Source organism: Bacillus cereus group sp. MG1, from assembly GCF_040460035.1.
Classification (GTDB): Bacteria; Bacillota; Bacilli; order Bacillales; family Bacillaceae_G; genus Bacillus_A; species Bacillus_A cereus.
The window spans coordinates 2,743,015-2,800,685 of the sequence record NZ_JARVGY010000001.1 but is presented as its reverse complement, the minus strand read 5'-3'; the positions used below and the strand labels follow the sequence as shown (position 1 = coordinate 2,800,685).

Genomic DNA, 57,671 nt, shown 5'->3' with positions numbered 1-57,671 from the left:
ATAAGGTGTCATTCTTCTCGTTCCAATTCTTCTTCTAACAATTGATGGTGGGGAACCTCTTTCTTACCGGCAATGTAATAATATAAAGTGAATAAAACAAACAATAAAATAATAGCAGTCGACAGAACAAACAAAAATGACACAGTATCCCCTCCCTTTTGTAATATATATTCGAGAATCTCGTCATTTTTCCTTGTTATTGCAACTTTTTTCTCGAAATTGAGTATTTTTATATAAAAATAAAAAAATCAGCTCCCCTAGTGGGAACTGATTTTTTCACTTCATTATTCTTGTGAAGAAGAATCGTTAGATGATTCTGTAGAACCATTTGTTGATTTTTCTTCTTTCTTCGGTTCTTCTTTTTTGTCACTAGTTGAACCGCTTGTTGATTTCTCTTCTTTTTGAGACTTGTCTTCTGTTTTACTTTCAGGTTTCGTGCTCGTTGACTTCTCTTCTTTTTGAGATTTGTCATCAGCTTTTTTACCAGAAGCATTCGTAGCCTTTGCAGCACCTGCATCAGCTTTAATTTCTGTTACTGATTTATTTAAGTAACGTTCAGGGTTCACAGCCACATTGTCTTTACGTACTTCAAAGTGAACGTGAGAACCTGCCTCTTTATTCATTGCACTTAGACCGGATGTTCCTAATACTTCACCTTGTGCAACTCTTGCACCTTTTTCTACTTTCACACTGCCTAAGCTTTGATAAGATACCGCTACACCATTTCCACTATCAACTGTTACAACATAACCAAGAAGTGAATCTTTTTCAGCTTTCGTTACTGTACCACTTAAAGCAGCAGCAACATTGAATTCTTTTCCATTCTTCGCAGCAATGTCAATTCCTTTATTCGGGGAATATGTGTTGTTATAAAAGACAAGTGCTTTTTCTTGTTCCGCCTCAGTTGCTGCATCTTCATAGAATTTCTTCTGTACGACTACTTCCGCATTCGCGGCAGCTGGCATTTTCACTACTTCTGAAGATTTTGTTACTGGTACTGCTGGATCTTCCGATTGTGTATACGGTGTTGCTTGATCGTGGTTTGGAGTCTTCTTCGGATTAGCTCCTTGGAACCATAGCGCAACCATTAAGATTACCGCTGCACAAGCAATGTATAGTGCCGGAAACACCCATCTTTTTTGAAATAAATGTACTACCTTTTGCGACTTTTTATTATTTCTTCCTCGCATTCCATCATCACCTCAGCAATCATTTTGAACAATATTCACGTATCCTATACAACGTATAACTAATTACTTTTCGACAAAATCTGTAAAAATATGTATAAGAATTGTAAAATTTCCGAGGAAATGATAGAAAAAAGAAAAAACTGAGCACTTTTGGCTCAGTTTTTAATCTAATTGTTTCTTTTTATATACGATTAAACATACAAAGAGCGATATAATAAGCCAAACTGCAACATTTAATACATGCCCACTAATACTACCAAATCCCGCCCCACCTACTAAACTGTTAAGTGCTTTCACAATATGAGATGTTGGAAGATATCCAATCATCGTCTTAATTACTTTATTTTCAACCATTGGCTCAAACTGTACAGCCAAATACATCGTCATTAATATCGGCATTCCAATTATTGATGTTTGTGGTACAGATGCAGCTAACAATCCAATCATTGTTCCAATCACAATAAATAAAATTGTTCCACATAAGAAAATAAATCCTAGCAATAATAGATTTCCACTGAATTGATCCAAAATAAATAAGTTCACAATACAAATGCCCAATGTCAAACATACTGTTAATATACTTTTTCCAAGTAGAACTTCAACCGAAGATGCCGGTGATAGCATTAATACACGCAATGTATGTTTTTCTTTTTCTTCTGCAATTACCATAGATTGAACAAACCCTGCGACAAATAGGAAGGCCGTTATAGTAGTAATGCCTAACATTTCCTTTCCCACTCCAAATCTGCTAAACAAAAATGAAAGTATAATTGGTAAAAATGCCATTAACAACACTTGTGAATTTGTCTTAAAATCTTGTACTTCTTTTCTAAAAATAGCTGATACACGTCTCATTGAAAATGTCATTATAATCCCCTCCCAGTAACTTCAATAAAGATATCGCCTAAAGTTGGTTCGTGTGAATGAATGGATAGTAATTCTCCTTTGTTCATCCATTCTGAAATACGTTTTGCACCTAATTCATCTTTTTGTACCGTTTCTTTCTTCTTATCCTTTAACACGACTTGTATTTGATCTTTCGCGTATTGTAAGCGAAGGTTCTCCGGTGTATCAAGTGCTACAATCTCTCCGCCACACAGGAAGGCAATGCGGTTACAAAGCGTTTCTGCTTCGTCCATGTTGTGAGTCGTTAAGAAAATCGTCGTTCCTTCTTTATTTAAGTCTTTTAAGATTTTATGAATGTTTTGTACGTTTACTGGATCAAGTGCAGATGTTGGTTCGTCTAAGAAGAGGATATCTGGTTTATGAAGGATTGCTCTTGCTAGTGTGACGCGTTGCTTCATTCCCTTTGATAATTTTTTTACTGGTGTTTTTTTATCATCTAATAAATTCACTTGTGCTAGTACTTCATCGATTCGTTCTTTTTTGCAATCGTATAAGTCACAAAATAATAGTAAGTTATCATAAATGCTAAGTCTTTCATATAAGCCGCTGTTATCTGTTAAAATACCAATTCGTTTGTAATCGATGCTACTTGGTCCTGTAATATCTTTCCCTAATACTCTTACCGTTCCAACACTATGAAGCAATTGAGAAGTTAAAATTTTTACTGTTGTCGTCTTACCAGATCCACTCGGTCCAAGGAATCCGAATATCTCTCCTTGCTTCACCTCAATATTTACATTTCGAAGTGCCGTTTTTCCACTGAAACTTTTCATTACATCTTTCATTTCAATTGCCAATGTCATTTCTTCATCCCCTTTGTTTTTCTTCTTTATAGATGAAAGTCGCTTTAGCGCTTTTCGTTCGTTTGTTTCGCTTTTCTTGACTCAATCATATGAAAAACAAAGGGTAGGCGCATTAAAATACCGGTAAAAGGAGTATTTTTACCGGTGAATGAATCGCATATTGAGCTTATTGGAGCACTTTTATAGTCCAATAACACCTTTTAATTCATCCATTCGTCCTTTTGAAAGCGGGATTGAACTTTTTCTTTCGTCGTCTAAAATTAAGCTAAAACTGTTACGAGTCCAAGTAATCACTTCTCGCACTCTTTGTAAATTCACAAGGTACGAGCGATGACATCTAAAGAAACCAAAACCTGTTAACCTTGCTTCTAGTTCGCTTAATGTTAATGCACATACGAAATCTCCTTCACGAACGTGAATATGTGTTACTCCGTTTTGTGTTTCAATGAAATGGATTTCCATCGGATCAAGTAAAATGATTTTATCGTTCACTTTCGCAGGTATTCTTTCTAACTTCATTTGCGGAATTATTTGAACGACCTTCTCTTCATCGACTTCTTCTGCTTCCTCTTGTTCAATTTCTACTTTTTTCACACCATCGTTGTTTAATATGTATACATCCTCTGTTAACGAAAGGGCATCCGATAGAAAAGATGACGTAATAAAAATTGCCTTTCCTTGTTCTTTCATTTTCATAATTGCTTTTCGAATAATAACCGTACTCTCTATATCTACATTTTGCTCCGGTTCTTCCAAAATGATTAAATCCGGATTATGAATCATCATTCGTCCAATATGAAGACGACGCTTCTCTGAAAATGATAGTTTTTCTATTTTAACGTTTAGCTTATCTAGGAGACCAACAGACTGCACAACTTCTTTTATACTTATCTTTGATTCATAAAGCCCTATTAAAAACTTAAAGTATTCCTTCACCTTCAAACGATCATATGCTTCATCCTTCAAAAAACAAAAGCCTATGCGGGAATAATTTTTCTTTCCAATTGCTTCCCCTTCAAACAGTACGTTGCCAGTTGAAGCTTCTTCTTGACCAATAATAATGCGGTGTAACACTTTAGCTGTATGATTATTGCATTGCAAAACAATACATTGTCCTTTTTCAACCTTTAGCTCAATTTCCGGTAACTGGTTCGCCTTCCCTAACTGTTTCAACTCCAGTAGCGCCATTTCGTCTCCCCCAAATGTCTTTTTATCCTATTATATCAAACAATTAATGGAAAATTATTCTATTTTACATAAAAAAAATAGACGCCAGAGTTCTGACACCTATTTCTTCACCATCAATTTTCCTTCATAATCATTCATCGTCTTTATTTCAACGCCTTTATAGTAATGAGCGACGATATCTGTATATTTCTTTCCTTCCGCTGCCATGCCGTTCGCCCCGTATTGACTCATACCAACGCCGTGACCGAAGCCTTTCGTCGTAACGATGATTTTATCTCCTTGTTGTTTCCACGTAAAATCAGAAGAACGTAAATCTAACTTTTCACGAACTTCTTTTCCTGTTAATGTTTTTCCTTGAAAAGCTACATCCTTTACGCGCTTTCCTTCCGTAAGGTCTTTAATATTTCCAACCTTCCCGTCTGCTAACACTTTCACACCGAGACGTTTTTGAAAATCAGCTACTGTAAATGTTTGCTCACTCGTAAACTTTGGAGAGGCTTGATCCCACGGACTATCTACACTTTTCAAGTACGGATAATCATTTCCCCAATAGTCAGCTGCATTTTCTGTTCGGCCATTACTCGTTGAAAAGAAGGATGCTGAAATTGGTTTTCCATCATACGTTAAAACTTGTCCTGCTGTTTTCGAAACGGCTTCTTCGATTTTCTTCAAATTATTTTCGTAGTTATTGCCCCATTGCTTCTTCAATTCATCTTTGCTTTTGTACACTTGATCTTTCACCGTATCTGTCACGTCCGCATTATTTTTCTTTCCTCCGCTTAACATACGTTGTACTACAAATGTTCTCGCTGCTAATGCCTGCGCCTTTAGTGCCTCTATTTCAAAACTGGCATTCATCTCAGAAGCTACTACACCTGTCACATACTCCTCCACTGGTAATGTTTCTACCTTCTTCTGTTTTTCGCGATATACAGCAACTTGAACAGCTGTATCTACTTTTCCTGGAGCTGGTATGCTTTCTATCGCAGGAGGAGTTTTAGAGGCCGTTTCTTCCCCTACTTTTGCTTTCGCAAATGGAATAACAAGGGCTGCAGGTACAATGATAACGAGCGCTATTAAGAGCGCTACTGTAATAAAAAGTGGCTTTGAAAATTTCATCCTATTTTCCCCCAATATAAAAGCTTTACTCCATTCATTCTTATGGAACAACTCTTTCTTTTAGAACATACTTAAGGGGAAGAGTATAAAACAGAAATTTTCTAAATATTTTTACTGGTACGTGCATAAGTATAGAATTTATTGACTATAACAGTAATAACCCAAAAAAATAGCCCCTATGTCAAAAGACATAGAGACTATTTCAATTAAGCGTGAAGATCAGAAACTTCTTGTTCTTTCACTTCTTCTACTTTTTCGTTTACACGTTCAATAGTTGCACCTAATGCAGCTAATTTCTTATGGAAGTTTACATAGCCACGGTCAAGATGTTTTAACTCAGTTACACGAGTATAACCTTCTGATACTAAACCAGCTAAGATTAATGCAGCTGCAGCACGTAAGTCAGTTGCTGCTACTTCAGCACCTTGTAAGCTGTTTGGACCGTTCATAATAACAGAACGACCTTCAATTTTAATATCAGCATTCATACGACGGAATTCTTCAACGTGCATAAAGCGGTTTTCGAATACCGTTTCTGTAATCATGCTTGTTCCATCAGCTTGTAGTAATAATGCCATCATTTGTGATTGCATGTCTGTTGGGAAACCTGGGTGAGGCATAGTTTTAATGTCAACCGCTTTTAACTTATCTGGGCCGATAACACGTACACCTTCGTTTTCCTCAATAATTTTAACACCCATTTCTTCCATTTTTGCTGTAATTGAGCGTAAATGTTCAGGTACAGCATTTTCAATTAAGATGTCTCCACCAGTAATTGCTGCTGCAACCATGAATGTTCCCGCTTCAATACGGTCAGGAATAATAGAATGGTTTGCACCATATAATTTATCAACGCCTTCGATACGAATCGTTCCAGTTCCAGCTCCGCGTACTTTCGCTCCCATCGCATTTAAGAAGTTAGCTAAGTCAACGATTTCTGGTTCTTTCGCTGCGTTTTCAAGAATTGTTGTCCCTTTTGCTAATGTAGCTGCAGACATAATGTTTTCTGTCGCGCCTACGCTTGGGAAGTCTAAGTAGATTTTAGCTCCTTTTAGTTCTCCCTCAACATATGCCTCAACAAAACCGTTACCAACCTGTACTTTCGCTCCCATTGCTTCGAAGCCTTTTAAATGTTGATCAATTGGACGTGAACCAATTGCACATCCACCAGGAAGTGCAATACGAGCACGACCGTTACGTGCTAATAATGGTCCCATTACTTGAACAGATGCACGCATTTTACGTACATATTCAAATGGTGCTTCAATGTTTAGTTCTTTAGAAGAATCGATTGTTACTTGATTATTTTCAAATACGACTTCAGCATTTAAATGACGTAATACCTCATTAATTGTGTATACATCAGACAAAACTGGTACTTCAGATAGTACATTCTTTCCATCACTCGCTAATAGGGCTGCAGCGATTATAGGTAATACAGCATTTTTTGCGCCCTCAACACGCACTGTGCCGTTTAACCGCTTTCCGCCACGGACGATGATCTTTTCCAAATTATTCCCCTCCGTGTCCTTTTTTCAGTATCTATTCACTCAATACTCAGAAGTTATGATCGGTGTGCCAACCACAATTGTATCTTTGTTGTCTGTAGAACGTATTGCTATTTGCACATTTATTTTCTCTCTATTTGTTGAAAGAGCGTCATCCCACTTTTTATTGTATGCGGAGACTGACACAAATGCTCTTTCTTCTACTTGTTCGATCGCTCTTGCTGAAAGATCTTTCAAAACCTGATTGGTTTTATTTTGCAAAACACCTTCAATCTTATCATTCAGTACACCTTGAACACAAGTGTAAATTATAGGTTTTTCACTAAAAATTTTATTCATGTTTTGAACATACTTCGGGTCCCATTTCGCCCCACTTACTTCAAAGATAATGAAAGTGTTTTCTTTAGTATTTTCTTTACTCCAAGTTACTACTACTCGTTCTTCATAAGAAGAAAGCTTTTTATAGGATGTAGCTTTATATCCATCTGGAGATTGCTCTACTTCCCACTTTTGAATATTTGCCTTTTCCTTCACATCGTTTAACAACTTTTGAAACGTATGTATGTTAGAAATTGTTTTTGTTTCTCTCGCTAACCATGACCATTTTTCTACTTTAGCATCATTTTTCTCTAAAGCCTTGATCATGCTCTCCATTTTCTGTTCATCGCTTATCGGTTTCATCTCTCTATATCCAACCAAAAATAAAACAACACTAAGTGCAACAATAAGAATGGCTTTAAGCTTCAATTTCATCCCCTCCTATCCCCATTGTTAACGGAGATTTGAGGTTCTATACACTTACTTTACTAAATACGTTAAACTCTTCGAATAGCCTAAATAATCAAGGAAAAAGTTACTTACAGATGTCCCAATTGCAATTGTAATTAAGATGAGTAATACTCGCGTCTGCAGCACTTTTCCGGACTTCATTAAACGCTCAATGTGAATGCCTTGTAAGGCCCACCACGTAATGGTAATAAACAATAAATGCGAAACAATGGCAATCAGTGCTTGTTGCCCTAAAAGTTGTGCCAAAAAATCGACCCCTTTTTACTCAGCTACTACTTATGAAAGAATATAAAAACGATACCATAATAAGTAGGAGCTACACTTTTTCAAATGCACATAGACATCTTACATTTTACATCGTGATTTTCTTTCCAAAAACGTATATCTACATTACAAGTTAACACAAAATAAAAAGCGCAGAGTACTGACTCCACACCTTTTATTTTCACTATTGTACCACGTTCTCTAAGAAGAAGAAATCTTTCATTAATGGAAAATATTCATAAAAGAAATTGTACCCAATCATCGGCATAATCCCTAGTATTACAATCGAAATTGCACAAAGACTCATAACAACCTTTATATTTAACGGTAACCGTATCCTCTCTTCTGTCTCTCCTGTGCGGAAAAACATTTGTTGTAAAATACGGAAATAATATACGAATGAAACAACTGTCGTACCCATCATAATCGAAGCTAGTACGTAATGTGCTGGATCTACATGAAGCGCGCCTAAAAAGATATTAATCTTTCCGATGAAGCCAGCCGTTCCTGGTATCCCAGCCAACGATAAAATAAAAATTGTCATCATAATCGCTGCAAATGGCGACCTTTTATATAAACCTGTGAAAATCGTTATATTTTCCTCATCATTTTGTAAGATTAAGCCGTGGATGATAGCAAATGCACCTATATTCATAAGCATGTATGCCAGCATATAAAACCACATGCTATCCATCGTAAATGGTGATAATGCGACAAGTGGAACGAGTAAATACCCTGCATGAGCAATGCCCGAATAAGCAAATAAACGCTTTATATTGTATTGTTTTAACGCGACTACATTCCCAACAATCATCGTAATACTTGCTAGCACCGCAATATATATACTCATATGCCCATATAAAGATTGCATATCTCCTTGTATTAATACACTTGCAAAAACCATAAGGAACAAACGAATAATGAGTAGGAAACCAGCAATTTTAGAAATCGTTCCAAGAAAAGCAGTAACTGGTGTAGCTGCTCCTTCATACACATCAGGTGCCCACATATGAAACGGCACTGTGGCAATTTTAAATGAGAGACCGACTAGCAATAAAAGAAATGCGAGAGCTAACAATAACTGAATACCACTAGCGAGTTCCCCAGTGAGTACCTTTTGCATATCTACAATGTTAGTTGAACCTGTAATACCGTATAAATAACTCATTCCGAAGAGCGTAATCGCCGTTCCAATTCCTCCGCTAATGACGTATTTCATTGCCGCTTCATTTGATGCACGGCTCTTTTTTCGTATTCCTACTAAAATATAAGAAGAAAGTGAAAGTAACTCCAAACCAACGAAAAGGGTAATGAAATCAACACTAGAAGCCATGAACATCGCACCAAGAAGTGCCATTAAGAATAAGTAATAATATTCACCCTTATCTTCAATTGGATTCTTCTTATCATCGCTCATTGCGGTGCATAAAATAAGAGCTGAGGCACCTAATAGCAATGTTTTAAACCCTTTTGAAAATCCATCTAACACAAACGATCCGTTTAAAATATCTCCAGCTAGTTCGCTATATAGCGTAATTAATGACACGATTGCTAATACGATAGCAGCAATCGCACCAAGAGCTACATATCTATGATTCAGCTTAAAAAACAAATCACATATGGAAAGAAGGATGGCGGCGCCGAGAATAATAAATTCTGGCACCATTAGATGCCACGATAAGCTAAGTAACGTATTCATATCCATCCTACTTCACCCCCAATGTTTTCAATGTATTTTGAAGCGGATCCCCTAGTAACTCTGGCATAACTCCAATTGCAATAATACAAAAGATAAGTAGTAAAACAGGGACATACTCCCATCCGTGTATATCAGATTTTGCTTCCCACTCTTTCTTTCCAAATGTCACTTGAAGTGTCGCCCTTAATACGTATACAGCGGTTAAAATGATGCCAATCACACCGACTGCAGCAATGACGGGCTCTCCTTGAAATAAACCGAGAAAGGCAAGAAATTCACTAACAAACCCAGACATCCCTGGTAATCCAAGCGATGCCATTCCTCCTGCTAAAAAGAATCCGCTAAGTATCGGTACACTTTTCGCAAGTCCGCCTAGCACCGTAATATCCGAAGTTCCAAATCGTTGTTCTATAACACCCAGTAGGAAGAAGAGCAAGGCTGCAATTAAACCATGTGATACAACTTGGAATAACGCTCCTTGTGTACCAGGTGCATTAAGTGACGCAAGTCCCATTAACACAATTCCCATATGCGAAATACTAGAGTAAGCCAGTACTTTCCTAAAGTCCGTTTGGATGAGCGCTAAAAAGGCACCGTATAATAAATTAATTACGCCTAATATCGCAATTAGTGTTGCAACATCGTGAAAATATTCCGGGAATAGCCCTTTCCCGAAGCGAATAATACCGTACGCTCCAATCTTCAGCAAAACACCCGCATGAAGCATAACTACAGCTGGATGCGCTTCTATGTGTACATTGACCATCCAGCGGTGCAACGGAAAAACAGGTAGTTTAATTGCAAAAGCAATCATTATGGCAATAAATACACTAAGCTGCAAACTACTTGGGATGACGAGTGCTCCCTCTGCGTTTATGCTTCTTAATATCTCTTTCAGCTCCACAATATTTGTTGTACCTGTTTTCGCAAACAAAATTGAGAAAACAATGAGCAAAATAGCTGAGCCAATACCGTTATATATTAAATAACTATACGCAGCCTTTTCACTCGACAATTTTCCCCACTTTCCAATTAATAAGAACATTGGTGGCAACGTAATTTCAAAGAAGATAAAAAACAACATTAAGTTTTGAGCAGCAAAGACGCCGAGCATTCCTATTTCTAGCATGAGTAACAGCATATAAAATGCTTTTAAATTTCTTTTAATAGAAAAGGCTGCAATTGCTGCAAGCGTTGCTAGAAGAGCCGTCAGTACCATCATGACAAGCGACAAACCATCAATACCAAGCTCGTAATAAATAGAAAACCACCTTTTATCCACCGCTGTAAAATCGCCGAACTTAATCCATTTCACCTTCTCATCAAATAGTGACAAATTCTTTCCAGAAGCATATGTACAAGCGAGGACGATAGCAATTCCAAATGGAAGTGCCGTCCCAAATAAGCCAAGCGCCCGCACTGTACGCAATTCCTTTTTCGGTGTTAATACAAGCAATAAAATTCCTAAAAGCGGGGAAAAAATGAAGAACGTTAACAACAAATCATTCATCGTAAATCCCCTCCCGTATAGAGCAAAATAATGACGAGTACAGCGAGCGAAACCGCCGTTACAGTACCGTACACTTGTACATTCCCGTTTTGAAGTTTCGATCCAAGATTACTTGTGCCTTTAACTACACTTCCAATTAAAACTGCAATTCCTTCGACTACATACACTTCAAATAAGCGAAGCACATGAGCGATTCCTTTCGTAATAGGGATCACCGTCATGTTGTATAGTTCATCCACATAATATTTTTCTTTCAAAAGATTATAAAGAGATGTTTCCGTACCCCCAGCCCAATCTCTAGAAATTGATTTCTTGCCATATATGAAATATGCAAGATCGATTCCCGCAAATGAAACGAGTGTCGCAACAATCATAATCCAAACTGGTCCATGCGCTTCTTCAACCTTAAACCCTACATCTTTCGTCAACCAATCTCCGAGAAATGTCCCAAACCATGGTGTATTTATATATCCTGCCACTACCGCAAGAACGCCGAGAACAATCATTGGATACGTCATAACGCGAGGCGATTCATGCACTTCTTCCTTCGTCTTCGTTTCTCCAGTAAAGACAAGAAAGTATAGGCGGAACATATAAAATGCTGTTAAAAACGCCGCAATTACCGCTAAAGTAAATAAAACGTAATTGCCATTCATCCACGTCGCCGCTAAAATTTCATCTTTGCTGAAAAAACCGGAAAGCAGCGGAACACCGCTAATGGCAAGGGTACCTATTAAAAATAGCGTACCAGTTACTTTCATCTTCTTCTGTAAACCGCCCATTTTATTAATGTTTTGCGTATGCACAGCATGAATTACACTTCCTGCCGCCAAAAATAATAGTGCTTTAAAAAAAGCGTGTGTCGTTAAATGGAATATACCAGCTACATAACCGGCAGAACCTAACGCGAGCATCATATACCCGAGCTGGCTAACTGTAGAATAAGCAAGCACCCTCTTTATATCTGTTTGCACAAGACCGATAGAGGCCGCAAAGATTGCAGTGAAAGCTCCAACGATTGCCACTGTCTGCATCGCCACTGTACTTGCTGAAAATAGAGGAAACATCGTCGCTACTAAATATACGCCAGCTGCGACCATCGTCGCCGCGTGAATAAGTGCCGAAACGGGCGTTGGCCCTTCCATTGCATCTGGCAACCACGTATGAAGCGGGAACTGACCTGATTTTCCCATCGCCCCGATAAAAATTAATATCGCTGTTATTGTAATCATGTAAGGAGGTAGATCCCCTGTATAAATCGCCCTAAATATTGCGTCATATTCAAAACTACCTGCGTACCAAAAAATTAAAATCATCCCGATAAATAAACCAACATCCCCAATACGGGTCATAATAAAAGCCTTTTTTGCAGCAGCCTTCGCTTCTTCTTTAAAGAAATAAAAACCGATAAGTAAAAATGAACCAAGGCCAACTAATTCCCAAAATATATAAAGCTGTAATAAATTCGTTGATATAACAAGCCCTAACATCGCAAATGTAAAGAGTCCTAAATATGCGTAAAAGGTTGGTAATCGTTCATCACCTTTCATATAACCTTTCGAATACACATGTACAAGTAGACTCACAAGCGTCACGATAAATAACATTAAAGCTCCTAATGCAGTCACTTCAAAGCCGAATGATATATCCACATCTCCAGCTCTAAGCCACACCCACTTATGCTTCACGCTTGCTTCTGAAAACCTTTCTATTAACACAAGTACCGCAAGTATAAAGGAGAGAAAGACGAAAAAAATACTAAGTACGCTGCTTCCTTCTCTAATTTTCTTCCCGAATATAATAAGTAACAAAAACGAAACGAGTGGGAAAAGCGGTATGAGCCATGCATAATCGATCATTGTTTCCTTCCCCCTTTTTCGGTCACAATGCTATCCTTTAAGCGTATCCATTTCATCCACCTGAACTGTCGTACGATTGCGATATAAAGCAATTAAAATAGCGAGTCCTACCGCCGCTTCCGCTGCCGCTACAGCCATCGTAAACAGTGAGAAAATTTGACCTGTTAAATTCGGAAATAAGCCTAATTTACTAAACGCCACTAAGTTTAAATTGGCAGCATTCAGCATTAATTCGATACAAACTAATACGATTACTGTATTCCGCTTTGTTAAAGCTCCAAATAGACCGATGCAAAACAAAATAATCGCAAGTGTTAAATATGCAGAAGCTGGAACGCTACTCATTGGAATCCTCCTCTTTCTCGTCCTTTTTCGCAAGTATAATTGCGCCAACGAGTGCTACAAGTAAAATAACTGAAGTTAGTTCAAATGGAATAATATATTTTGAATAGAGAAGCGTACCGATTTGAAGTGTGTTGTTTTCATGGAGAGGTAAACTTCCTTGTGTGCTTTCATTTGCAAAATCAACATTATTAACAGCGAAATACATAACCGCTCCAAATGCTACAACTGCAAAGAAGATAATCCATTTTCGAAGAGTAAGACGCGATTCATTTTCCGCGTTATGTTTCGTTAACATAATGCCGAAAATCATAATAATTGTGATTGCACCAGAATAAAGTAAAATTTGTGCAACGCCTATAAATTCGGCTGATAAAAGAAAATACAAACCTGCAATGCTGAGAAATGTCAGAACGAGAGCTAGCATCATGTGCATAACTTTCGTTAAGTTCAACATAAGAACACCGCCGATAATTGCAGACAAGGATAGTATAAAGAATGCTACAAACTCGCCATTCATGCCTTATTCTCCTTCCTGACGTTTTCGTCGTTTTCGTCAAGCCACTGCAAATTTTTAAATAAGTCATCACGTGAATATTCCGCGAGTTCAAAGTTATTTGTCATGACAATTGCCTCTGTCGGACAAACTTCTGTACATAAATCACAAAGAATACAAATTTCAAAATTAATATCATACGTGTCGATAATTTTTCCTTTTTTCGTAGGATCCGGATGTTTCTTTCCTGTTAACTGAATACAGTCTGTCGGACAAATGTTAGAGCACTGATTACAAACAATACATTTTTCCGGATAAAATTTTTGAATTCCTCGAAAACGGTCTGGCAACGGCAACGGTTGATTTGGATAATCATACGTTACCTTCTTCTTGCTCAAATTACTTAATGTATATTTTAATCCTTTAAATAGTCCTTTCATCTCTTACTGGCACCCCCCTCATAGATTAGAAGAATAACTCCTTAATCAATGCCGTTAAGAAAATATTTGCAAGTGCAATCGGCAATAATACTTTCCAACCAAACTCCATTAACTGGTCACCTCTTATACGCGGGAACGTAACGCGGAACCAAATTAATAGAAAGACTACACTGCTAAATTTCAAAGCAAACCATACGGCACCTGGGATAAATCCAAGAAACATGACTGGATTCCATCCGCCTAAAAAGAGCACTGTAATTAACGATGCCATCCCGAAGAAATATACGTACTCTGAAAGCATGAAAAACGCCCAGCGAAACCCTGAGTATTCCGTATGATATCCAGAAACAAGTTCTGACTCCGCTTCTGGCAAATCGAATGGCGTTCTATTTAACTCTGCAACTGCTGCGATTAAGAAAACGACGAAGCCAATTGGCTGTACGAAAATGTACCAAACCTTCTCCTGCGCCGCTACAATCTCATTTAAATTCAGGCTACCAGCTAGCAAAACGATACCAATTACACTCATTACGAGCGGAATCTCATAAGAAATCATTTGCGCCGCCGCACGCATCCCTCCTAAAAGGGAATATTTATTATTCGATGCCCATCCCCCAGTTACAACACCTATCGTCGTAATACCGGAAACAGCGATATAATAAAGTAACCCGACTCCAATATCTGCAAATTGAAATTTATCAGTGAACGGGATAACTGCAAGCACCATAAATGCTGGTGCAAATGCAATGACAGGTGCTAATATAAACAGCGGTTTATCTGCTGCTTTCGGAATACTATCTTCTTTCAATAATAGTTTTAAAACATCAGCTACCGTTTGCAGTAAACCAAATCGGCCTCCAACCTGGTTTGGGCCAATCCGCCCTTGCATAAACCCCATCACTTTCCGTTCTGCCAAAATTCCATATGTAACGAAGCCAAGGACTGCAAATAGTAGAAGTACCGCTAATCCGAAAAAAATGAAGAAATTCGTCCAGCTTGAAGGTGATTGTAAGAGCGTCTCAATCATTAGCCATCAACCTCCCCAAGTACAATATCAACTCCACCTAAAATCGTAATTAAATTAGCGATGTTTTCACCTTTCAATAACTTCGGTAAAATTTGCAAGTTATAAAAAGATGGCCTACGAAACTTCAAACGGTACGGCTCTTTCTTTCCGTCACTAGCGATATAACACCCAATCTCTCCGCGCGGCGATTCGATACGTACAAATGCTTCTCCCTTAGGTGCCTTAATAATTTTCGGTACTTTTGCCAGCACAGCTCCATCTTTCGGGAACTGCTGAACCGCTTGCTCAACAATCTTTAAAGACTCCTCGATTTCTTGCATTCGGCAAACGTAGCGATCCCAAGCATCTCCCACGCTTCCAACAGGAATATCAAAATCAAAACGATCATAAATCGAATACGGCTCATCTTTGCGAAGATCCCAGTTTACTCCAGTGCACCGCAAATTTGCTCCGCTTAAAGAATACGAAATCGCTTCTTCCGCGCTATATATACCAACGCCTTTCACACGATTTAAGAAAATCTCATTACCGCTAACAAGATCATGATAACCTGCCAGTTGCTCTCTCATATACGGAACAAACTCTTCCACCTTTTCAATCCAACCATCTGGCGCATCCCACTTCACACCACCAACTCTCATATAGTTAAAAGTAAGCCGTGCCCCGCATAATTCATTTAATAAATTTATAATCATCTCTCGTTCACGAAAAGCGTACAAAAACGGGCTAACCGCTCCTATATCAAGAAGATTTGTCCCCCACCAAACGAGATGGCTCGCAATTCTTCCTAGCTCCATCGCAAGTACTCGCAAGTATTCGGCACGCTCTGGAATTTCAAGCCCCATCATCGTCTCTACAGCATGGCAAATGACGTAATTATTCGTCATAGCTGATAAATAGTCCATTCGATCTGTATAAGGGATAATTTGCGTATACTGTAAGCTCTCAGCGATCTTTTCCGTCCCGCGATGTAAATACCCAATAACAGGTGTAGCTTCTTTAATAATTTCCCCGTCAATCTTAATTACGAGCCTGAACACACCATGTGTACTCGGATGCTGAGGTCCTACATTCAAAAGCATCTCTTCCGTGCGGATCATAGCTACACCTCCACATCATACGGTTCATAGTCTTTTCTAAGCGGATATCCTACCCAATCCTCTGGCATTAAAATACGTGTTAAATTCGGATGCCCTTTAAATATAATGCCGAGCAAATCGTATGCTTCTCGCTCCGGCCAGTCAGCCCCTTTCCAAAGCGCTGTCACAGATTCGACTTGCGGCGTTTCTCGGTCTAGCTTTACCTTCACCGCTACCGATTGTTTCTTACTATATGAAAACAAATGAACATACACTTCCATATGTGTCACAAAATCCGTCGCATGTAGCTCTGACATATAATCAAAAGCAAGTCCCTCATGGAATCGCAGTGACTCCATCACTTCATAATATTTTTCGGGATCCACCACAAGAGTTGGCACATCCTTTGACAGTTTATTAATGTAGGAATCTACTAATGCGCCCTCTCCTAACTTCTCCCTAATAGCCTCAACATACTGATTTAAATACGGCTGATTTACGGACAGTTCTTCCTGCTTCGGCTCATCCTCTTTCTTACCTTCAGCCCCCTTTGTCTTCGCTCTTGCAGCCGCTGCTGCTTTCGCTTTTGCCGCTGCAATTGCCTTTGCCTTTTCATCTCCCGAATCCCCATCACCTTGCGAGGCTTTCTGCTTCGCCAATGCTGCCGCTTTTGCCTTGGCTTTCGCTTTTTCTTCTTCCGTTACTTCTTCTGTCCCTTCTCTTTTCTGCTTCGCTAACGCCGCCGCTTTTGCCTTGGCTTTCGCTTTTTCTTCTTCCGTTACTTCTTCTGTCCCTTCTCTTTTCTGCTTCGCTAACGCCGCCGCTTTTGCCTTGGCTTTCGCTTTTTCTTCTTCCGTTACTTCTTCTATTCCTTCTCTTTTCTGCTTCGCTAACGCCGCCACTTTTGCTTTTGCAGCCGCTGCTGCCTTCGCCTTGGCTTTCGCTTTTTCTTCTTCCGTTACTTCTTCTATTCCTTCTCTTTTCTGCTTCGCTAACGTCGCCGCTTTTGCTTTTGCAGCTGCTGCTGCCTTCGCCTTGGCTTTCGCTTTTTCTTCTTCCGTCACTTCTTCGGTTCCTTCTCTTTTCTGCTTCGCTAACGCTGCCGCTTTTGCTTTTGCAGCCGCTGCTGCCTTCGCCTTGGCTTTTGCTTTTTCTTCTTCCGTTACTTCTTCGGTTCCTTCTCTTTTCTGCTTCGCTAACGCCGTCACTTTTGCTTTTGCAGCCGCTGCTGCACGTCGTTTTGCTTCTTCTATAGTAATATCATCGTTTTTTGGTAGCGCTTTCTCTTTTTCTTGATCTTCTTCCTCAAGCTCACTTATTTCCGCCTCGTGTTTCGCTACAAGGCGTTTTCTCGCTTCTTCTTTTGCACGCCTAGCTGCTTCTTTTTTCAGCTCCTCTAAATCTTTATTTGGATTGCTCATTTATTCGTCACCTGCTTCCCGGTCTTTGCTTCGTAACGAATTTTTTCTTTTAATTTATTGATTCCATAAATTAAAGCAGCTGGATTTGGGGGACAACCAGGAATATACACATCAACTGGTACAATTTGGTCTACACCTTTCACAACAGCATATGAATTTACATACGGACCACCTGCTGTCGCACAAGATCCCATCGCAATAACCCATTTCGGTTCGGGCATTTGATCATATAAGCGCCGAACAATAGGAGCCATCTTCTTCGTTACCGTTCCCGATACAATCATGACGTCCGATTGCCTTGGTGAAGTCCGAAAAAATGACCCAAATCGATCTAAATCATAATGTGATGAACCTACTCCCATCATTTCAATTGCACAGCACGCCAGTCCGAATGTCATCGGCCATAAAGAATTGCTCCTCGCCCATCCTTTCAACTGTTCCAATGTAGAAAAAAAGATATTTCGTTCTAATTCTGCTCGCTCATTTGGATGTAATTCCTCAAAATTTATAACCATTGTAACACCTTCTTTTTCCAAGCATACGCTAATCCAACTAGCAACATTACAACAAAGATGAGCATTTCAATTAATGCAAATAAACCTAGCTTGTCATACGCAACAGCCCAAGGATATAAAAATAAAGTTTCTACATCAAAGATCACAAACAATAAAGCGAAAATATAATAACGAGCATGAAACCGAATATTTGCATCATGAAAAGGCTCAATTCCACTCTCATACGTCGTCGCCTTTGCTGCACTTGGTTTATTTGGGCGCAGCATCCTTCCTAATGTAAGAGCCACTACCGGCAGCAATATACCTAATAGCAAGAAAATCAAAACGATCATATAACTATTTTCATATACACTTGCCATTGTGAAACCCTCCCCCCTAAATTAAGAACAAGTTCACATAGTAAACAATATGTCCTAGTTGCAGTAATTATTATTTTTAAATTTTTCTAAATAATGCAACTATTCTAATCATTATAGCAAAATTCAAATTCCTATGTCGATATGTTGGGAGGCAGAAACAAGAATTATTAAAATCTATCTTTACAACTTGCTATAATTGTGCAAAATAAATATAAAACTTATATATGCTTTTCAAGAAACCGTAGGTGATATAAATGAAAAAACAAACACATGTAAGTATTCTTATAAGCATTGTATTGCTGTCTATAACGCTTCACTATGTAGCGATGCCTTTTCTATATGAATACTCATTTTCTTTTCAGCTATTAATCGGAATGAGTACCCTATTAATTGATATTATCGCTTGTAGTTATTTACTTTATTTTTCAAACATGAAAGAAGGGCTATCTCGTTTATTTTGGATCATATTATCTGTTGGAGCTCTCTCTTATTTTATCGGTGATATAGTCGTTGCCTATCAGCGTTTAATTGTAAAGGACTTCTATACGTTCGTTGATCCATCTGACTTTTTTTACTTACTTTTTTTAGTTAGCTTTACGTTTGCCTTTCTATACGAAATCATTTATAACCGAGATTTATTAGAAAAACTTTTTATGCTATGTGATATTTGTATTATCGTTACAGCCCAATTTACTTTAAGTTACTACTTACTTATTGAACGAACTATTCATATCTTTACAACATCCTATATCGACATATTTGTTCAACTTACCTATCCAATGGCTGATTTACTCTTTCTCTTAATAGGAATCAACCTTTTATTCAAACCACTATCCTTATTACCTAAAAAGGTCGGTGCACTTCTTGGCAGTGCTTTAATTTTATATGCTACTACAGATGCGATTTATGCGTATATAAAATACTTCATACCAGAGTATTCTATGTTTACAGTTACTCCTTTCTATCAAGTAACCTTAGTACTAGTAGCAATCGCCTGTATTCTCCATACAAAAAAGCCTGAAAAACAAGAACAAGTACTACTAACACCTAAAATTGGTGAATCAATCCGATTATCATTACCGTATATTTCGGTAGTAATGCTTATTGTTTTCATATTAGTTGAATACGTTTTTGCGCCTATTATAGTAATCGGACTTATAATAACTTTCTCTTTCGTTCTCATACGTCATAGTTTAGTTCGAAAACAAAATAAAATCTTATTGCTAGCTCAAATGCAATTCAACTCAGAACTCGAGAAACAAATTAAACTACGTACAGAAGATTTAGTAGAACAGAAAAATGAACTCTATCATAATCAACAAATGTTTAAATCTTTATACGAGCATCATCCAGATCCAATCTTCACATTAGATTTGTACGGTAATTTTCTCAAAGTAAATAACGCTGGTACTACTTTACTCGGTTATCAAACGAATGAATTATTAAACCAGCCTTACTATTCACTCATATACGAAGAAGATTTAGAAGAAATGATTAACGCCTTTCATCGCGTGAAAAAGGGGTATTCTATCTCTTTAGAAATACGGGCGTACCATAAAAACAGAGATATTTACTACTTGCACGTTACCGCCGTACCGATCTTTTTAAAGGAGAAAATTTCTGGGGTTTATTTAATGATTAAAGATATTACAGAAAGCAAGCAACAACAAGAACAAATTAATTTCCTAGCATACCATGACACTTTAACAGAGCTTGCAAATCGACGTGCATTTCATCAACATTTAGAACAGGCAATTGCGCGAGCAAAAATATCGAAAAAGCCTTTTGCTGTTATGTTTCTCGACCTAGACCGTTTTAAAGTTATTAATGATACCCTCGGTCATCGAGTAGGAGACCTGTTGCTCATCGCAGTAGCAAAAAGGCTCGAAAGAATAGCAACATCAAATATGAAACTCGCGCGGCTAGCTGGGGATGAGTTCACAATCCTTATCGAGAATTACAAAAAAAAGCCAGATGTCCAAAAAATAGCTGATAGGATTGTAGCGGCCATGAATGAGCCATTTGAAATCGAAAATCAACATTTACAAATCTCACCGAGCATCGGAATTGCAATATATCCTGAAGCAGGTGAAGATGCGCTATCCATTTTGCAGCATGCTGATATGGCCATGTACGAAGCAAAGAATAAAGGAAAAAACGGTAGCTATCTTTACACGAAAGAACTATATAAAAAAATGGAACGAAAAGCTCGAATTGAAAAAGATTTGCCCATCGCTTTAGTAAACAAAGAATTTTATCTCGTTTACCAACCACAAATTGATACGACAACAAATAAAATTATCGGTGCTGAAGCTTTAATACGTTGGAAACACCCACTATTAGGTGACATTTCACCATGTGAGTTTATTCCAATTGTAGAAGAGACGCCACAAGTAGTCCCACTTGGACATTGGGTATTACAAGAAGCTTGTCTCCAATTAAAAATATGGCATACCTTTGGCTACCAAAATTTAAAAATAAGTGTTAATCTATCCGCAAAAGAGTTCCGGCAAGATCAATTAATTGAAAGCATTTCACAAATATTAAACGCCGTGCAAGTCGATCCAAAATATGTAACCCTTGAGTTAACAGAAAGGATTGCAATGATTGACGAGAAAGAAACGTTATTAAGACTGAAGCAATTAAAAGAATACGGTATCCAAACTTCCATTGATGACTTCGGTACTGGGTATTCTTCTCTTGCTTATTTATCAATTTTTCCAATCGACACATTAAAAGTACCGAGAGAATTTACACAATTAGCTGATCATCGTCCTGAAGAACGAGCCATCGTTTCTACAATACTTTCCCTCGCAAATACTTTAAATCTTTCAGTCGTTGCCGAAGGAATTGAAACCGAAAAACAGCTTAAGTTTCTGCAAAAACATAACTGTAAATATATGCAAGGTTACTATTTCAGTAAACCACTTACTAGTAATCAGTTTATAAAATTTCTACAAAAAACCCCCAGTATGAACAAATAATTCATACTGGGGATTTTATAATGCTAAATATTTTTCTCATAATATTCTTCTGCGATCTCTTCGTAAAAAGCTGCAGATGTCGTATAGAAATATGGAATTAACCACAGGAATCCAATTCCTAATGTAATACAACTTAATATAAACCAGCCAATAAAACTTAAACATAAAATGAAATACTCCATCTTATGTCCATCCATCATACGACGACTTTCTGTAATAGCTTGGTTCAGTGAATACTCAGGATGATCGTTTATAATAAAGTATGTCATCGCATAAGAAAAAGATTTAATAATACCTGGAATAATGAACAATAACGTCCATAAGAAAAGATAAAGATTTACTAATAAATATAATAAAAATGATTTTAGAAATCTCTTTCCCTCTGAAAACCAAATGAATATATTACCAATACTAGCTTGCTTTTCACGAAGGATATTTAAACCAAGGTAATATCCACCTAAAGTTAACGGTCCAGTAACAAAAAATGTAAGAATATTCGTTGAAAGTGAACCATTTGTTTTTTGCCAACCGAAAATTAAAGAAAATCCCCAATCAACACTAAAACTAAAAGCCGTGATAAGAATTGAAATGAGTAGTGTAGCTCCAACAGCTAATCCCCATTTCCCTTCTAATGAATCTAGTGCTTCTCCTTTTAAATCACTAATCATGCGTAGCCTCGCCTCCTATACACAATAATTCTATTAGTATAGCATGTTACTATTGAAATTCACCTTTTGAAATATAGCGATAAAAGTGTGCTGTCGTCGTACTCATATACGGACTAAGCCAAAGAAATCCTATTCCAAAAGTAAGAAGCGCTAAAATAGCCCATCCTATGAAGCTCAGCCATAAAAGAAACAAATCTAACTTATGACCCTTCATAAGATTCTTACTTTCCTTCATCGCCTGCGAAACACTATATTCTGGATTTTCAATCATCACATAGTACGTCAGTGCATAAGAAAAATACATCACAATCATACCAACAATTGAAATTGCTAGTAGTACACAGATAGCAATAGCAAACGACGCATTTCCTTCTTCACCAAAAAATGCAAATAAGGCTACTAACAATATCGGAATCCATGTACCTGTATATAATAAAATTACAAGCATTGCCCACATTGTTTTCATCATTCTTTTAAAGCCACGAAATCCTTCAAATAAGTAATCTACTTTAGCATCTTCTCGTATACTGATCTGTAAAAATACATTTGTATAACCGTATGATGTAATCCCATACGATGCGCTACTCAAAATTATCATAATGCAATAAAAAATCCCGAATGTAACACTTGCTCCATTTGATATTGTTTGCCCTTCAAGTGAACCTGCTAGACCAGCAAATAAGAGAAATATAATAATTCCTGGAATTAATAGTATAAGCATTGCAGCCATCGAAACGACATAACTTAAAATAAAATATAAAATTGTTGATCCAACACCTAGTCCCCATTTTCCCTTTAAAGAGTACAATGCTTCTCGCTTCATTTCACCAATCATTGATTCATCCCCTTTATGAAATATAAATTGTTGTACACTTCTACTTATACAAGCATCAATATAATTATACCAGTTTTGTAAAATTATCCATAAAATACACAAAAAAAAAAAAAAAAAAAAAAAAAAAAAAAAAAAATCCGTAAAGGCAAAGCCCTTACGGATTTTTTCACTTCATATCGGAAACGTTTAAACGGTTCACGGCACGTTGTAATGCCATTTCTGCACGTTTAAAGTCAACATGTGCTTGTTTATCTTGCAGACGTTGCTCAGCGCGACGCTTCGCTTCATTTGCGCGATGGATATCGATATGGTTTGCTTCTTCAGCAGATGATGATAATACAGTCACTTTATCTGGACGAACTTCGATAAAGCCACCGCTTACTGCTACATAATCAGTGTGTCCACCATTTTTCAGACGAACTGCACTAATTTTTAATGGTGCAACAGTTGGAATGTGACCTGGTAAGATCCCCATTTCCCCACTCTCTGCTTTTACACTTACCATTTCTACTTCTTTTTCGTAAACCGGTCCATCAGGAGTTACAATACTGACTGGAAATGTCTTCATACTTCGTCCCTCCTAAGGCCTTACGCCATCATTTTCTTCGCGTTTTCAATAACTTCTTCAATGCCACCTACTAAGCGGAATGCATCTTCTGGAAGGTCATCATATTTTCCTTCTAGAATTTCTTTGAAACCACTAACTGTATTCTTTACAGGTACGTAAGAACCTTTTTGACCTGTAAACTGCTCAGCTACGTGGAAGTTTTGAGATAAGAAGAATTGAATACGACGAGCACGATGTACAACTAACTTATCTTCTTCAGATAACTCATCCATACCTAAGATAGCGATGATATCTTGAAGCTCTTTATAACGTTGTAAAGTTTGCTGTACTTGACGAGCTACTTCATAATGTTCTTCTCCTACGATTTCTGGAGAAAGTGCACGAGATGTAGATGCTAATGGATCTACGGCTGGGTAAATACCCATTTGCGTTAAACGACGCTCTAAGTTTGTTGTTGCATCTAAGTGAGCGAACGTTGTAGCTGGTGCTGGGTCAGTATAGTCATCGGCTGGTACATATACCGCTTGGATAGACGTGATAGACCCTTTATTTGTAGATGTAATACGCTCTTGTAATTGACCCATTTCTGTTGCAAGTGTTGGTTGGTAACCTACCGCAGATGGCATACGACCAAGAAGGGCAGATACTTCAGAACCCGCTTGCGTGAAACGGAAAATGTTATCGATGAACAGAAGTACGTCTTGTCCTTGCTCATCACGGAAATGCTCAGCCATTGTTAAACCTGTTAATGCAACACGTTGACGTGCTCCAGGTGGCTCGTTCATTTGTCCGAATACCATCGCAGTTTTCTTGATTACGCCAGAATCGCTCATTTCGTGGTATAAGTCATTACCCTCACGAGTACGCTCACCTACACCAGCGAATACAGAGATACCACCGTGCTCTTGTGCGATGTTGTTAATTAATTCCTGAATTAATACTGTTTTACCTACGCCGGCACCACCGAATAGGCCGATCTTACCACCCTTAATGTAAGGAGCAAGTAAGTCTACTACTTTAATACCAGTTTCAAGAATTTCTACTTTAGTAGATAATTCTTCGAATGCAGGTGCTTGACGGTGAATTGGATCACGATGTACATCTGCAGGAACCTCACCATCTAAGTCAATTGCATCACCTAATACGTTAAATACGCGACCAAGTGTTACATCACCAACTGGTACAGAGATTGGTTTACCAGTATCTTCTACTTCTGTGCCACGAACAAGTCCATCTGTGGAAGACATCGCAACTGTACGAACTGTATCATCACCTAAATGAAGTGCAACTTCAAATGTTAAGTTAATACTTCCGTTTTCGTTGCTTTGTTTTACCGTAAGGGCGTTGTAGATTTCTGGTAGCTTTCCGCCATCAAACTTAACGTCTACAACCGGACCCATGATTTGCGTAACGCGCCCTTTATTCATCGGGTTCCCTCCTAGCTTTCTTTTAATTAGCCAACTTTCTACGAGCAGCTAGCTTTTAATTTTTTATTGGTTTATAGCTTACGCGACTCTTTTGACAGAGCCGCTTCCGCTTTTTATTGAATCTAGCTCCAGCGGTTAGAATGTTCGGTGGCTTCGCTTTTTCCTACGAGGCACAAATCGCCTCTACGTCAAAAGCTCCATCCCCCTCTCATTCTGAACGAACCGCTTCCGCCTTTTAATACTATTCTAACGCTGCTGCTCCACCAACGATTTCCGTAATTTCTTGCGTAATCGCTGCCTGACGCGCACGGTTGAATGAAAGTGTAAGTGAATCGATAACTTCCATTGCGTTGTCTGTAGCACTCTTCATTGCTGTCATACGCGCTGCGTGTTCACTTGCTTTACCGTCTAGTAATGCACCGTACACTAAGCTTTCTGCGTATTGTGGCAATAGTACTTTTAAAATTTCTTCTTCAGAAGGTTCGAATTCATAAGCTGTCGTCGGTTTGTCAGACGCCACATCAGTAAGCGGTAAAATTTTATTTTCCGTTACCTCTTGTGAAATTTTACTTACGTAATGGTTGTAGTAGATGTACAGCTCATCATAAGCACCATCTGCGAACATCGCAATTGCTCGAGAAGCAAGGTCTTTAATATCAGTAAATGATGGGTGGTCAGATAATCCAACTACTTCATCAATAATGTTAAAGCCGCGACGTTTTAAATAATCACGTCCTAGTCGTCCAAGCACAATAATAGAATATTGGTTTGAATCCATATTATGACGTTCACGAATTACGTTACTTACTGTACGTAATACGTTACTGTTATAACCACCTGCTAGTCCGCGATCAGACGTAATAACGATGTATCCTGTACGCTTTACAGGACGCGCATTTAGCATTGGATGATTAATCCCTTTGCTTCCTTGCGCAATGCTCGCTACTACTTCTTGAATCTTTTCCATATACGGAACGAAAGATTTAGCATTTTGCTCTGCACGGTTTAACTTAGATGCAGATACCATCTCCATCGCTTTCGTAATTTGACTCGTTTTCTTTGTCGAGTTAATCTTCGCTTTTATATCGCGTAAAGATGCCACAGGTTTTCACCACCTTTTTTCCGGAAGTTGGCACGATTAGTAAGAATCCTCTTCCTAATCTACGTTGCAAGATATTCTTGCTCATGATTGAAGGAAAAGAATAGGTGCACCTACTCTTTTCCTTTACATGACCTTTAGCAATCTCAGAGCCCGAGATGCCTTTTATATATACTATCTAGCTCCAGCGGCTTGAATGCTCGGTGGCTTCACTTCTTCCTACGAGGCAAACACCGCCTCTTCGTCAGAAGCTCCATCCCCCTCACATTCAGAACGAGCCGCTTCCGCTTTTATTATTCAGAAGCTACAAATACTTTTTTAAATCCATTGATTGCTGCTGCAAATTTGTCGTCATCCGCAAGTTTCTTAGTTGTGCGGATTTCTTCTAATAAGTCAGTCGCATTAGAATCTAACCAAGCATGGAATTCTTCTTCAAAACGAGTGATATCTACTACTGGGATATCATCTAGGAATCCACGTGTTAAAGCGTAAAGAATGATAACTTGTTTCTCTACACGTAATGGTTTGTGTAATCCTTGTTTTAATACCTCAACAGTACGAGCACCACGGTTTAATTTCGCTTGAGTTGCTTTATCAAGGTCAGAACCGAACTGAGCGAACGCTTCTAACTCACGGTAAGATGCAAGGTCAAGACGAAGTGTACCTGATACTTTACTCATTGCTTTAATCTGAGCAGATCCACCTACACGAGATACAGAAGTACCCGCATCGATCGCTGGACGTACGCCAGAGAAGAATAGGTCAGATTGTAAGAAGATTTGTCCATCCGTAATAGAAATTACGTTTGTTGGGATGTATGCTGATACGTCCCCTGCTTGTGTTTCGATGAAAGGTAGTGCAGTTAAAGAACCGCCGCCTTTTGCATCACTTAATTTTGCTGCACGCTCTAATAAGCGAGAATGTAAGTAGAATACATCCCCTGGGTAAGCTTCACGACCTGGAGGACGACGTAATAGTAATGACAGCTCACGGTAAGCCGCTGCTTGTTTTGATAAGTCATCATATACTACTAATACGTGTTTACCATTGTACATGAACTCTTCACCCATTGTTACACCAGCGTAAGGAGCTAGGTATAATAATGGAGCTGGTTGAGAAGCAGATGCAGTTACAACGATTGTGTACTCTAATGCACCGTGCTTACGTAGTGTTTCTACTACGTTACGTACAGTTGATTCTTTTTGTCCAATTGCTACATAGATACAAATCATATCTTCATCTTTTTGGTTAATGATTGTATCAAGTGCAACCGCTGTTTTACCAGTTTGACGGTCACCGATGATTAACTCACGTTGACCACGGCCAATTGGTACAAGAGCATCGATCGCTTTAATACCTGTTTGAAGTGGCTCATGAACAGATTTACGATCCATTACACCTGGTGCTGGACTTTCGATTGGACGAGTGTTTGTTGTATTGATTGGGCCTAAACCATCAACTGGTTGACCTAATGGGTTTACAACACGACCAATTAGTTCTTTTCCTACCGGTACTTGCATGATGCGACCAGTACGACGAACTTCGTCACCTTCACGAATTTCTGTGTAAGGTCCTAAAATGATAATACCTACGTTGTTTTCCTCTAAGTTTTGTGCTAGTCCCATAACGCCGTTAGAGAACTCTACAAGTTCACCAGCCATTACGTTATCAAGACCATGAGCACGCGCGATACCGTCACCAACTTGGATAACTGTACCAACATCACTAACTTCGATTTCAGACTGATAGTTCTCGATTTGTTGCTTTATCAGTGCGCTAATTTCTTCAGCTCTGATGCTCATGTGCTTCACCCCTATCTATTCTTCATTAATTCACGCTGAATACGTGCTAATTTTCCTTGTAAACTTCCGTCATAAATGCGATTTCCAATACGTACTTTAATTCCGCCTAGTAAATCTTCATCTACAACATTTTTCACGCGAATTGCATCTTTTCCCGTTCTCTTTGCAAATGCTTCAGCAATGTTAAGCTTCTCTTCTTCTGATAGAAGACGAGTAGAATATACAGTTGCATCCGCTACGTTACGTTCTTCATTAGCAAGAACAACATATTCATCTGCAATTTCAGGTAAGATATCAATGCGTTTGTTATCAATTAAAATATATAACGTATTTAAAATAGATTCAGAAACAGATCCGAATACGTTTGCAAGAAACGTTTTCTTTTGTTCCTTTGAAATGTTCGGTTGCGTTAAAAAGCTATGTAGTTCTCCGTTCTTTACATAAACGTTTTGTACAAGGCGTAATTCCTCTTCAAACATTTCTAATACGTGTTTTTCTTTAGCAATTTTAAAAAGAGCGACAGCATAACGTTTTGCTACAATCCCATTGCTCATCGCGCTTCTCCTACTTCTTTAATATAATCGCGAATTAACTTCACTTGATCTTCTTCTTTTAATTCTTTTTCAATTACTTTAGAAGCAATTTGAACAGATAAAGAAGCAACTTGTTCTTGTAAAGCAGCAATTGCTTGCTCTTTTTCGCGTTGAATTTCTTGTACAGCAGATGCTTTAATTGATTCTGCTTCTTCTTTCGCAGCAGCAACAATAACATCTTTTTGATCTACAGCTTGCTTTTTCGCTCTTTCGATTAACTCTTGTGCTTCAACACGTGATTGTTTTAACATTTCACGTTGTTCTTCTACTAACTTCTTCGCCTCAGCATTACTTCTTTCTGCAGCGTCGATTTCATTAGTAACATGCTCTTCACGTTCTTTCATAATTCCCATTAAAGGACCCCACGCAAATTTGCGTAGCATTACTAATAGAAGTAAGAAAATGAACAATGTATAAGCAATCGTTCCAAATGGAATGGCAGCACCTAATAATAAAGTTGGCACAAGGATTCACTCCCTTCAAAATATCTAAATTGATCATATGAAAAAAAAGACATACGTTTCATTCATAAAGCAATGGCGAAGAAAGTTCGGAAAAACACTCTTCGCCATCTATGTAAGGGGAGTCTCCCTTATTTGTTCATTACGATGAATGCAATAACTACACCGATGATTGGAAGTGCCTCAACTAAAGCAACCCCGATGAACATAATTGTTTGAAGTGCGCCTTTTAATTCTGGTTGACGAGCAACACCTTCGATTGTACGTGATACGATAAGACCGTTACCAATACCTGCACCTAATGCTGATAAACCAATTGCAATTGCAGCTGCGATTACACCTAAACTCATTTAATTTGTCCTCCTTTGTATTATAAAAAAATAAATTTTTTCTTACTTAAATTATATTAATGGTCATGGCTTACTTTATGAGCCATATAAACCATCGTTAACATAACGAAAATAAATGCCTGGATTGAACCAACGAATACACTGAATCCCATCCATGCTAACATTGGTACAAGCGCACCTAATGCCCCAAGGACTGATGCTCCGCCCAACTTAGCAAGTAATCCTAATAAGATCTCACCTGCATAAATGTTACCAAATAAACGAAGACCTAACGTTAATGTGTTAGCAAACTCCTCAATAACCTTTAATGGGAATAAGAATTTCATAGGTTGGAAATAACCTTTTACGTACTCTTTCGTACCCTTCATCTTAATTCCATAATAATGGGTGAGGGTAACTACCATCACGGCTAATGTTAATGTAACTGCTGGATCAGACGTTGGTGATCTCCACCATGCAATATGTTCGCCAGCTTCAGTTGCTGAATACATGAATGGTAAACCAAGGAAGTTCGATACGATGATAAACATGATAAGCGTAACGCCAAGCGTTAAGAAACGTCCACCTGTTTTCCAGTCCATCGTACTATTGATAATCCCTTTCACGAAGTCAAACACCCATTCCATGAAGTTTTGCATCCCGGTTGGGCGAAGAGCTAAGCTGCGAGTTCCGATAACAGCGATTAAGAAAACAATAACTGCTGCTACAGTAACCATCATAACTGATGACAAATCGAACGTTAAACCTAGAAATTCAACTAATTTACCGTGTTCCACTAGTAATTCACCTCTCTTCCCTGCTCTTATACTCTAAATAAAGAAAATCTATGATCATGACAAGGTATCCTGTCAGCAATCCTACACCTAGGCCCCACATCGCGATTAACTCTTGATATTTGGCTGCAAATAAAATTAATAACCCAATCGTGGCGAATCTTGAATATGTACTTACCGCTGTTGCCTTGAACTTCACGTTTTCTCCATTTGTTACGCGATCTAGCAGCTTGTCTGTTCTACGTGCAATGATGCGCAAACTAAGAAAACTGAAAATCGTCCCGATAATCAGTCCAAGAAATACATCCTTGTAAGAGGTAAATCCCCATCCTAGCACTAGAAGCGCAAGCAAGTAGTACATATATTTCTTTTGTCTTTGGACAAGTCCATGTACGTCTATCATCATTGCTCTCCCGAATAGTAATGTCGAATGAGTCGAATCATTGCGTATACCCCTGTTCCTAGTCCGAGTAATAACCCTATAATAAGAAACAACGGAAACGTTCCAACCTTATTATCAATCCACTGCCCACCAAAGATTCCAACAAGAATAGAACCGACTAATTGAGCAAGAATACCTGACATTAAAGCATAAGCTTTTATATGGCTGCGATCGTTTTTTTGCAAGGATTCATCCCTCCAATATGTAACCCTCATTCACGATGTGTTAATAATAACTCATTTTTTTGCATAAATCCTATACAAAACAAAAAATTTACATTTTCGTCACGGAATAGATGTAATTTTGTCACTGAAAGCCCTACCATCTATCCCCGTTGTTAGCATACAATAGGGTATTAACAGTGTCAACGAGAAATCGTAAAAAATCTAAAAATTTGAGTATTAGGCATTTCCTCCCAAAAATGAAAACGTTCCCCTTCTAAATACTGGTTACATATATGCAATTTCTAACAGTTTTCTCTTTATAATAGAAGGAAATGTTCACAAGTTTGTCACTATTATATTTTCGAGATATAACGCTTTTCTTCCATAATATAGTGTTCCTCAGACGTAAGACTTCTATATTATATGTGAGGTGTATGCAACTTATGTTGTATATACGATGTATATTTATCCTCTCCCCCTCCCCTACTTGCTTACAACAAAAAAGACGAGCTGGGAAATCTCCCCTGCTCGTCAGTTGTCTTACTTCGTTCCGAATAAACGGTCACCAGCATCACCAAGACCTGGTACTACATATCCGTGGTCATTTAATTTCTCATCTAATGCTGCTACATAAATATCAACATCAGGATGTTCTTCTTGTACTACTTTTACCCCTTCTGGAGCTGCAACGATACACATTAATTTAATTTGTTTCGCACCGCGCTTTTTCAGAGAGTTAATTGCTTCAGCCGCAGAACCACCTGTTGCTAGCATCGGATCTAGTACGATAAAGTCACGCTCTTCTACATCCGTTGGAAGTTTCACATAGTATTCTACCGGTTGCAATGTTTTAGGGTCACGGTATAAACCAACGTGTCCTACTTTTGCTGCTGGAATTAATTTCAGAATTCCATCAACCATTCCTAAACCTGCACGTAAAATCGGAATTAAACCAAGTTTTTTACCAGCGATCACTTTTGTTGTCGCTTTGCTTACAGGTGTTTCAATTTCAATGTCCTTAAGTGGAAGGTCGCGAGTAATTTCGAAAGCCATTAAACTTGCTACTTCGTCCACTAATTCACGAAAATCTTTCGTACCTGTATTCTTATCGCGAATATATGTAATCTTATGTTGAATTAACGGGTGATCAAATACATACAGTTTTCCCATGTGAATCTCTCCTTTAGATGATATTCATGCGTTTGCACGCTTTTTTACACTATTTACGATTGTAAAGAAAACGCTACTAATATTCAAGGGCAAATTTGGCAAAATCATGATTTTACGATGAATCTATCTAGTATCTTTACCAATTATGGGAGCTGTATCCTTCATTATATCGCCAAAATTTATTCATCATTTGTATACATACTTTAAAAATAATATATGTCCACAAAAAAGACCGCCAAAACAATTAAGTCTCGGCAGTCTTCTTCAATCTATTATAGATTTGGATACATTGTGAATTTGCTAGTTAACGCTTCTACACGCTTACGTACTTCTTCTAATGCAGCTTCATTTTCATGATTTTTTAATGTATAAGCAATAAGTGACGCAATTTCATCCATTTCTTCTAAACCGAAACCACGAGATGTTACAGCTGCTGTACCGATACGTACACCACTTGTTACAAATGGGCTTGCTGTTTCAAATGGAATTGTATTTTTGTTCACTGTAATACCAACTTCATCTAATACGTGCTCTGCTACTTTACCTGTGATTTCTAAGTTACGAACATCAATCAAGATTAAGTGATTGTCTGTTCCGCCAGAAACAAGTGTAAGTCCTTCTTTTTGAAGACCTTCAGCTAAGCGGTTCGCATTGTTAATGATATTTTGTGCATATGTTTTGAAATCATCTTGAAGTGCTTCACCAAATGCAACAGCTTTTGCAGCGATTACGTGCATAAGTGGACCACCTTGAATACCAGGGAAGATTGATTTATCAATTTGTTTTGCAAATTGCTCTTCACATAAAATCATACCACCACGCGGACCACGTAACGTTTTATGTGTTGTCGTTGTAACGAAATGTGCATGTGGTACTGGATTTGGGTGTAAACCAGCAGCTACTAAACCAGCGATATGTGCCATATCAACCATTAAATAAGCGCCCACTTCATCTGCAATCTCACGGAATCGCTTGAAATCGATAACACGAGGGTATGCACTTGCACCTGCAACGATTAATTTTGGTTTATGTTCTTTCGCTTTTGCTAATACATCATCGTAATTAATACGGTGAGAGTCAGCATCCACGCCATATTCTACGAAATTATATTGTACTCCACTGAAGTTAACAGGGCTTCCGTGTGTTAAGTGACCACCATGAGATAAGTTCATACCAAGTACTGTATCGCCTTGCTCTAAAATCGTAAAGTATACTGCCATGTTCGCTTGTGCACCAGAGTGTGGTTGAACATTTACGTGCTCTGCGCCGAAAATTTCTTTCACGCGATCACGTGCGATATCTTCTACTACGTCTACGTGTTCACAGCCACCATAGTAACGTTTTCCAGGATATCCTTCAGCATACTTATTCGTTAAAACAGAACCTTGTGCCTCCATTACTGCTTCACTTACGAAGTTTTCCGAAGCAATTAACTCAATCTTTGAACGCTGTCTTCCTAGTTCTGCCTCAATTGCAGCAAATACCTTTTCATCTTGACGTTTTAAATGATCCACCAAAATCCCCCTTTTCTGAACGAATTACATCGATTCCCAACAGTTTTTTCTTATTTATTCAGAAAAAACGAAAATTCAGGTTGTAATTCTTTCGAACCTTCATGTTTTCAACTACATTCTAACATGACTTTCTATATCATAAAAGAAAAAAAAGACCGAAAATCGGTCTTTTCTTTCTTCTATTATAAAGTCAGACAACATACCTTTTATCTTATGATAAACAGTTACTATATGACTTCCTAATTTCTCATATTTAACGGCAAGTGGTAGTCTCTTCCACTGCCGCATAGACAGCACGCGCTCCACCAATTAGTTTTCCACGTGTTTTGGCCATCGTTACATGCGCACTTCCAATTGCCTTCACACTTGTACGAACCGGAACAGCTACATGCTTTAAATGCATACCGATAAATGTATCACCAATATCCATTCCTGCATCAGCTTTAATAAACTCAACTACTACCGGATCTTTCAAATTGTGATACGCGTATGTCCCCAATGCACCACCTGCTGATCTAACAGGCGTAACTGTTACAATTTCAAATTGATATTTTATCGCTACTTCTCTCTCAACTACTAAAGCACGGTTTAAATGCTCACAACATTGAAACGCTAATTCAATACCTGTTCGCTCTTGAAATTGTTTTAACTCAGAGAAAATCGCCTCTGCTACTTCCATCGTTCCTGATGTTCCAATTCTTTCGCCTAGCACTTCGCTCGTGCTACAACCCACTACAAAAATTTGACCGCTTTGTAATGAAGCTTGTTCTTGGAAATCAGAAAGCGACATTTGTAGCTGTTCTCTTACCTTTACGATTTCTGTCATTACGCCTCTTCCTTTCACAGGTTGGTTCACCAAATTATATTTCACACTACTGATAGTTAGAATCTATTACTTTGTTTCGTATGTTTTAATTTTTCCTACGCGGTTTTCGTGACGACCACCTTCATAGTCAGTTGTTAACCAGATTTTCGCGATATCACGCGCTAGACCAGCACCAATTACACGCTCGCCCATCGCTAGCATGTTAGTGTCATTATGCTCTCTCGTTGCTTTCGCGCTGAAAGTATCATGAACTAACGCACAACGGATACCATTTACTTTGTTTGCTGCGATTGACATACCAATGCCTGTCCCACAAACTAAAATACCACGATCTACTTCACCATTCGCTACCATTTCAGCTGCTGGAAACGCAAAGTCAGGGTAATCAACAGAACCAGCTTCACATTCACAACCTAAATCAACATATTCAATATTTAACTCTTCTAATAAACTTACAAGTTCTTTGCGGATATTCATACCGCCGTGATCAGATGCTATTACTACTTTCATTTTTACCCCTCCAAAGTTTCAATCAATTATCTTCATTTCACACTCGCTACCTCATATAGGAAGAAGTGATCTCCAATATCGTATTATACACGAAACATCAACCTACTGAATGTTTTTTCAGTAAAGTTTGTACAAGTTTTTCCATCTCATCTAACGTTTCTTTATAAATAGAAAGCGAGCCTCCAAATGGATCTGAAATGTCCTTGCCTATACCTTCAGTTAATCCATATAACGTATTTAATTTCTTTTCAACGCTCGGATAATGCCCAAGTACAATTTGTTTATGGTTTTCTGTCATCGTTACAACAATATCAGCCCAATCAAGCAAAGTTTCATTTACTTGCTGCGCCGCATGATCAATTAAAATTCCTTTTTCAGCTAAAGCTTCCTTCGCATGTACCGATGCATCGCTCCCAGGATAGGCGAAAACACCAGCAGATTGCACTTCAAACTTATCTCCTCCGTGATGACGAAGCAACGCCTCAGCCATTGGACTACGACATGTATTGCCAGTACAAACAAATAACACTCGTTTCATTCAAACCCACCCCTATATTCGATTTCTTACCATTCATCATAACTTACATTAGAATAGAACAAAAGAAATGTGAATATACAAAAGGCGCATTTCTCTTATATTTTTTCTAAGAAAAATGAGCCTTATCCACATATATGTGAAACCCTATTTCCAAGTGCCTAGAGTATTTTAACATACATGCTGAACATGCAACAAAAATAAGGAATCCATTTCATACGAAACGGATTCCTCTTATATTGCAATTATTTCATTGTAACTTTCATTACTTCTGTTGAACCTTTTGTAGCTGCTACGCCTACAGTTGTCTTAATAGACTCAGCTGCATCTGTGTTTGTAATAACAATTGGAGTAATTGTGCTTTTCGCTTTTTCACGGATTAATTCTAAGTCGAATGAGATTAATTTATCTCCAGCTTTTACAGCTTGGCCTTCAGAAACGTGAGCTTCGAAACCTTCGCCTTCCATTTTTACAGTTTCTAATCCAACGTGGATTAAAATTTCTGTACCGTTTTTCGCTTTAATTCCGATAGCATGTTTTGTGTGGAATAATTGTACGATTTCACCATCAACTGGAGATACAACTACACCTTCAGTAGGATCGATTGCAACACCGTCACCCATCATACGACCAGCAAATACTGGATCTGGTACTTCTTCAATATTTTTCACTGCTCCAGTTAATGGAGCTACGATTGTTTCTTCATTTGTTTTTGAACCAAGACCGAATAATTTTTTAAACATAGGATAGTCCTCCTTATAATTTACCTAAAAGTTTATAGGGCAATCCCTAGTAAAGCTCGGGATACATGTAAGACTTCATACTTCGAATATTATACTGTAAAAACGCTTTCGAAATAAATTACGTCATTACTAATAGACTCTTATTGTAGCGCTTCACAAAATTCCAGTCAATTCTGATTGTCTGAATAACAATTAGAAGTTAACTTCTATTTATATTTTCTCTTTTTTTGCCCAACTTGTCTAGAGGTCTTTACTACATTTTATTTTTTGTTGTTAATTTGTAAAATTTAATTCAAACTTTTTTCGAAATTCACTTGACTAAAGTAAGTAACTATTTTATTATTACTTACGTAAGGTAAGTTAATAACTTTTAGGAGGTTTTTAAAAATGATGGATTTCGGTCTACTTATTATTCGTCTTATTATAGGAATTACATTCATGGGTCATGGCGCTCAAAAATTATTTGGTTGGTTCGGCGGTTACGGTTTAAAAGGAACAGGTGGCTGGATGGAGTCAATCGGTTTACGTCCTGGTGTATTTATGGCATTTATGGCTGGCGCAACTGAATTACTAGGTGGTTTCTTATTTGCATCAGGTATTTTCATTGTAGTTGGTTCATTATTTATCGTTGGAACAATGTTAATGGCTATCTTCACTGTTCACGGAAAAAATGGTTACTGGGTAACACAAAACGGATATGAATATAACTTAATGTTAATCGCTGTCGCTGTTGGTGTAGCTTTAATCGGACCTGGCGCATACGTTTTACTTTAATTTTTATCTCAAATTTGAGATTCTTGAAAAAAGAACTTACTTCATTACAATTGAAGTAAGTTCTTTTTATGAAACAAAATATTATTTCCAGCAGGATTTTCTCATCGTTATCTTGTAAACAAACAATAAGTATTCATATTTAGAAAGGGGATTACAAGCATGTTATCCATTAATCCAAATGAACAAACTGAAAAAGATAATTACAAATTACTTACTGGAAGTATCATCCCTCGTCCTGTCGCATTCGTTACTTCTGTAACAAAAGAAGGCGTACTAAACGGAGCACCATATAGTTATTTCAATATTGTCGCTGCTAATCCACCACTTATCTCAGTATCTGTACAACGAAAAGCCGGAGAAAGAAAGGACACTTCCCGAAACGCAATTGAAAAAGGAGAATTTGTCGTACATATTTCTGACGAATCATATGTAGCAGCAATTAACGAAACAGCAGCTAACCTCCCGTCAAATGAAAGTGAAATTGAACTAGCAAAATTAACACCAATCGAAAGTGAAGTCATCTCTGTTCCAGGTGTAAAAGAAGCAAATATTCGAATGGAATGCGTATTAGAACGTGCAATTCCACTTGGCGGAACGGAAGACTCACCAGCTTGTGATCTACTAATTGGACGCGTCGTTCGTTTCCACGTTGCCGAACATCTATATGAAAAAGGGCGCATTCACGCCGAAGGACTCAAACCAATAAGCCGCCTAGCAGGACACAACTATGCAAAATTAGGAGAACAATTTGAATTGGTTAGGCCAATCTAAAAGCGGAAGCGGCTCGCTCAGAATCGCAGGGCACTTCAAGCTCTCGACCTTGAAGCGCTTTTTGCTTCATGCGAGAGAGCGAAATGACCGGAGATTCTAGCCGCTGAAGCTGGATAATATTTAAAAGTGGAAGTGGCCCGTTTAGCTCTGACCAGCTAAGGTTCTCTCGCACAAAAGGTGCTTTTTACCTTTCGTGCGGGAGGTTCTTAGATGCGAAGAGCTGGCCACTGGAACTGGATAATATCTAAAAGCGGAAGCGGCTCGTTCAGAATCGCAGGACACTTCAAGCTCTCGACCTTGAAGCGCTTTTTGCTTCATGCGAAGAGCTTGCCGCTGGAGCTGGATATATTTAAAAGCAAGGCGGCTAGATTCCTCCCATCACTCAAATATAAAATCCCCTGCTTTTTAGCAGGGGATTTTCTCATTGTAATTCTTCCTTCTTTTCCTCTAAAGTAGGCATTTTCTCTTTTTTCGGCTTCCCTAGCTTAATTACGAAGAAGTATAGGGAAAGCAATGTAATAAGAAAAACAATTAAAAACGGGTACGGAGAGTAAAAGGCACGCGCCGCCTCAGTCTTTCCCGCAACAAATTTCAATGACTCAATATCTAAAAACTCAGCAAACATTTGTACACCAAGCATACTAAACCAAAAAACAAAAAAACTAATAATAATACCAAAAACTTGCTTCAATCTCGTCATTCATCTCATCCTTTCTATATCTGTAATTTTTAGCGCAATAAATATAGTACAAACAAAATATTCACAGAAAGGAACTATCTCACCATTCACGAATTAACTTAATCCAACCTAACATCGAAATTTGCAAAATAATACCCCAAATTATAAGTCTTCTTAGCCATCGAGGATAGAAGGTCAAAAATTTAACATACCATTCCAATAGCTTGTTCATAATTCCCTCCTACATAAAATTATATAGGAAAAAGGATATATAATCCAAACCCAACCAAAATGATACCACCTACTATCTCACCATATGTACCGAGCATATCTTTCGCATGTCTCCCAATTAATAAACCCATCCACGCTAATAACATGCTAACAAATCCAAAAAGTAAAATCGTAATAATTGTTTGTGCCCCATAAATACCAAGACTAAGTCCTACTGAGAAACTATCTATACTGACGCCAAATGCAAATACGAATAAACTAATTCCAATAGGGGCTGTTCTAGTCTCTTCATTTTGTAAAATGCTCGAATATACGATATAAAACCCTAGTCCGATTAATAAAATAGCACCCGCAAAATGTGCGATATCTCCATACTTCTCTGATAAAAAACGACCTAGTACCATTCCTATAAACGGCATAATAATATGAAATATCCCTATCGTCATACCAATATACAGGATTTGTCTTAACTTTAGGGGTATCATCCCCATACCAAGACTCACCGAGAACGCATCCATCCCTAAGGCGAATGCCATAATTATTAAAGGTATTAGCTGTTCAAACGTCATTCATGCCCCTCCTTGGACGTGCTACTTCACAATATGCTTATCCAAGGAGAAATATTCTGTTTGCTAATCTTACCTTATCATTCAATAATAATATGATGTCCTGCCGCTTTTGTTAAACGATTCATAATTGCATTCCCTATTCCTTCATTAGGGAATGACTCACTAAAAATAACATCCACTTCACTTGCATCAAATGTTCTAAGTACATCATATAATTTAGTCGCAACACTAGCTAAGTCACTTCTAACACCACAAGATAATATAACATCTGCACTATATACATGCTGATACTCTTCTGTCGTTAATACGCCTACTTTAAATCCTTCTTCCTTTTTCTCATCCACAAGATGCTGAATAAACTCACGTGAGCCCTCAACAATACTAAGTGGTGCTTTCGGGGCATAATGTGTGTATTTCATTCCAGGCGATTTCGGTTTTTCCTTCTCATCCTTTAAAGCTGGATCTAAAGAAACAGTACCTATCACCGCTTCTAATTGTTCTTTCGTAATCCCACCTGGACGTAATATTGTTGGAACCGCGCTTGTACAATCAATTACAGTTGATTCAACGCCTACTCCAGTTGCACCACCATCAACAATACCTGCAATCTTCCCATTCAAATCTTCATATACGTGAGAAGCTAATGTTGGACTTGGACGCCCTGAACGATTCGCACTTGGTGCCGCAACAGGTACATTCGCCTCTTCAATAAGAGCAAGTGCAATTGGATGATCAGGCATTCTTACTCCAACCGTATTAAGTCCTGCCGTCACCTTCTCTGAAATCCCTTCTTTTCTCGGCAAAATAATTGTTAATGGTCCTGGCCAAAAATGCGCCATTAACTTCTCTGCAACTGGTGGAATTTCTTTCACAATCCCATCTAACTGAGATTTTGTACCTATATGGACAATGAGTGGATTATCACTCGGTCTTCCTTTCGCTTCGAAAATTTTCGCGATTGCTTCATCATCCATCGCATTTGCACCTAACCCATATACTGTTTCCGTAGGGAAAGCAACCGCCTCATTTTCTCTTAATAATTTTGCTGCTTCTTGTAACTGTGGATAATATTTTTTTCTTTCCACAACATTATCCACAACCCACATGTTTGTATGCATTTTTTTCCACGTCCTTTTCTACCCTTAAATACTTGTATATTTTTAGTTTACTATGAGATTTATCCAAAAGACAAACAAGGTTTATCCACAAAATGTGGATAAACCTAATTAATCCGTGGATAACTTTGTGAATAGCTGACAATTTAGTATTATTGCATTCTGCTCTTTTATATTTTTACAAAAATGTTCTAGTTGTTGAATTCCCTCTGGAACCTCATCCTTTTCTATAGTAAAAAAGTCAAAAAACTGAAAGATCGGTACAGATTGTGGATGATTTGTTAGTAAGTACAATTGTTGAACACTTTTTTCTTTCATATACTGCAAAAACATTTCAAAAAAATATAAGAAAGTCTGTTTATCCACATGAGGTGTGAATAAACAAGAACGAATAAGCACATCTTCCCCACTTCGTTCATAACCAATTACAGCTCGTATTTCTTCCGCCTCTTCCAAAATCATAAATTGTGCGTACAACTCATTTATTTTATCATCTTTTTTATTAGCTTGTCCGAAAAAAGAATGTAATCTTTCCACATCTGCTTTCGTAGCAAAATACACTTTCTTCATAATAAATCCCTCCTCATTTTTATATATGAAGAGGGATTTATTAATAGTACTATTTAGAGAATAAAGATGTAAAAGCTTCTACAATAAACAATTTAACTTCTGGCTTTTCTTCTTCCTCTTCTACTTTTACATACTCATTTTGCTTTTCTTGTTTTTTCTCCACAGGTTTCTCCACTTTTTCCACAGTTTTTATTTCTTCTTTACTTACAGGCTGCTCTTCGACTTTTGTTTCATTTTTTACTACTTTCTTTTCAGAAGCTGTTACTTTTTTTACTACTTCCTGCTTTACAGCTTTCGTTTCTTTTACCTTATCTACTTTCTTCTCTTCTTTATCTATTACTTCCTCATCTAGTTGTTTCACCTGCTCCTCTTCAGGAGATTCCGCCTTCACAACGTGCTCTTCTTTTCTTACAGCTGTCCCGCTCGAAAAATCTAAGAAACACATTGGTGGAAATAATACACACCACCAGTTCGCCCCTTCACCTTCTCCAATTGTGATTAATACTGCTTCATATTCTCCTGCTGGATAAATAAAATTCCCGTATACCTTTGTAGGAAACTTTACATTCTTACTAAATTTCACTTGAAATGAATCTTTACTTCCTTCTCTTTTTAACGTATTTTCCACCGTTTTCTCGATTTCTGGAATATGACTTTGAATTACTTTGCGTGCCTCTTCAAATGAAGTTAAATCCGCTACCCACCCATCAATTTGTGCTTTTACTTCATCACGCACTTTACGCTTTAATGCCTGGTCTTTATCTGAATCACTATTTGCTAAAATTCGTAATCGAACGGCCTCTTTCGGAATAACTGAAGGCCCTTTCGCATCAGCTTTCATATATCCAAACTGCACAAGTAACTGTGCACCAATTAATAGTATAAGAAGATAAGCAATAACTTGTTTTTTCATTTCCTCCACCGTCCCTTCTACAAACAGTGTGGACAGACTTTCATCTTTCTAAACTATTAAATTCAAAATCTATATGAATTTTTCCACAAAAAAATAGAGTAAGGTGTGAACCTTACTCCATCTCTGCAAATACCATACGATCTTTTCCGTTAATATCGAAAACAACCTCAACATGAGCATGTGGAAAAGCTTGTTGTAACAATCTTTTTACATCCTCACCTTGTCCTACTCCAATTTCAAACGCCACAATCGCTTTCTTCTGCAACACATTCGGCAATTCTTCCATAAAACGGCGATAGAAATCTAATCCGTCTTCACCACCAACAAGTGCTCTCTTCGGCTCATGCTCTTTCACAACAGGAGAAAGACCACGCCAATCCTCTTCCGGTATATATGGAGGATTTGAAACAACAACATCTAGCTTTTGACCCGTTTTATGAAATGGTGACAATAAATCACCGTGATAGAACGTTACTTCTGCACCTAAAGCTTTTGCATTTTCTTTTGCAACTTCAATCGACTCTTGTGCAATATCTACTGTATACACATGAAGATTTTCATTTTCTAAAGCAAGCGTAATAGAAATCGCTCCACTACCTGTACCTATATCTGCTACATGTAGTTTCTCATCACCAAAATGGCGCTCGATTCTTTCTAATACTCCCACTATAAGCTCTTCTGTTTCCGGTCTTGGTATTAATACTTCTTCATTCACAAAGAAAGACCGTCCATAAAACATTTCATAACCAATCATATATTGAATAGGAATACCTTCTACATGCTTGTGGATAAACTCCGTAAAGCTTTTCTCTTGATCCTCAGTTATTTCTTCACGCATATTCATAAGTAATCCTGTTCTGTTCACCTTTAATACATGACAAAGGACAATTTCTCCCGCATTTTCATCTCGTCCATTTTCCTGTAAAAAAGAAGAAGCCCATTTCAGGGCTTCATAGACACGCATTACTCAGCTGCCTCCATCTTTTGAGCCTGATCTTCCATCACTAAGGCATTGATGAAATCATCTAACTTACCTTGTAAGATTTGATCTAGCTTTTGAATCGTTAAACCGATTCGATGGTCTGTAACACGGTTTTGCGGGAAGTTATACGTACGAATACGCTCTGAACGATCTCCCGTACCAACAGCTTGTTTACGGTTTTGATCATACTCAGCTTGCGCTTCTTGTCTAAACTTATCATAAACACGTGCGCGTAATACTTTCATCGCTTTTTCTTTATTCTTGATCTGTGATTTCTCATCCTGACAAGATACAACTACACCAGTCGGTAAATGCGTTAAACGCACCGCTGACATCGTTGTATTAACGCTCTGTCCACCAGGTCCACTAGAAGCGAATGTATCAACACGAACATCTTTCTCATGAATATCAATTTCTACTTCTTCTGCCTCTGGTAATACAGCTACTGTTGCTGTAGATGTATGAATACGTCCACCAGATTCCGTTTCAGGAACACGTTGTACACGGTGAGCACCATTCTCGAATTTCAGCTTCGCGAAAGCACCTTTACCATTAATCATAAAGATAATCTCTTTATATCCACCTAACTCTGTATAGCTAGCCTCAATAATCTCCGTTTTCCAGCCCTGTACCTCAGCGTAACGGCTATACATACGGTATAAGTCACCAGCAAATAAAGCTGCCTCATCTCCACCAGCAGCTCCACGAACCTCAACGATAACGTTCTTATCATCATTAGGGTCTTTTGGAACAAGTAAAATTTTCAGACGCTCTGATAATGTTTTATCTTGTGATTCTAACTCAGAAACTTCTTCTTTTACCATTTCACGCATTTCTGCGTCTAACTTATCTTCTAACATTGCTTTCGCATCTTTTAATTGCTCACGAACATCCTTATACTCACGATACACCTCTACCGTTTCCTGTATATCAGACTGTTCCTTTGAATATTCACGAAGCTTATTTGAATCACTAATAATCGCTGGATCACTTAACAATTCATTTAACTTCTCATAACGATTTTCTACAGCTTGCAAACGATCTAACACATCATTCACCTCTACATCCTAGTATCTAATACAAATAGTATATGGTACTTACTCAAAAAAACGCAAATTATATTTAAAAGTGGCGGTGGCTCTTTCAGCTCTGACCAGCTAAGGTTCTTTCGACCTAAAGGTGCTTTTTACCTTTTGGGCGGAAGGTTCTTAGATGCGAAGAGCTAGCCACCAGAACTAGATATATTTAAAAGCGTAAGCGGCTCACACCGCTCATTCTCTCTATTTTGAAAAAAACCCGCCTTGCGCAGCGAGTTTTACTTATCTTTGTTTGCAGGTACTGCATGACAATGACGACAACGCGGTTCATACGTTTCTGAAGCTCCAACTAAAATAATTGGATCATCAAATGCCGCTGGTTCTCCATCAATTAATCGTTGTGTACGACTTGCTGGAGATCCACATACAGAACATACTGCTTGTAGTTTTGTCACATGTTCAGCAATCGCCATCAGCTGAGGAACTTGTCCAAATGGTAGACCACGGAAATCTTGGTCTAAACCAGCTACAATGACACGATAGCCACGATTTGCCAATACTTGCACCACTTCCACAATGTCCCCATCAAAAAATTGCACCTCATCGATTGCAATAACATCCAGCTCTTCTGTAATATGTTCAAATATATCCTTTGAAGCTGAAACAGGAACTGCTTTTACCTTTAATCCGTTATGTGATACTACATCTTCTTCACTATATCGATTATCAATACATGGTTTAAATACAATTGCATGTTGTTTTGCAAATTGCGTACGGCGCACACGGCGGATTAGCTCTTCTGACTTGCCAGAAAACATACTACCGCAAATCACTTCAATCCAGCCATTTTGATTTATTAAGTACATGAAGCTCTCCTTTCATCTACTTTTCAGTTAAAAGTAGGGTAAAGGTATAATATTTTCGCAAAAAAAACAGACAAGCGAATACATACACTTGCCTGTTTTATGTTTTTATTACTTAAGACCGTATTTCTTATTGAAGCGGTCAACGCGTCCGTCTGCAGTAGCAAACTTCTGACGTCCAGTGTAGAATGGGTGAGAATCAGAACTGATCTCAACTTTTAGTAATGGATAAGTGTTACCATCTTCCCACTCAACAGTTTCGTTAGATCCTTTAGTAGATCCGCTTAAGAATTTGAAGCCTGTGTTTGTGTCCATGAATACAACTTTCTTGTAATCTGGGTGAATTCCTGCTTTCATTCTTTTCATCTCCTTCCGCCCTGAATCATTTTCGAAACAGAGTTTTTCATCTTCAGCTGCATACACAACTATATTGATGAAACACATATGATGAAATTATAACAAGGCTAACTTCATTTTGCAACTACCTGTTTTTGTCTTTTTAATTTTAAAAGCGCAAGCGGCTCGTTCAGAATGGGAGGGGGATGGAGCTTCTGACGTAGAGGCGCTTTTTGCCTCGTAGGAAGACGCGAAGCCACCAACCATTCTAGCCGCTGGAGCTGGATATTAAATTTAAAGTGGAGGTGGCTCGCTCAGCTCTGACCAGCTAAGGTTCTTTCGACCTAAAGGTGCTTTTTACCTTTTGGGCGGAAGGTTCTTAGATGCGAAGAGCTAGCCACCGGAACTGGATATTATCTTAAAGTGGAGACGGCTCGTTCAAAATCGCAGGGCATTGGAGCTCTCGACCCTGAAGCGCTTTTTGCTTCATGCGAGAGAGCAAAATGACCGGAGATTTTAGCCGCTGGAGCTCGATATTATCTTAAAGTGGAGACGGCTCGTTTAGCTCTGACTGGCTAAGGTTCTCTCACTTATTTCTCTCTTTAATATCACCTAAACAGCATAAAAAACTCGCTTACTATAAAATAAGCGAGTCCTGATTTTTTCCCTTTACTTAGTTGTTACATACCTTTTTGAGTCTGCAACAATGTTTTGTAAAAACTCTTCATTTGTCTTCGTTTGACGAAGCTTACGTAAGAAACTTTCAACGAAGTCTGGTGTATCACGCATTGTTTTACGAATGCCCCATAACTTGTCTAAATGTTCTTTTGGAATTAATAGATCTTCTTTACGTGTACCAGAACGACGAATATCGATCGCCGGGAAGATACGACGTTCAGCTAATGAACGATCTAAGTGAAGTTCCATATTTCCAGTTCCTTTAAATTCCTCGTAAATAACATCGTCCATACGTGATCCTGTATCAACAAGGGCTGTCGCTAAAATTGTTAAGCTACCGCCTTCTTCAATATTACGCGCAGCTCCAAAGAAACGCTTCGGTCTATGGAAGGCAGCTGGATCGATACCACCTGATAATGTTCTACCACTTGGTGGAATAACGAGGTTGTAAGCTCGAGCTAAACGGGTAATACTATCCATTAAAATGATAACATCTTTCTTGTGCTCTACAAGACGCATCGCACGTTCTAACACAAGCTCAGCTACTTTAATATGATTTTCTGGCACTTCATCAAAAGTAGAACTTACAACATCTCCTTTAACAGAACGTTCAATGTCTGTTACTTCCTCTGGACGCTCATCAATTAAAAGTACAATTAATTCTGCTTCCGGATGATTTGTTGTAACACTATGCGCGATTTCTTTTAATAGACTTGTTTTACCAGCCTTTGGAGGCGCAACAATTAAACCACGTTGTCCAAATCCAACTGGTGCGATTAAATCCATGATGCGTGTCGGTAACTTTTTAGGTTCCGTTTCCAATTTCATTTGGCGATCTGGGTATAATGGTGTTAATGCAGGGAAATGCACACGCTCTTTTGCTGAATCTGGATCATCTCCGTTTACAGCTTCAACTTGTAATAACCCAAAATAGCGTTCATTTTCTTTCGGAGGTCGTACTTTACCAGAAACCTTATCTCCATTACGTAAATCGAAACGACGAATTTGCGAAGCTGAGATATAAATATCTTCTGAGCTTGGAGAATAGTTGATAGGACGTAGGAATCCAAATCCTTCTGATTGAATAATTTCTAATACGCCTTCCATGAAAAAGAAACCTTCTTTTTCTGCTCGAGCTTTCAAAATAGAAAAAATTAACTCTTTTTTCGTTAATTTGCTATAATACGAAATCTTAAATTCTTTCGCAAGCTCGTATAACTCTTTTAATTTCATGTTTTCTAATGCTGCAATTGACAAATTCATTCAGACACCACACTTTAACGTTATTCTCTTTTTTCATGGGTAAAGGGAAAAAATACGGAAGGCAAATAATTAATAATGAAAGGCAATAAGTTCAAGTAGGGTAATATTCACTATTGTAACCCTTTTATCTAGTTTTAATCAATACGTTGGAACACAAATACAAGAAGCGAAGACAAGAAAATTTGTCTTCGCTTCTTATTTAATTTAGTTCCAGCTCCGATAGTTAGAAAAGTCGACCATTTTAACCTTTCTGAACGAGCTGCTTACGCTTTTTATTTAATCCAGCTCCGGTGTCTAGAAGGGTCAGTCATTTCACCCCTTCCTGCGAGGCACAAAACGCCTCTTCGTCAGGAGTTCCAATGTCTTCCCCTTCTGAGCAAGCCACCTCCGCTTTTTACTTAATCCAGCTTCAGCAGCTAGAATGGTCGGTGGCTTCACTTCTTCCTACGAGGCAAAAAGCGCCTCTACGTCAGAAGCTCCATCCCCCTCCCATTCTGAACGAGCTGCTTACGCTTTTTATTTAATAACCAAGTTTGGTTTTTTATTCAAGCTATGACGTCCATCCACGAAGCGAACTGTGCCTGATTTTGCGCGCATAACAAGGGATTGCGTTGTTCCTACGCTACCTTTAAATTGAACACCGCGTAATAGTTCTCCATCTGTTACGCCTGTTGCTGCAAAGATTGCATCGTCACCTTTTACTAAGTCCTCCATACGAAGGATACGATTAATGTCTTCTATGCCCATTTTTTTACAACGTGCTAATTCAGCTTCGTTTTGTGGCAATAGTTTTCCGTGAATTTCTCCACCTAAACATTTTAAAGCAACTGCTGCTAATACACCTTCAGGTGCTCCACCAGATCCAAATAAAATATCTACACCTGTACGATCAAACGCTGTATTAATCGCTCCAGCTACATCTCCATCATTAATTAATTTAATGCGAGCACCAGCTTTACGAATTTCTTCGATAATTTCTTGATGACGTGGACGATTTAAAACTGTCGCTACAACATCTTCAATATCTTTATTTTTTGCTTTCGCAACTGCACGTAAGTTATCAATAATAGGCGCATCAATGTCGACCGCCCCGACTGCTTCTGGGCCAACCGCGATTTTATCCATGTACATGTCAGGGGCATGTAACAAATTACCGTGGTCTGCAATTGCAATAACAGCAAGAGCATTCCAGCCACCAGCTGCTACGATGTTTGTCCCTTCTAAAGGATCAACCGCAACGTCTACACGTGGTCCATATCCTGTACCTAATTTCTCTCCGATATATAGCATTGGTGCTTCATCCATCTCACCTTCACCAATTACAACTGTACCTTTCATCGGAATTGTATCAAATACATCACGCATAGCTGATGTTGCTGCACCGTCTGCCTCGTCCTTTTTCCCGCGCCCCATCCAACGCGCTGATGATAAAGCTGCAGCCTCTGTTACACGTACTAACTCCATAGATAAACTTCTTTCCACGATAATCCCTCTCCTTTAAGTCTTTATATTTCTGCCGTATTTTGTGAACCGTGTTTTTCTATAAAGTGTACTTCCGCAAGTAGTGATGCTTCGCTTCCCCCTTGCGGAAGTATCACTTATGCGTTCTTCATTTCTTCAATTTCTTGCTTTGTCATTTGTTCTCGCCAAATGTTTGCTCCAAGCCCTTTAAGCTTGTCCACTATATTCTCATAACCTCGATCAATATGCTCAAGTCCTGTTACTTCTGTAATTCCATCTGCCATTAAACCTGCAATAACAAGTGCCGCTCCCGCTCGTAAATCACTCGCCTTCACTTTTGCACCTTGCAGTAACACAGGACCAGTTACAATTGCCGAACGACCCTCTACTTTAATTTGAGCATTCATACGACGTAATTCATCAATGTGTTTGAAACGGGCACCGTAAATTGTATCTGTTACAACTCCCGTCCCGTGCGCCTTTGTTAAAAGCGTCGTAAACGGCTGTTGTAAATCCGTTGGAAAACCTGGATATACAAGCGTTTTGATATCAACTACTTTTAACTTTCTATTACCGTTCACCGTAATTTGATCATCGTTCGTTTCAACTTGAACACCAGCTTCTCTTAGCTTTGCAGTAACTGATTCTAAATGCTGAGGAATAACGTTATCAACCGTTACTTCTCCTCCTGATGCAGCTCCTAGAATCATATACGTACCAGCTTCAATACGATCTGGGATGATAGTATGGTGACAACCATGTAAAGAGTCAACACCATCTATTCGGATTACATCTGTACCAGCACCTTTAATACGGGCTCCCATGCTTGTTAACAATGTAGCTACATCAATGATCTCAGGCTCTTTCGCTGCATTTTCAATAACAGTTCTACCTTTTGCTCGTACAGCTGCTAGCATAATATTAATTGTAGCTCCTACACTAACAACATCTAAATAAATACGTGCCCCGCGTAGCTCATCTGCTCTTAAATAGATGGCACCTTGTTCATTCGTAACATGTACACCTAGCGCTTCAAACCCTTTAATATGCTGATCAATCGGCCTCGGGCCTAAATGACATCCACCCGGAAGCCCAATAACAGCTTTTTTAAAACGGCCAAGCATTGCACCCATTAAATAATAAGAAGCGCGCAATTTTTTCACTTTTCCATTTGGCAAAGGCATTGCAACCATGTTAGAAGGATCGACTACCATTTCTTCCTCCTGTCCATAAGTTACTTTCCCTCCAATTTCCTCTAGTAAGTCTCCTAACATTTTCACGTCCGAAATATTAGGGACACCACCAATAGTTACTGGAGTATCTGCTAAAATTGTCGCTGGAATTAATGCAACGGCACTGTTCTTTGCACCACTTACTCGAATTGTTCCATTTAAAGCTCTTCCGCCTTCAATTAGCAATTTTTCCATATTGAGCTCCCTTCTTGTGAATGTATTTACTTTCTATCTTTTTATAGAAAGCTCCCCTTAAGAATCTCAATTACTCTTTCCATCCCAAAACTCAATAAATAGGAAACCATTATCTTCATTTCTCCTGTAGCACGAATAGATAAAGATCAACTATTCATCGAATTCACTTTATCAATTTAGATACGTTATCACATTTATTAATAGGACTATGCACATTATTTTCTATTTAAAAACCAAAAATGATAAAATCTTTAGACTTGTTCACGCTTTCATTATACAACGAAAGGAAACCGTCTAAAAGACTAGACGGTTTCCAAAACGGAATTTTATTCTTACGCTTTACCGTTAGAACCGAATTCGCGAATTTTACCAATAACAGTTGCTTTGATAGCGTCGCGGCCAGGTCCGATAAATTTACGAGGATCGTAAACTTCTTGGTCTTTGTTTAATACTTCACGAACAGCTTTTGTAAACTCGATTTGGTTCTCAGTGTTTACGTTGATTTTTGAAGTACCTAAAGAGATAGCTTTTTCGATATCAGCAGTTGGGATACCAGTACCACCATGTAATACTAAAGGTACGCCAGTGAAGTCACGAACTTGTTCCATTTCAGCGAATCCTAAGTTAGGCTCACCTTTGTAAGGACCGTGTACAGAACCTAAAGCTGGAGCTAGGCAATCGATACCTGTTGCTTCAACAAGGTGCTTACACTCTGCTGGGTCAGCGTAAATTACGCCTTCAGCGATTACGTCGTCTTCTTGTCCGCCAACTGTTCCAAGCTCAGCTTCAACAGATACGTTACGAGCGTGTGCGTATTCTACTACTTGTTTAGTAGTTTCAACGTTTTCTTCGAATGGGTGGTGAGAAGCGTCGATCATTACAGATGTGAAACCTGCATCGATTGCTTCTTTACATTTTTCGAAGCTTGAACCATGATCAAGGTGAATCGCTACAGGAACAGTGATGTTCATTTCTTCGATTAAAGCTTTAACCATAGCTACAACTGTTTTGAAACCAGTCATATGACGAGCTGCACCCTCAGATACACCTAGGATTACAGGAGATTTTTCTTCTTCCGCAGCAGCTAAGATAGCTTGAGTCCACTCTAAGTTGTTCATGTTGAATTGACCAACTGCGTATTTTCCTTCTAGTGCTTTGTTTAGCATTTCTTTCATAGAAACTAAAGGCATGGTGAATCCTCCTAAAAAACGTTTTTTGTATCCGATAAGTTCTTATCGCTGGTAGTATGACCAGAATAAGGTAAAATATGTATATCTACATACCGGACTTTTTTCTACACTCAATAGGATAACAACTTGTACTCAAAAACTCAACCGTATTCACCTGCACAATAGTCCATGTAAACGCTTTTTTCCATATTTTTTATAAAAAATTCATTTTTACGCCTCTACAGCGAGCTCATTTCTCACAGCTTGACGAATTTCATCAATATCAAATGGTTTAGCAAAATGCATTAAAGCACCTAAATCTTTTGCTTCTTGGATCATATCAAGCTCTCCATAAGCAGTCATTAAAATTACTTTAATACTCTCATCAATTTCTTTTACATGCTTTAAAATCTCTATACCATCCATGCCTGGAATTTTCATATCTAACACTACTAAATCTGGATTATCTTTTTTCACGATATCTAAAGCTTGAAATCCATTTGCTGCTTGGAATGTCTGATAACCTTCTTTTTGGAACACTTCATGTAATAGCACACGAATCCCATATTGATCATCAACGATTAAAATTTTACCTTCCATAATTCCCAACCTTTCTGTGTAAGTACAAGATTTAAAGCTTCTTATATCTTAACGATTTATTTTCGCTATTCTTTGGCAAATTCCTTCCTATTCTTTCTTATTTTACCGTTTCCTATTTTGTTATGCTACCCTACGATTTCACCTTTCTAAAAAAATAAACTATAATGAAAGCCGGCAAACACGTACGAAGGGAGTAACATTATGTTAAAAATTTTTTCAACTCAATTAAGTGGTTATTTCTCCAGAGTTTCTCAAAAAGAAGAAATGAATATAGAAGATAGTGCTCGTTTACTTGCTCAAGCACTAGTTGGCGATGGTTTCATTTATTTACATGGTACAAATGAAATGGAAGGCGTTGTTGCCGAGGCACTATTCGGTGCTGAACCAATGAAGCAAGCAAAACGCTTATTTGAAAATGGTAAAGAAGCAGAAGTAACCTCTGCGGATCGTGTACTTCTTATTAGCCGTTTTTCAACAGATGAAGCGGTTGTAGAAATTGCAAAAAAACTACAAGAAGAGGGACACTCTATTGTCGGCATTTCTGCTCTTCAAGAAGGTACGGAATCACTCGAACGATATACAGACGTACATATTAATACAAAACTGTTAAAAGGTCTTATTCCAGACGATGAAGGTAATCGCTACGGATTCCCAAGTTTAATAGTAGCTTTATTTGCTTATCACGGAATCAAATTTACAATCGATGAAATGTTAAATGAATATTAAAAAAAGCGCCTTATTTCAGGCGCTTTTTTTATTACTTGCTCTCTTTATTCGTAATAGAAGCTCTTACGAAGTCATGGAACAATGGTTGTGGACGGTTTGGACGAGAAACAAGTTCTGGGTGGAACTGTGCTGCCACGAACCAAGGGTGGTCTTTTAATTCAATGATTTCAACTAGACGGCCGTCTGGGCTTGTACCAGAGAATACAAATCCTTCTTTTTCCATATCCGGACGGAACTGGTTGTTGAACTCATAACGATGACGATGACGTTCATATACAACCGGCTCATTATAAGCATTGTAAGCATTTGTTTCTTCAGCAAGCTTACATGGGTATAGACCAAGACGAAGTGTACCACCTAGGTCCTCTACATCTTTTTGTTCTGGTAATAAGTCGATGATTGCATATGGTGTGTCAGGGTTGATTTCAGAAGAGTTAGCACCTTCTAAACCTAATACATTACGTGCGAATTCGATTGATGCAAGTTGCATACCTAAGCAAATTCCTAAGAATGGAACTTTGTTTTCACGAGCATATTGAATCGCAACGATTTTACCTTCTACACCACGATCGCCGAAGCCACCTGGTACAAGGATACCATCTGTATCGCCAACTAATTCTTTTACGTTTTCTGCTGTTACGTGCTCAGCATTTACCCATTTTACTTCTACATCTGTGTCGAATGAGTAACCAGCATGACGAAGTGCTTCTACAACAGAAATATAAGCATCTTGAAGTTCTACATATTTACCAACAAGAGCGATTTTTGTTTTCTTAGAAAGATTACGCACTTTGTTAACTAGCGCAATCCACTCTGTCATATCTGCAGCTGGATTGTCTAATTTTAAGTGGTCACAAACGATTTGGTCCATGTTTTGTTCTTGAAGAGATAATGGAACCGCATATAAAGTATCTGCATCGCGAGCTTCGATAACTGCTTTTGTATCGATGTCACAGAATAATGCAAGCTTGTCTTTCATATCTTGAGAAACAGGCATTTCTGTACGAACAACGATAATGTTTGGTTGAATACCTAAGCTACGAAGTTCTTTAACACTATGTTGTGTTGGTTTTGTCTTCATTTCACCCGCTGCTTTTAAGTACGGGATTAACGTACAGTGAATGTACATTACATTGTCACGACCGATGTCGCTCTTAATTTGACGGATTGCTTCTAAGAATGGTAGAGACTCGATGTCACCAACAGTTCCACCGATTTCTGTAATAACAACATCCGCATTTGTTTCACGACCAGAACGATATACGCGTTCTTTAATTTCGTTAGTAATATGAGGAATAACTTGAACTGTTCCTCCTAAATATTCACCGCGACGCTCTTTTTGAAGAACTGAAGAGTAAATTTTACCTGTTGTTACGTTGCTGTATTTGTTTAAGTTAATGTCGATGAAACGCTCATAGTGACCAAGGTCTAAGTCAGTTTCTGCGCCATCATCTGTTACGAATACCTCACCGTGTTGGTATGGGCTCATAGTCCCTGGGTCTACGTTAATGTATGGATCAAACTTTTGAATCGTTACGTTTAAACCACGATTTTTTAAAAGTCTTCCAAGAGATGCTGCTGTAATACCTTTTCCTAAAGACGATACTACACCGCCTGTTACAAAAATATACTTAGTCATGAAAAAGCTCCCTTCTATTTTGCTGTTATATAATCACCGTTGCAAAGCGCAACGTATGTAGATAACACTGTATCCATCTTATTGTTAGACTCTTTTTATTTTCTAAACAAAAAACAAAAAAGAAAATTGCTCCCCTCATCACAAAAAGTAATAAGTAGGGAGCAATTTTCTTTTATATTTACACTTTAAAAGTATTATCGTCCTTTTTTAAAGAGCCCAAAAATGATTCTACATGGACGATAATGAAAAGTCAAGAACTACAGTTCTTCCTCTTCTTCTTCTTCAGTTTCATCATACTCAAGTTCTTCTTCAGCGAAGTCGTCGTCATCTTCGTCTAAATCATCAAGATCGTCGTCATCTCCGTCTTCTTCTTCAAGAACCTTGTCCAAATCTTCTACATCGTCTTCATCTTCACTTACGTCTGCATCGTCGAAGTCATCTTCGTCTTCTTCAATGTAGTCGTCAAAACCGTCTTCTTCAACTTTACGTTTCTTCTTCGGTTTTGGTTGAGGCAAGATTTCTTCATCAATTTGCTCATATGGGTACCAGCTGCGTAGTCCCCAACGATTTTCTCCTAAATTAATGAAACGTCCATCGATGTTTAAGTCTGTATAAAATTGTGCGATTTTCGCATTAACTTGCTCTTGAGATAGTCCCAGCACTTGAGCGATTTCTTGAACCAACTCGTTGAATGTCGTTGCTTGTTTTTTATCCCCTAAAACGCTATGTACAACTTCAATCATTGAACATTCTTTTAGCTCTTCTGGTGAATATTGCTTAAAATCCACTTATGCGGCACTTCCTTTCATCAAATATAACCTTATATATAACGGCCTGCTTAAAAAAATCCATACTATTCATTATAAACAAAAGTCGCACAAATATGCTACAAAAAAAACGGGAAACTTTTATAGGGTAGTAAAATTATAATTTGTCTGTTCCTTATTTCGGAAGCATATGGGCCCCTTGCAATACATACCTAATTTGCATTTCTGTATATTCTTCGAGCGTATACAGTTTTTGCAGCGCCCAGCGTCTAAATCCCCACATCTGTCCTTGTATAAAAATATTATGCGCAAGAAGCTGTATTTCTTTTTTATTTAATGTAAATGTTCCATTTTCCGTACACTGTTCTAAAATATTCTCGAACATTCCTACCATTTGAAACTCCTTTTCTAATACATACGGAAGTGATTCTTTCGGTAAAAAGCGTACCTCTTGATACATTATCAATACTTCTTCCTGTAATTCGTCCATCACTTTAAAGTAATTCGTTATTGCTATCTTTAAACTTTCTATACTCCCTTTTTCTGTACACACTACTTCCTCTAATCTTTCTTTTACATGTTCATATATACTATCACAAACTAAATATAAAACATCATCTTTGGTACGAATGTACTCATAAAGTGTCCCTATACTAAACCTAGCCGCTTTTGCAATCTCTCTCGTTGTTGTACGCGGAAATCCTTTTTGTTTAAACAGTTGCACCGCACCTTTAATCATTTGTTCACGTCTTAACGCAACTAATTTTTCATCTTTCACCGATGCATGCACATTATGTTTAACCATTCCCTTCACCTCTCTCTATTATTTTTTGGAAGGAAAAAGCGTAGGAAAATACCTACGCTTTCGTTCCTACTTCGTTAACATACGAGAAATTACAAGCCTCTGAATCTCTTGTGTTCCTTCATATATTTGTGTAATCTTTGCATCTCGCATATAACGCTCTACTGGATAATCTTTCGTATAACCGTAACCACCAAATACTTGCACCGCTTCAGTCGTCACCTTCATCGCTGCATCGCCTGCAAATACTTTTGACATCGCTGATTCTTTTCCATACGGAAGCCCTTCTGATTCAAGCCAAGCCGCTTGATATGTTAAAAGGCGTGCTGCTTCTACATCTGTTGCCATATCCGCAAGTTTAAAGCCAATCCCTTGCTGCGCCGCAATTGGTTTTCCAAACTGATGGCGCTCCCTTGCATATTCTACAGAAGCATCTAAAGCCCCTTGTGCAATCCCAACAGCTTGCGCCGCAATACCGTTACGACCTCCATCTAATGTTTGCATCGCAACTTTAAACCCTTGCCCCTCTCCTCCAAGTAGATTCTCTACAGGAATACGGCAATCTTCAAACATAATTTCAGTCGTTGGTGAAGAGCGAATCCCTAGCTTGCTCTCCTTCTTCCCAACTGAAAATCCCGGTGTATCACTTTCTACAATAAATGCACTCGTACCGCGCTGCTTCGATTCAGGATCAGTTAGCGCAAAAACAACATAAATATCAGCAATACCGCCATTTGTAATGAAAATTTTTGATCCATTTAAAATATAATGATCGCCATCTCTCTTTGCGATTGTCTTCATTCCACCAGCATCCGATCCAGATCCTGGTTCCGTTAAGCCGTATGCACCAATTTTCTTCCCTTCAGCCATCGGCCGTAAAAACTTTTGCTTTTGCTCTTCCGTCCCAAATTTAAAAATTGGCCATCCCGCAAGTGAAGTATGCGCAGACAGTGTTACACCTGTTGAAGCACAAACGCGAGATAATTCTTCAATAGCGATTACGTATGCTAAGTAATCGCTTCCAATTCCACCGTACTCTTCAGGCCATGGAATACCAGTTAAACCAAGCTCTGCCATTTGATCAAATAACTCTCGATCAAATCGCTCTTCTTCATCACGCTCAGCTGCTGTTGGTGCCACTTCATTTTTAGCAAAATCTCGAACCATTTTTCTTATCATTTCATGTTCTTCTGATAGTTTAAAATGCATCTCCGTCTCCCCCTCGCCCTTTTATAAAGCACGGCTAATAACAAGTTTCTGTATTTCACTTGTTCCTTCATATATTTGCGTAATTTTCGCATCACGGAAAAATCGTTCTACTGGATAGTCTTTCGTATAACCGTAACCACCAAATACTTGCACCGCCTCAATCGCGACTTCAACCGCTGTCTTAGAAGCAAATAATTTCGCAATAGATGCTTCTTTACCGCATGGTAATCCTTGTGCCCTAAGAGATGCCGCTCTATATACGAGTAACCTTGCTGCCTCGACACTTGTTGCCATATCTGCAAGCTTGAAGCCAATCCCTTGCTGCGCCGCAATTGGCTTCCCGAATTGCTCTCTTTCTTTTGCATAATCAATTGCACAGCCAAGCGCCGCTTCAGCAATTCCTAAAGCCTGCGCACCGATTCCAATTCGCCCAACATCTAAATTCGCCATCGCCACTTTGAATCCTTGTCCTTCTTCCCCAAGTAAATTCTCAGCTGGCACTTTCATATCTTCAAAAGTAAGTTGTACTGTACGAGAACCGAGAAGTCCCATCTTATGTTCATCTTTTCCAATGATTAAACCAGGTGTATCTTTCTCTACTATAAATGCAGAAATACCACTTTTTCCTGCCTCTGGATTTGTAGAAGCGAATACAATGTATGTACTTGCTTCACCACCATTTGTAATAAACACTTTCGATCCATTAATAATATAATGATCACCTTTTTTCACAGCTCTTGATTTCAAACTCCCTGCATCTGATCCTGCATTTGGCTCTGTTAAAGCAAATGCACCTAAATATTCCCCGGTTGCAAGTTTAGAAACATATTTTTTCTTCTGTTCTTCTGTTCCAAAATATAAAATCGGATTCATTCCAACTGACGTATGTACAGCTAAAATTACACCAACTGTTGCACTTACCTTTGAGATTTCCTCAATTGCTAGAATGTAAGAAATAAAGTCCATTTCTGCCCCGCCGTATTTTGCAGGCGCTGGAATACCCATTAATCCAAGCTCACCCATCTTTTGCAAAATCTCTTTCGGGAACACCCCTTGTTCCATACTAGGAACAAAGGGAGCTATTTCCTTCTGTGCAAAATCCCGAACCATTT

63 protein-coding genes (1 of these 63 running past the window's edge) are annotated in these 57,671 nt (G+C 38.3%); 4 read left to right on the top strand and 59 right to left on the bottom strand.

Going from position 1 to position 57,671, the window contains the following annotated elements:
• Positions 1-8: 8 nt before the first annotated feature.
• The 20 genes from QCI79_RS14520 to nuoA form a co-directional block, all read right to left on the bottom strand.
• Positions 9-143, bottom strand: coding sequence for a hypothetical protein (locus QCI79_RS14520; protein WP_000008903.1), 135 nt, complete (start codon positions 141-143; stop codon positions 9-11).
• A gap of 141 nt (positions 144-284) precedes the next feature.
• On the bottom strand, positions 285-1,190 hold the full coding sequence (gene spoIIQ, locus QCI79_RS14515) for a stage II sporulation protein SpoIIQ (RefSeq protein WP_001214926.1): 906 nt from the start codon (positions 1,188-1,190) through the stop codon (positions 285-287).
• Between the two features lie 162 nt (positions 1,191-1,352).
• The gene (locus QCI79_RS14510) at positions 1,353-2,057 is read right to left on the bottom strand and encodes an ABC transporter permease (protein ID WP_000144447.1); all 705 of its coding nucleotides are present in this window, start codon (positions 2,055-2,057) and stop codon (positions 1,353-1,355) included.
• Positions 2,057-2,899: an ABC transporter ATP-binding protein gene (locus QCI79_RS14505; RefSeq protein ID WP_000170864.1), complete on the bottom strand. Its 843-nt coding sequence runs from the start codon at positions 2,897-2,899 to the stop codon at positions 2,057-2,059. The genes QCI79_RS14510 and QCI79_RS14505 overlap by 1 nt, the downstream gene beginning before the upstream one ends.
• A 180-nt stretch (positions 2,900-3,079) precedes the next feature.
• Positions 3,080-4,087 carry a LytTR family transcriptional regulator DNA-binding domain-containing protein gene (locus QCI79_RS14500; RefSeq protein ID WP_001185918.1) on the bottom strand — a complete coding sequence of 336 codons (1,008 nt, stop codon included), beginning with the start codon at positions 4,085-4,087 and terminating at the stop codon, positions 3,080-3,082.
• A gap of 99 nt (positions 4,088-4,186) precedes the next feature.
• Complete coding sequence (spoIID, locus tag QCI79_RS14495) at positions 4,187-5,206, bottom strand: stage II sporulation protein D (RefSeq protein WP_000672663.1); 1,020 nt, start codon at positions 5,204-5,206, stop codon at positions 4,187-4,189.
• Between the two features lie 206 nt (positions 5,207-5,412).
• A complete protein-coding gene (gene murA / locus QCI79_RS14490; RefSeq protein WP_000411274.1) occupies positions 5,413-6,717 on the bottom strand; it encodes a UDP-N-acetylglucosamine 1-carboxyvinyltransferase in 1,305 nt (434 codons plus the stop codon).
• A 39-nt stretch (positions 6,718-6,756) separates the two neighbouring features.
• Entirely contained in the window at positions 6,757-7,461 is a 705-nt protein-coding gene (locus QCI79_RS14485; protein ID WP_000767916.1) for a YwmB family TATA-box binding protein, read from the bottom strand.
• Positions 7,462-7,512: 51 nt separating this feature from the next.
• A complete protein-coding gene (locus QCI79_RS14480) occupies positions 7,513-7,749 on the bottom strand; it encodes a DUF1146 family protein (protein WP_000057889.1) in 237 nt (78 codons plus the stop codon).
• Between the two features lie 202 nt (positions 7,750-7,951).
• Positions 7,952-9,466 carry an NADH-quinone oxidoreductase subunit NuoN gene (gene nuoN, locus QCI79_RS14475; RefSeq protein WP_031303283.1) on the bottom strand — a complete coding sequence of 505 codons (1,515 nt, stop codon included), beginning with the start codon at positions 9,464-9,466 and terminating at the stop codon, positions 7,952-7,954.
• A gap of 7 nt (positions 9,467-9,473) precedes the next feature.
• Entirely contained in the window at positions 9,474-10,976 is a 1,503-nt protein-coding gene (locus QCI79_RS14470) for an NADH-quinone oxidoreductase subunit M (protein WP_000998934.1), read from the bottom strand.
• Entirely contained in the window at positions 10,973-12,835 is a 1,863-nt protein-coding gene (gene nuoL / locus QCI79_RS14465; protein ID WP_021728726.1) for an NADH-quinone oxidoreductase subunit L, read from the bottom strand. The genes QCI79_RS14470 and nuoL overlap by 4 nt, the downstream gene beginning before the upstream one ends.
• Positions 12,836-12,865: 30 nt before the next feature.
• Positions 12,866-13,180 (bottom strand): NADH-quinone oxidoreductase subunit NuoK, encoded by a 315-nt coding sequence (gene nuoK, locus QCI79_RS14460; protein WP_000100079.1) that lies wholly within the window; start codon positions 13,178-13,180, stop codon positions 12,866-12,868.
• Positions 13,173-13,697, bottom strand: a complete 525-nt coding sequence (locus tag QCI79_RS14455; RefSeq protein WP_001012812.1) for an NADH-quinone oxidoreductase subunit J — start codon at positions 13,695-13,697, stop codon at positions 13,173-13,175. Before QCI79_RS14455 ends, nuoK begins: the two co-directional genes overlap by 8 nt.
• The gene (gene nuoI, locus QCI79_RS14450; RefSeq protein ID WP_000677191.1) at positions 13,694-14,113 is read right to left on the bottom strand and encodes an NADH-quinone oxidoreductase subunit NuoI; all 420 of its coding nucleotides are present in this window, start codon (positions 14,111-14,113) and stop codon (positions 13,694-13,696) included. The genes QCI79_RS14455 and nuoI overlap by 4 nt, the downstream gene beginning before the upstream one ends.
• 25 nt (positions 14,114-14,138) lie before the next feature.
• A complete protein-coding gene (gene nuoH / locus QCI79_RS14445; RefSeq protein WP_000573426.1) occupies positions 14,139-15,140 on the bottom strand; it encodes an NADH-quinone oxidoreductase subunit NuoH in 1,002 nt (333 codons plus the stop codon).
• Positions 15,140-16,240: an NADH-quinone oxidoreductase subunit NuoD gene (nuoD, locus tag QCI79_RS14440; RefSeq protein ID WP_000621434.1), complete on the bottom strand. Its 1,101-nt coding sequence runs from the start codon at positions 16,238-16,240 to the stop codon at positions 15,140-15,142. The genes nuoH and nuoD overlap by 1 nt, the downstream gene beginning before the upstream one ends.
• A 2-nt stretch (positions 16,241-16,242) precedes the next feature.
• On the bottom strand, positions 16,243-17,640 hold the full coding sequence (locus tag QCI79_RS14435; protein WP_015382512.1) for an NADH-quinone oxidoreductase subunit C: 1,398 nt from the start codon (positions 17,638-17,640) through the stop codon (positions 16,243-16,245).
• A complete protein-coding gene (nuoB, locus tag QCI79_RS14430; RefSeq protein ID WP_000236331.1) occupies positions 17,637-18,155 on the bottom strand; it encodes an NADH-quinone oxidoreductase subunit NuoB in 519 nt (172 codons plus the stop codon). Before nuoB ends, QCI79_RS14435 begins: the two co-directional genes overlap by 4 nt.
• Complete coding sequence (gene nuoA / locus QCI79_RS14425) at positions 18,146-18,514, bottom strand: NADH-quinone oxidoreductase subunit NuoA (protein WP_000179273.1); 369 nt, start codon at positions 18,512-18,514, stop codon at positions 18,146-18,148. The genes nuoB and nuoA overlap by 10 nt, the downstream gene beginning before the upstream one ends.
• A 254-nt stretch (positions 18,515-18,768) precedes the next feature.
• On the opposite strand from nuoA, the gene QCI79_RS14420 reads away from it, so the two are divergent.
• Positions 18,769-21,498, top strand: coding sequence for an EAL domain-containing protein (locus QCI79_RS14420; RefSeq protein WP_021728474.1), 2,730 nt, complete (start codon positions 18,769-18,771; stop codon positions 21,496-21,498).
• Between the two features lie 23 nt (positions 21,499-21,521).
• Here QCI79_RS14420 and QCI79_RS14415 read toward each other — a convergent pair whose 3' ends face one another.
• From QCI79_RS14415 to QCI79_RS14325, 19 genes are all read right to left on the bottom strand, one after another.
• Positions 21,522-22,166, bottom strand: a complete 645-nt coding sequence (locus QCI79_RS14415) for a DUF975 family protein (RefSeq protein ID WP_000622463.1) — start codon at positions 22,164-22,166, stop codon at positions 21,522-21,524.
• 49 nt (positions 22,167-22,215) lie between these two features.
• Positions 22,216-23,103 carry a DUF975 family protein gene (locus QCI79_RS14410; protein ID WP_102957427.1) on the bottom strand — a complete coding sequence of 296 codons (888 nt, stop codon included), beginning with the start codon at positions 23,101-23,103 and terminating at the stop codon, positions 22,216-22,218.
• Positions 23,104-23,167: 64 nt separating this feature from the next.
• On the bottom strand, positions 23,168-23,569 hold the full coding sequence (atpC, locus tag QCI79_RS14405; protein WP_000847211.1) for a F0F1 ATP synthase subunit epsilon: 402 nt from the start codon (positions 23,567-23,569) through the stop codon (positions 23,168-23,170).
• A 20-nt stretch (positions 23,570-23,589) separates the two neighbouring features.
• Positions 23,590-24,996, bottom strand: coding sequence for a F0F1 ATP synthase subunit beta (atpD, locus tag QCI79_RS14400; RefSeq protein ID WP_001032593.1), 1,407 nt, complete (start codon positions 24,994-24,996; stop codon positions 23,590-23,592).
• Between the two features lie 241 nt (positions 24,997-25,237).
• Entirely contained in the window at positions 25,238-26,098 is an 861-nt protein-coding gene (gene atpG / locus QCI79_RS14395) for a F0F1 ATP synthase subunit gamma (protein WP_000157696.1), read from the bottom strand.
• A gap of 290 nt (positions 26,099-26,388) precedes the next feature.
• Positions 26,389-27,897, bottom strand: coding sequence for a F0F1 ATP synthase subunit alpha (atpA, locus tag QCI79_RS14390; protein WP_000027518.1), 1,509 nt, complete (start codon positions 27,895-27,897; stop codon positions 26,389-26,391).
• Between the two features lie 11 nt (positions 27,898-27,908).
• The gene (gene atpH, locus QCI79_RS14385; RefSeq protein WP_000064683.1) at positions 27,909-28,451 is read right to left on the bottom strand and encodes a F0F1 ATP synthase subunit delta; all 543 of its coding nucleotides are present in this window, start codon (positions 28,449-28,451) and stop codon (positions 27,909-27,911) included.
• Entirely contained in the window at positions 28,448-28,954 is a 507-nt protein-coding gene (atpF, locus tag QCI79_RS14380) for a F0F1 ATP synthase subunit B (protein ID WP_001142618.1), read from the bottom strand. The genes atpH and atpF overlap by 4 nt, the downstream gene beginning before the upstream one ends.
• Before the next feature lie 128 nt (positions 28,955-29,082).
• The gene (gene atpE, locus QCI79_RS14375; RefSeq protein ID WP_000052064.1) at positions 29,083-29,301 is read right to left on the bottom strand and encodes a F0F1 ATP synthase subunit C; all 219 of its coding nucleotides are present in this window, start codon (positions 29,299-29,301) and stop codon (positions 29,083-29,085) included.
• Positions 29,302-29,357: 56 nt separating this feature from the next.
• Positions 29,358-30,077 (bottom strand): F0F1 ATP synthase subunit A, encoded by a 720-nt coding sequence (gene atpB / locus QCI79_RS14370; RefSeq protein WP_000399871.1) that lies wholly within the window; start codon positions 30,075-30,077, stop codon positions 29,358-29,360.
• A 7-nt stretch (positions 30,078-30,084) separates the two neighbouring features.
• The gene (locus QCI79_RS14365) at positions 30,085-30,477 is read right to left on the bottom strand and encodes an ATP synthase subunit I (RefSeq protein WP_000567600.1); all 393 of its coding nucleotides are present in this window, start codon (positions 30,475-30,477) and stop codon (positions 30,085-30,087) included.
• Positions 30,477-30,701, bottom strand: a complete 225-nt coding sequence (locus QCI79_RS14360; protein WP_001171223.1) for an AtpZ/AtpI family protein — start codon at positions 30,699-30,701, stop codon at positions 30,477-30,479. Before QCI79_RS14360 ends, QCI79_RS14365 begins: the two co-directional genes overlap by 1 nt.
• A gap of 26 nt (positions 30,702-30,727) precedes the next feature.
• Entirely contained in the window at positions 30,728-30,841 is a 114-nt protein-coding gene (locus QCI79_RS14355; RefSeq protein WP_000232962.1) for a DUF4024 domain-containing protein, read from the bottom strand.
• A gap of 379 nt (positions 30,842-31,220) precedes the next feature.
• On the bottom strand, positions 31,221-31,850 hold the full coding sequence (gene upp / locus QCI79_RS14350) for a uracil phosphoribosyltransferase (RefSeq protein ID WP_000517539.1): 630 nt from the start codon (positions 31,848-31,850) through the stop codon (positions 31,221-31,223).
• A gap of 272 nt (positions 31,851-32,122) precedes the next feature.
• Complete coding sequence (gene glyA, locus QCI79_RS14345) at positions 32,123-33,364, bottom strand: serine hydroxymethyltransferase (RefSeq protein ID WP_000349807.1); 1,242 nt, start codon at positions 33,362-33,364, stop codon at positions 32,123-32,125.
• Between the two features lie 253 nt (positions 33,365-33,617).
• On the bottom strand, positions 33,618-34,190 hold the full coding sequence (locus tag QCI79_RS14340; RefSeq protein ID WP_000136381.1) for a TIGR01440 family protein: 573 nt from the start codon (positions 34,188-34,190) through the stop codon (positions 33,618-33,620).
• 66 nt (positions 34,191-34,256) lie between these two features.
• Positions 34,257-34,700: a ribose 5-phosphate isomerase B gene (gene rpiB, locus QCI79_RS14335; RefSeq protein WP_000869547.1), complete on the bottom strand. Its 444-nt coding sequence runs from the start codon at positions 34,698-34,700 to the stop codon at positions 34,257-34,259.
• A 97-nt stretch (positions 34,701-34,797) separates the two neighbouring features.
• Positions 34,798-35,238 (bottom strand): low molecular weight protein arginine phosphatase, encoded by a 441-nt coding sequence (locus QCI79_RS14330; RefSeq protein ID WP_000832369.1) that lies wholly within the window; start codon positions 35,236-35,238, stop codon positions 34,798-34,800.
• Between the two features lie 242 nt (positions 35,239-35,480).
• Entirely contained in the window at positions 35,481-35,978 is a 498-nt protein-coding gene (locus QCI79_RS14325; protein ID WP_000473665.1) for a PTS sugar transporter subunit IIA, read from the bottom strand.
• A gap of 387 nt (positions 35,979-36,365) precedes the next feature.
• Between QCI79_RS14325 and QCI79_RS14320 the strand changes: the two genes are divergently transcribed.
• Together QCI79_RS14320 and QCI79_RS14315 are read left to right on the top strand one after the other, a co-directional pair.
• Positions 36,366-36,752, top strand: a complete 387-nt coding sequence (locus tag QCI79_RS14320; protein ID WP_000968616.1) for a DoxX family protein — start codon at positions 36,366-36,368, stop codon at positions 36,750-36,752.
• 159 nt (positions 36,753-36,911) lie between these two features.
• On the top strand, positions 36,912-37,523 hold the full coding sequence (locus QCI79_RS14315; RefSeq protein ID WP_021727550.1) for a flavin reductase family protein: 612 nt from the start codon (positions 36,912-36,914) through the stop codon (positions 37,521-37,523).
• A gap of 421 nt (positions 37,524-37,944) precedes the next feature.
• Here the strand turns inward: QCI79_RS14315 and QCI79_RS14310 are convergent, their stop codons facing one another.
• From QCI79_RS14310 to spo0F, 15 genes are all read right to left on the bottom strand, one after another.
• The gene (locus QCI79_RS14310; RefSeq protein WP_000197472.1) at positions 37,945-38,223 is read right to left on the bottom strand and encodes a DUF3935 domain-containing protein; all 279 of its coding nucleotides are present in this window, start codon (positions 38,221-38,223) and stop codon (positions 37,945-37,947) included.
• Positions 38,224-38,302: 79 nt separating this feature from the next.
• Positions 38,303-38,434: a hypothetical protein gene (locus QCI79_RS14305; RefSeq protein ID WP_001037636.1), complete on the bottom strand. Its 132-nt coding sequence runs from the start codon at positions 38,432-38,434 to the stop codon at positions 38,303-38,305.
• Between the two features lie 19 nt (positions 38,435-38,453).
• Positions 38,454-39,002, bottom strand: a complete 549-nt coding sequence (locus QCI79_RS14300) for a manganese efflux pump MntP (protein ID WP_000142463.1) — start codon at positions 39,000-39,002, stop codon at positions 38,454-38,456.
• Between the two features lie 77 nt (positions 39,003-39,079).
• Entirely contained in the window at positions 39,080-40,120 is a 1,041-nt protein-coding gene (locus QCI79_RS14295; RefSeq protein WP_000557351.1) for an L-threonylcarbamoyladenylate synthase, read from the bottom strand.
• Positions 40,121-40,228: 108 nt separating this feature from the next.
• Positions 40,229-40,687: a GNAT family N-acetyltransferase gene (locus QCI79_RS14290; RefSeq protein WP_000758446.1), complete on the bottom strand. Its 459-nt coding sequence runs from the start codon at positions 40,685-40,687 to the stop codon at positions 40,229-40,231.
• A 49-nt stretch (positions 40,688-40,736) separates the two neighbouring features.
• Positions 40,737-41,600 carry a stage II sporulation protein R gene (spoIIR, locus tag QCI79_RS14285; protein ID WP_000745063.1) on the bottom strand — a complete coding sequence of 288 codons (864 nt, stop codon included), beginning with the start codon at positions 41,598-41,600 and terminating at the stop codon, positions 40,737-40,739.
• Positions 41,601-41,712: 112 nt separating this feature from the next.
• Positions 41,713-42,564 (bottom strand): peptide chain release factor N(5)-glutamine methyltransferase, encoded by an 852-nt coding sequence (prmC, locus tag QCI79_RS14280; protein WP_001267055.1) that lies wholly within the window; start codon positions 42,562-42,564, stop codon positions 41,713-41,715.
• Positions 42,564-43,631 carry a peptide chain release factor 1 gene (prfA, locus tag QCI79_RS14275; protein ID WP_000887064.1) on the bottom strand — a complete coding sequence of 356 codons (1,068 nt, stop codon included), beginning with the start codon at positions 43,629-43,631 and terminating at the stop codon, positions 42,564-42,566. Before prfA ends, prmC begins: the two co-directional genes overlap by 1 nt.
• A gap of 266 nt (positions 43,632-43,897) precedes the next feature.
• Entirely contained in the window at positions 43,898-44,485 is a 588-nt protein-coding gene (locus tag QCI79_RS14270; RefSeq protein WP_000280860.1) for a thymidine kinase, read from the bottom strand.
• Positions 44,486-44,593: 108 nt separating this feature from the next.
• Positions 44,594-44,839 (bottom strand): type B 50S ribosomal protein L31, encoded by a 246-nt coding sequence (locus tag QCI79_RS14265; RefSeq protein WP_000643433.1) that lies wholly within the window; start codon positions 44,837-44,839, stop codon positions 44,594-44,596.
• 648 nt (positions 44,840-45,487) lie between these two features.
• Positions 45,488-46,759 (bottom strand): transcription termination factor Rho, encoded by a 1,272-nt coding sequence (gene rho / locus QCI79_RS14260; RefSeq protein WP_001053903.1) that lies wholly within the window; start codon positions 46,757-46,759, stop codon positions 45,488-45,490.
• A 516-nt stretch (positions 46,760-47,275) separates the two neighbouring features.
• Entirely contained in the window at positions 47,276-48,241 is a 966-nt protein-coding gene (gene glpX, locus QCI79_RS14255) for a class II fructose-bisphosphatase (protein WP_000442340.1), read from the bottom strand.
• A 116-nt stretch (positions 48,242-48,357) separates the two neighbouring features.
• Entirely contained in the window at positions 48,358-49,647 is a 1,290-nt protein-coding gene (gene murA / locus QCI79_RS14250) for a UDP-N-acetylglucosamine 1-carboxyvinyltransferase (protein WP_021727737.1), read from the bottom strand.
• Between the two features lie 332 nt (positions 49,648-49,979).
• Positions 49,980-50,837, bottom strand: a complete 858-nt coding sequence (locus QCI79_RS14245) for a class II fructose-bisphosphate aldolase (protein ID WP_001131855.1) — start codon at positions 50,835-50,837, stop codon at positions 49,980-49,982.
• 210 nt (positions 50,838-51,047) lie between these two features.
• Positions 51,048-51,416, bottom strand: a complete 369-nt coding sequence (gene spo0F / locus QCI79_RS14240) for a sporulation initiation phosphotransferase Spo0F (protein WP_000398594.1) — start codon at positions 51,414-51,416, stop codon at positions 51,048-51,050.
• A 201-nt stretch (positions 51,417-51,617) separates the two neighbouring features.
• Between spo0F and QCI79_RS14235 the strand changes: the two genes are divergently transcribed.
• A complete protein-coding gene (locus tag QCI79_RS14235; RefSeq protein ID WP_021727736.1) occupies positions 51,618-52,142 on the top strand; it encodes a DUF2529 domain-containing protein in 525 nt (174 codons plus the stop codon).
• A gap of 31 nt (positions 52,143-52,173) precedes the next feature.
• On the opposite strand, the gene pyrG is transcribed toward QCI79_RS14235, so the two are convergent.
• From pyrG to QCI79_RS14210, 5 genes are all read right to left on the bottom strand, one after another.
• On the bottom strand, positions 52,174-53,781 hold the full coding sequence (gene pyrG / locus QCI79_RS14230; RefSeq protein ID WP_000170451.1) for a CTP synthase: 1,608 nt from the start codon (positions 53,779-53,781) through the stop codon (positions 52,174-52,176).
• Between the two features lie 257 nt (positions 53,782-54,038).
• The gene (rpoE, locus tag QCI79_RS14225; protein WP_000346280.1) at positions 54,039-54,569 is read right to left on the bottom strand and encodes a DNA-directed RNA polymerase subunit delta; all 531 of its coding nucleotides are present in this window, start codon (positions 54,567-54,569) and stop codon (positions 54,039-54,041) included.
• A 154-nt stretch (positions 54,570-54,723) separates the two neighbouring features.
• Complete coding sequence (locus QCI79_RS14220; protein ID WP_021727735.1) at positions 54,724-55,353, bottom strand: TetR/AcrR family transcriptional regulator; 630 nt, start codon at positions 55,351-55,353, stop codon at positions 54,724-54,726.
• A 66-nt stretch (positions 55,354-55,419) separates the two neighbouring features.
• Complete coding sequence (gene acdA / locus QCI79_RS14215) at positions 55,420-56,559, bottom strand: acyl-CoA dehydrogenase AcdA (RefSeq protein WP_000545545.1); 1,140 nt, start codon at positions 56,557-56,559, stop codon at positions 55,420-55,422.
• Between the two features lie 21 nt (positions 56,560-56,580).
• Positions 56,581-57,671, bottom strand: the 3' portion of a protein-coding gene (locus QCI79_RS14210) for an acyl-CoA dehydrogenase (RefSeq protein WP_001011179.1). It continues 40 nt past the right edge of the window; 1,091 of the gene's 1,131 nt are visible here — the last part of the coding sequence; its start codon lies beyond the right edge, outside the window; it ends in the stop codon at positions 56,581-56,583.

Coding starts and splice junctions, on each gene's coding strand:
- QCI79_RS14470 (WP_000998934.1), bottom strand. CDS start 10,976: ATGAATGATTTGTTGTTAACGTTCTTCATTTTTTCCCCGCTTTTAGGA.
- QCI79_RS14300 (WP_000142463.1), bottom strand. CDS start 39,002: ATGACGTTTGAACAGCTAATACCTTTAATAATTATGGCATTCGCCTTA.
- nuoI (WP_000677191.1), bottom strand. CDS start 14,113: ATGAAAGGACTATTTAAAGGATTAAAATATACATTAAGTAATTTGAGC.
- prmC (WP_001267055.1), bottom strand. CDS start 42,564: ATGCGTGTCTATGAAGCCCTGAAATGGGCTTCTTCTTTTTTACAGGAA.
- QCI79_RS14435 (WP_015382512.1), bottom strand. CDS start 17,640: ATGAGCAATCCAAATAAAGATTTAGAGGAGCTGAAAAAAGAAGCAGCT.
- QCI79_RS14415 (WP_000622463.1), bottom strand. CDS start 22,166: ATGATTAGTGATTTAAAAGGAGAAGCACTAGATTCATTAGAAGGGAAA.
- QCI79_RS14340 (WP_000136381.1), bottom strand. CDS start 34,190: ATGACAGAAATCGTAAAGGTAAGAGAACAGCTACAAATGTCGCTTTCT.
- QCI79_RS14355 (WP_000232962.1), bottom strand. CDS start 30,841: ATGGTAGGGCTTTCAGTGACAAAATTACATCTATTCCGTGACGAAAAT.
- spoIIQ (WP_001214926.1), bottom strand. CDS start 1,190: ATGCGAGGAAGAAATAATAAAAAGTCGCAAAAGGTAGTACATTTATTT.
- nuoN (WP_031303283.1), bottom strand. CDS start 9,466: ATGAATACGTTACTTAGCTTATCGTGGCATCTAATGGTGCCAGAATTT.
- atpA (WP_000027518.1), bottom strand. CDS start 27,897: ATGAGCATCAGAGCTGAAGAAATTAGCGCACTGATAAAGCAACAAATC.
- QCI79_RS14270 (WP_000280860.1), bottom strand. CDS start 44,485: ATGTACTTAATAAATCAAAATGGCTGGATTGAAGTGATTTGCGGTAGT.
- upp (WP_000517539.1), bottom strand. CDS start 31,850: ATGGGAAAACTGTATGTATTTGATCACCCGTTAATTCAACATAAGATT.
- rho (WP_001053903.1), bottom strand. CDS start 46,759: ATGAATTTGTCAATTGCAGCATTAGAAAACATGAAATTAAAAGAGTTA.
- murA (WP_021727737.1), bottom strand. CDS start 49,647: ATGGAAAAATTGCTAATTGAAGGCGGAAGAGCTTTAAATGGAACAATT.
- QCI79_RS14365 (WP_000567600.1), bottom strand. CDS start 30,477: ATGATAGACGTACATGGACTTGTCCAAAGACAAAAGAAATATATGTAC.
- QCI79_RS14310 (WP_000197472.1), bottom strand. CDS start 38,223: ATGACGAGATTGAAGCAAGTTTTTGGTATTATTATTAGTTTTTTTGTT.
- pyrG (WP_000170451.1), bottom strand. CDS start 53,781: ATGACTAAGTATATTTTTGTAACAGGCGGTGTAGTATCGTCTTTAGGA.
- QCI79_RS14505 (WP_000170864.1), bottom strand. CDS start 2,899: ATGACATTGGCAATTGAAATGAAAGATGTAATGAAAAGTTTCAGTGGA.
- atpH (WP_000064683.1), bottom strand. CDS start 28,451: ATGAGCAATGGGATTGTAGCAAAACGTTATGCTGTCGCTCTTTTTAAA.
- QCI79_RS14235 (WP_021727736.1), top strand. CDS start 51,618: ATGTTAAAAATTTTTTCAACTCAATTAAGTGGTTATTTCTCCAGAGTT.
- nuoK (WP_000100079.1), bottom strand. CDS start 13,180: ATGAGTAGCGTTCCAGCTTCTGCATATTTAACACTTGCGATTATTTTG.
- QCI79_RS14510 (WP_000144447.1), bottom strand. CDS start 2,057: ATGACATTTTCAATGAGACGTGTATCAGCTATTTTTAGAAAAGAAGTA.
- nuoD (WP_000621434.1), bottom strand. CDS start 16,240: ATGATCCGCACGGAAGAGATGCTTTTGAATGTAGGACCTCAGCATCCG.
- QCI79_RS14305 (WP_001037636.1), bottom strand. CDS start 38,434: ATGAACAAGCTATTGGAATGGTATGTTAAATTTTTGACCTTCTATCCT.
- atpC (WP_000847211.1), bottom strand. CDS start 23,569: ATGAAGACATTTCCAGTCAGTATTGTAACTCCTGATGGACCGGTTTAC.
- QCI79_RS14500 (WP_001185918.1), bottom strand. CDS start 4,087: ATGGCGCTACTGGAGTTGAAACAGTTAGGGAAGGCGAACCAGTTACCG.
- QCI79_RS14420 (WP_021728474.1), top strand. CDS start 18,769: ATGAAAAAACAAACACATGTAAGTATTCTTATAAGCATTGTATTGCTG.
- QCI79_RS14320 (WP_000968616.1), top strand. CDS start 36,366: ATGATGGATTTCGGTCTACTTATTATTCGTCTTATTATAGGAATTACA.
- atpD (WP_001032593.1), bottom strand. CDS start 24,996: ATGAATAAAGGGCGCGTTACGCAAATCATGGGTCCGGTTGTAGACGTT.
- nuoA (WP_000179273.1), bottom strand. CDS start 18,514: ATGGCAAGTGTATATGAAAATAGTTATATGATCGTTTTGATTTTCTTG.
- QCI79_RS14295 (WP_000557351.1), bottom strand. CDS start 40,120: ATGCATACAAACATGTGGGTTGTGGATAATGTTGTGGAAAGAAAAAAA.
- QCI79_RS14325 (WP_000473665.1), bottom strand. CDS start 35,978: ATGTTTAAAAAATTATTCGGTCTTGGTTCAAAAACAAATGAAGAAACA.
- nuoL (WP_021728726.1), bottom strand. CDS start 12,835: ATGATCGATTATGCATGGCTCATACCGCTTTTCCCACTCGTTTCGTTT.
- rpiB (WP_000869547.1), bottom strand. CDS start 34,700: ATGAAAGTAGTAATAGCATCTGATCACGGCGGTATGAATATCCGCAAA.
- QCI79_RS14245 (WP_001131855.1), bottom strand. CDS start 50,837: ATGCCTTTAGTTTCTATGAAAGAAATGCTAAACAAAGCACTAGAAGGA.
- nuoB (WP_000236331.1), bottom strand. CDS start 18,155: ATGGTTATAAATTTTGAGGAATTACATCCAAATGAGCGAGCAGAATTA.
- spo0F (WP_000398594.1), bottom strand. CDS start 51,416: ATGGAAGGTAAAATTTTAATCGTTGATGATCAATATGGGATTCGTGTG.
- QCI79_RS14315 (WP_021727550.1), top strand. CDS start 36,912: ATGTTATCCATTAATCCAAATGAACAAACTGAAAAAGATAATTACAAA.
- QCI79_RS14265 (WP_000643433.1), bottom strand. CDS start 44,839: ATGAAAGCAGGAATTCACCCAGATTACAAGAAAGTTGTATTCATGGAC.
- acdA (WP_000545545.1), bottom strand. CDS start 56,559: ATGCATTTTAAACTATCAGAAGAACATGAAATGATAAGAAAAATGGTT.
- QCI79_RS14330 (WP_000832369.1), bottom strand. CDS start 35,238: ATGAAACGAGTGTTATTTGTTTGTACTGGCAATACATGTCGTAGTCCA.
- spoIID (WP_000672663.1), bottom strand. CDS start 5,206: ATGAAATTTTCAAAGCCACTTTTTATTACAGTAGCGCTCTTAATAGCG.
- atpE (WP_000052064.1), bottom strand. CDS start 29,301: ATGAGTTTAGGTGTAATCGCAGCTGCAATTGCAATTGGTTTATCAGCA.
- spoIIR (WP_000745063.1), bottom strand. CDS start 41,600: ATGAAAAAACAAGTTATTGCTTATCTTCTTATACTATTAATTGGTGCA.
- nuoH (WP_000573426.1), bottom strand. CDS start 15,140: ATGATTGAGACGCTCTTACAATCACCTTCAAGCTGGACGAATTTCTTC.
- QCI79_RS14220 (WP_021727735.1), bottom strand. CDS start 55,353: ATGGTTAAACATAATGTGCATGCATCGGTGAAAGATGAAAAATTAGTT.
- QCI79_RS14455 (WP_001012812.1), bottom strand. CDS start 13,697: ATGAATGGCGAGTTTGTAGCATTCTTTATACTATCCTTGTCTGCAATT.
- QCI79_RS14290 (WP_000758446.1), bottom strand. CDS start 40,687: ATGAAGAAAGTGTATTTTGCTACGAAAGCAGATGTGGAAAGATTACAT.